This window comes from Rhodococcus pseudokoreensis, from assembly GCF_017068395.1.
GTDB classification, from domain to species: domain Bacteria; phylum Actinomycetota; class Actinomycetes; order Mycobacteriales; family Mycobacteriaceae; genus Rhodococcus_F; species Rhodococcus_F pseudokoreensis.
In genome coordinates this window covers 3,440,162-3,495,746 of sequence record NZ_CP070619.1, presented here as the reverse complement: position 1 = coordinate 3,495,746, position 55,585 = coordinate 3,440,162, and the positions used below count along the sequence as shown (strand labels likewise).

The window sequence follows — 55,585 nt, the reverse complement described above, 5'->3', positions numbered from 1 at the left end:
GAGGGCCTGGAAAGGACCGGACGGATCGAACTGATCCGCCCGACACTAGGCTGTTGCTTCGGGACGATCGGTCCCGGTACTGGAGGAGTTTCGGTTGTCGGTGAATCATCTCGGTAGTGAGCCCGTGGCACTCGAGACAGGCCGGGTGTTCGATCAGCCGCGTGCCGAGGCTGCGGTGCGGGAACTGCTGATCGCGATCGGTGAAGACCCGGATCGTCCCGGACTCCGCGATACGCCCGCCCGCGTGGCGCGGTCGTACCGCGAGGTCTTCGCGGGCCTGTACACCGACCCGGACACCGTGTTGAACACGACGTTCGACGAGGGTCACCAGGAGCTGGTGCTGGTCCGCGACATTCCGCTGTACTCCACGTGTGAGCACCACCTCGTGTCGTTCCACGGGGTCGCGCACGTCGGGTACATCCCCGGCCGGACGGGCAAGGTGACCGGTCTGTCGAAGCTGGCCCGCGTCGTCGACCTGTATGCGAAGCGCCCGCAGGTCCAGGAGCGTCTGACCAGTCAGATCGCCGACGCCGTCATGCGCAAGCTCGATCCGCGCGGTGCGATCGTGGTCATCGAGGCCGAGCACCTGTGCATGGCGATGCGGGGGATCCGCAAGCCTGGTGCGAGTACCACCACCTCCGCGGTGCGTGGTCTGCTCCAGTCCAGCGCGGCCTCACGTTCCGAGGCTCTGGACCTTATTCTGCGGAAGTGACCGTGATCGAGCTGCCCTCACCGGGCCGCACCGTGGTGATGGGGATTCTGAACGTCACCACCGATTCCTTCTCCGACGGCGGACGCTTCCTCGATCGTGACGCGGCGCTCGAACGCGGTCTCGCGTTGAAGCGTCTCGGCGTCGACATCGTCGACGTCGGCGGCGAGTCCACCCGGCCGGGCGCGGCGCGGGTCGATCCCGACGTCGAGGCCGGACGGGTCGCCCCCGTCATCGCGGACCTGGTCGCCGAGGGCATCTGCGTCAGCGTCGACACGATGCGGGCGTCCGTCGCGGAGGCCGCGATCGGCGCGGGCGCGTCGATCATCAACGACGTGGCCGGTGGCCGGGCCGATGCGGCGATGGCCTCGGTGGTCGCGGACGCCGGAGTTCCGTGGATCCTGATGCATTGGCGTTCGGCCGGCGACTACGTGCACCGCGGCACCGCCGACCACTACGACGACGTGGTCCGCGAGGTCCGGGACGAACTGATGACGCAGGTCGACCTGGCCGTGAAGGCCGGCGTGGATCCGGGCTCGCTGGTGCTGGATCCGGGTCTCGGTTTCGCGAAGAACTCCGATCACAACTGGGCGCTGCTGAAGGCGCTGCCCGAGTTCAACGAGCTGGGCTTCCCAGTCCTCGTCGGCGCCTCCCGCAAGCGGTTCCTGGGTTCGCTGCTCGCGGATGCGGACGGTGAACCCCGACCCCCCGCCGGCCGGGAGACCGCGACCGCCGTCGTGTCGGCCCTCGCCGCGACCCACGGAGCGTGGGGAGTGCGCGTGCACGACGCGCAGGCCTCCCTCGACGCCATCGCGGTCGCCGAGGCCTGGACGAGGGGTGCAGCCGGACGTGAGTGATCGAATCGAGTTGCGCGGATTGAAGGTTCGCGGCAATCACGGTGTCTTCGACCACGAGAAGCAGGACGGTCAGGACTTCTACGTCGACATCACCGTCTGGATGGACCTCGCGCCCGCCGCGGCGTCGGACGATCTCGACGACACCTTGGACTACGGCGGCCTCGCCGAGCGTGCGGCCGCGATCATCGCGGGCCCCTCCCGGGACCTCATCGAGACCGTCGCCGCCGAGATCGCGGACGGGGTGATGACCGACCCCCGCGTCCGGAGCACCGAGGTGGTGTTGCACAAGCCGTCCGCGCCGATCCCGCTGACCTTCGCGGACGTCGCGGTAGTGGCGCACAGGTCGAGACCATGAGTCGCGCGGTGCTGTCGATCGGCTCGAACGTCGGCGACAGCCTTGCCCACCTGCAGTCGGTCCTCGACGGTCTGGGTGACGCGGTCGTCGCGGTCTCCCCGGTGTATTCGACGGCACCGTGGGGCGGGGTCGAGCAGCAGGACTTCCTCAACGCGGTCCTGGTCGCCGACGATCCCGCACTCGACGGCTACGGCTGGCTGCGGCGTGGGCAGGAACTCGAGGCGGCCGCCGACCGGGTGCGGGTCGAACGGTGGGGTCCGCGCACGCTCGACGTCGACGTCGTCACGTGCGACGACATCCGCAGCGACGACCCGGAACTGACGTTGCCGCACCCGCGAGCGCACGAACGTGCATTCGTGCTGATTCCGTGGCTGGACGTCGAACCCGACGCCGTGCTGCCGGTCGACGGCACGTCGACCCGAGTGGACGCACTGCTGCCGCTGCTGGACGACGAAGAGCGGGCCGGTGTGCACCGGACGGACCTCGCCCTGGACCGGCGGTCGCGATGAAGCCGGAACCGACGGGCACGATGAAACCCACCCGCATCTGGGATCTGCTGTTCCTCGCCGCGCTCGCCCTCGCCGCCACCTGGATCCTGGTACGCGTGTTCTACGGGTCGTTCCCGCCCATCCCCGTGTATGCGGGGGCGTCGCTGTATCCGGTCGCGCTGATCGAGGTCGTGCTCGCGTTCATGGTGCGATCCCGGGTCAGCAACCATCAGGTGGGCGACGGGCCGCGTCAGCTGCACCCGATCACCGCCGCCCGGGTTGCCGCTCTGGCCAAGGCATCCGCACTCGTCGGCGCCGCGACGGCCGGGGTGTGGGGAGGCTTCCTGCTCTACCTGCTTCCGCAGCAGTCGGTGCTGCGCGCCGCCGGCTCGGACAGTCCCGGCGCGTGGGTCGGTCTCGTCGCGGCACTGGCGCTCGTCGGCGCCGCGCTGTGGCTGGAACACTGCTGCCGCACCCCCGACGACCCCTCGGACGAGCCCGCGCATTAGGGCACAGGGGATCGCCGCAGGTCGGATGGAATGCGCGGTGCACCCTTCGCGGCCAAGTACCCTTGGCACCATGACGAATCCTGGTCGCCTCAAGTCTGCACGCCGCAACAGGCGCAGCGCGAGCCAGATGATCGTTGCGGGTTTGCTCGCCCTCGCGGTGATCGCGTCCCTCTTCCTGATCTTCAGCGACAGCGTCCAACTCCTGCGGGTGGGCCTGGTGGCCGCGCTCTGGGCCGCCACGGTCGGTGCCATCGCCATGACGAAGTACCGGCGCGAGTCGGCGCTCGACAAGGCGAAGGTCAGCGATCTGCAGACCGTCTACGAGTTGCAGCTCGAGCGGGAGATCTCGGCACGGCGCGAATACGAACTCACCGTCGAGAAGCGGGTGCGCAGCGAAGTGCGCGCCGATGCAGAGGAACTCGCCGCGTTGCGCGCCGAACTCTCGTCGCTCCGCAAGAATCTCGAGGCACTGTTCGACGGCGCGATGCCGACCGAACGGATCGCGCTGCGCGCGGATTCGACGCGGGTGCAGGAACTCGCGGGCCGCTCGTACAGCAGCTATCAGCCGGCCGCGTCGGGCCTGTACGTCCCGGGTGCGGGGCACGCCGCGGGCGCCGGGCATCAGAGCGGTTCCGCGCAGTCCTCGCATTTCGCGAATCCGGACGACGATCCGGTCACGGCCGAGACGTCCATCGTCGAGCCCGTCGGCGCCGGACGGACCGAACCCGAAATCGAGGTCGAACCGGAGCCGGAGCCCACTCCGGAGCCAGTCGCCAAGACCGCACCTGTCGCCGCGCCCGCACCTGTCGCCGCGCCCGCCCCTGTCGCGAAGGTCGCGCCCCAGCCGGTCGTCGAGCCGGAACCCGAGCCCACGGAGCCCGAGCCCACGGAGCCCGAGGCGGCCGAGCCGGAGGCCGAGGGACGGCGGGGCCGCAGGCGGGCGGCCGAGGAGGACGACTCTTCGGGTGCGCACTCGAACGGGCTGTCCGTCGCCGAGATCATGGCCAACATGCAGTCCGCGTCGGGGGCGTCCCAGAGCGCCGGCGGCAGGCGTCGCCGGGCCGAATAGGCCCGGACACGCCCGAGGATCAACCCGCACGGTGTGAGGCATATATCACTCCGCCTGCTCATGGCGGGGTGCGTTCGAGCCGGGCTATCCTCACCGTGGAACGTCTGGTACCCGCCGAGCGGGACTGGAACGAACGAGAGGACGAAGGTGACCTCTTTCGGGATCACTAATGGCCCTGCGCCCGCGAGATTGACGGTAGGAATCGTCTCCGCAGGCCGGGTCGGAACAGCAATCGGTGCCGCGTTGGAGCGGGCAGGTCACGTCGTCGTCGCCTGCTCGGCCGTCTCCGACGCGTCACGGCATCGGGCACGCACCCGGCTTCCCGAGACCGAGATTCTTCCGGTCGCGGAGGTCGTGGCCCGCTCCGAACTGCTCATTCTCGCCGTCCCCGACGCCGAACTGCCGTCGCTGATCGCGGGGCTGGCCTCCACCGGTGCCGTGCCGGGTCGCGCGATCGTGGCCCACACGTCCGGCGCGAACGGCATCGGGATCCTCGCCCCCCTCACCGAGCAGGGTGTCGTTCCGCTCGCGATTCACCCCGCGATGACGTTCACCGGCCACGACGAGGACACGGTCCGTCTCGCGTCCGCCTGTTTCGGTATCACCGCCGCCGACGACATCGGCTACGCGATCGCACAGTCGCTGGTTCTGGAGATCGGCGGTGAGCCGGTGCGGGTCCGCGAGGACATGCGGCCGCTGTACCACGCCGCTCTCGCTCACGGCAGCAATCACCTGGTCACGCTCGTCGTCGACGCCGTGGCCGCGCTGCGAGTCGCGCTCGAGGGCCAGGAACTGCTCGGCCAGGAGTTGATCGGCGACGATCCGAACGGCTTGGCCGAACGGGTTCTCCAGCCGCTGCTGTCCGCAGCGCTCGACAATGCTCTGCGCCGCGGGCCCGCGGCGCTCACGGGGCCCGTCGCCCGGGGTGACTCCGAGGCGGTGGCCACACATCTACGCGTCCTCGAGGAAGTCGATCCGCGGATTGCGGCCGGCTACCGGGCCCTCTCACTGAGGTCGGCGCAGCGCGCCGGCGCGACATCTGAACTGCTGGACATCCTGGAAGACCGGAGGTGAGCCCCGTGAGCGATCTGCAGGGCGGATACAAGCGCGGCGAACTGACCGTGCACCACGACCCGAGTGTGCTGACGCGGGTCTCGAAGGCGCTGCGCGGCGTCGGCCGCCAGGTCGCGCTCGTGCCCACGATGGGAGCCCTCCACACGGGTCACCTGGAGTTGGTGCGGCAGGCCAAGCTCACCGGTGCGGTGGTGATCGTCTCGATCTTCGTCAACCCGTTGCAGTTCGGTGCCGGCGAAGACCTCGATGCCTACCCGCGCACCGTCGACGCCGATCTCGAACTGCTGCGTGAGGCCGGAGTCGAGCTGGCGTTCGTGCCGACGGCGGCCACCATGTACCCGGCCGGTCCGCGGACGACGATCCATCCCGGACCGCTCGGCGCGGAACTGGAGGGCGCGTCCAGGCCCACGCACTTCGCGGGCATGCTCACCGTCGTCGCCAAGCTGCTGCAGATCGCCGCGCCGCACGTCGCGTACTTCGGCGAGAAGGACTACCAGCAGCTGACGCTGATCCGGCAGATGGTGACCGACCTGAACTTCGACGTCCGCATCTTCGGGGTGCCCACGGTTCGTGAACACGACGGACTCGCGCTGTCCTCGCGGAACCGCTACCTCGACGAGGATCAGCGGAACGCGGCGACGACGTTGTCCGCGGCCCTGATCGCGGGTGCCCACGCCGCGGCCGGCGGCGCCGAGGCGATCCTCGCCACCGCGCGCGAGGTGCTGGCGTCCACCCCCGAGGTGGAGGTCGACTACCTCGAGGTGCGGGGCGTCGACCTCGGCCCGGCTCCCGAACGAGGCGACGGCCGGCTGCTCGTCGCCGCCAAACTGGGAAACACCCGCTTGATCGACAACGTCGGTGTCGCCGTCGGCACCGGTTTCCTCGAACGTGACACCGAGGCGTCGGACGCGTCGGTGACAGACGAACTTCTTTCCCGCTAGAAGAGTAAGGACCGGAACATGTTTCGCACCATGATGAAGTCGAAGATCCATCGCGCCACCGTCACGCACGCCGACCTGCACTACGTGGGCTCGGTGACGGTCGACCAGGATCTGATGGATGCCGCCGACCTCCTCGAGGGCGAGCAGGTGTGCATCGTCGACATCGACAACGGCGCGCGGCTCGAAACGTATGTCATCGCCGGCGAGCGGGGAAGTGGCGTCATCGGGATCAACGGTGCGGCAGCGCATCTGGTCAAGCCCGGCGACCTCGTCATTCTCATCGCCTACGGCGTCATGAACGAGCAGGAGGTGCGCGACTACGAGCCGCGCGTCGTGTTCGTCGACGCCGCCAACTCGCCGGTCGAACTCGGTGCCGACCCGGCGCACGCGCCGGAGGGCTCCGGCCTGATCACCCCGCGCATGCTGTCGACGCTCGACGCCGAGCGCGAATCCAGTTTGGTGTAACCCGTGCTCCTCACCGTCGACGTCCGGAACACGAACATCGTTCTCGGACTGTTCACCGGTACCGGTGAACATTCGAAGTTGGTGCAGGACTGGCGGATGCGCACCGACGCGAGGATGACGGCCGACGAACTGGCGCTCATCTTCCGTGGGCTCCTCGGCGCGCACACCGATCAGATCACCGGTGTGTCCGCGCTGTCGACGGTGCCGTCGGTGCTGCGGGAGATCCGGGTGATGCTGACGCGTTACTGGGGGCACGTCCCGCACGTGCTGGTGGAACCCGGGGTGCGAACCGGTGTTCCGCTGCTCGTCGACAACCCCAAGGAGGTCGGCGCCGACCGGATCGTGAACAGTCTTGCGGCGCATCACCTCTACGACGCGCCGTGCATCGTGGTCGACTTCGGGACGTCCACGTGCGTCGACGTCGTGTCCGCGAAGGGTGAGTTCCTCGGCGGCGCCATCGCGCCCGGTCTCGAGATCTCCTCGGACGCACTCGCGTCGCAGTCGGCGGCGCTGCGCAAGGTCGAATTGGTGCGGCCCCGCTCCGTCGTCGGCAAGAACACCGTCGAATGCATGCAGTCGGGCGCGGTGTTCGGCTTCGCCGGCCTCGTCGACGGACTGGTCCGCCGGGTGCGCAAGGAACTGCCCGCCTTCTCCGGTTCCGACGTGGTGGTCATCGCGACCGGTGACCGTGCGCCGCTGATCATGCCCGAGACGGAGACCGTCGACGAGCACGAACCGGATCTCACGCTCGAAGGGCTGCGCCTGGTGTACGAGCGGAATCAGGCCCGTAAGGGAGCGCGCCGCAGCCCGCTCGAGTGAAGGGTTCCCTCTTCGCGGAAGTTATGTCAGAATGGTCCCCGTGAATCTCTGCACGAGTGCTCAGGAGTGTTGTCGAGGCTGAACGCTGCCTTGACCAATTCACACTTCTGGGAGTCTCTCTCGTGCTCGCAACGTATTCTTCTGCATCTGTACCCACCCGTCTTCGCCCGGCTGACCTGCTGCGCATCACCGATCAGGGTGCTTCGGAGGTCCTCGACGGCCGCCACGACGTCCTGCTCCCGCAGAGCTGGCCGATCGACGAGCGCTGGTCGACCCGGCTCTACTCGGACGACGACGTCGATGTCTGGCTGATCAGCTGGGTTCCCGACCGGAACACCGAATTGCACGACCACGCAGGCTCTTTCGGTGCGCTCACCGTTCTCAGCGGCGCGCTGTCCGAGTTCCGTTGGGCCGGTGACCAACTGCGTCACCGCACCCTCGACGCCGGCGATCAGGCCTCGTTCCCGCTCGGCTGGGTCCACGACGTGGTGCGGGCGCCGGACGCCCCCGGGGCGGAGGTGGTGACGCCGACGCTGAGTGTGCACGCCTACTCGCCGCCACTGTCGGCCATGTCCTACTACGAGGTGACCGATCACGGCACGCTGCGCCGTACCCGTACCGAGCTCACCGATCTCCCCGAGGGCGGTTCGAAGTGAACATCGACCAGATGCTCGAAGAGGCCCGCACCAAGATCGACCGGATGTACGCGTTCGAGCTGCCCGAGGCAGTGGCGCGCGGCGCGATCGTCGTGGACATCCGACCGCAGGCGCAGCGCGCGATCGAGGGGACACTGCCCGGCGCGCTCGCCATCGAACGCAACGTCCTCGAGTGGCGCTGCGATCCCACCAGCTCGGCGCACCTGGCGCTGGCCGTGGACCACGACGTCGAGTGGATCATCGTCTGCTCCGAGGGCTACACGTCGAGCCTGGCCGCGGCGGCCCTGCAGGAGCTGGGTCTGCACAAGGCGACCGACCTCGTCGGCGGGTACAAGGCGATCAAGGCGGCGGGTCTGCTGGGGTCGCTCATCGCGACGCAGCACTGCGTGCGGGAGTTGGCCACCGTCTCGGCGCACTGAGGAACGCTGACCTCTGAATAGGGGCACGACCGGCTGTCGATTAGGCTGGTGACCCGTGAGTGAAGTAGCAGCCCAGCCAGTCGACGACACCCCCGAGCAGCTTCGGATCCGCCAGGAGAAGCGTGAGCGCATTCTCGCGGAGGGACGCGAGGCGTACCCGGTGTCGGTGGCGCGCACCCACTCGCTGGCGGAGATCCGCGCCAAGTATCCGGAACTCGAGCCCGACACCGCCACGGGTGACCAGGTCGGCGTCGTCGGCCGGGTGATCTTCGTGCGCAACACGGGCAAGTTGTGCTTCGCGACGCTGCAGGAAGGCGACGGAACCCAGCTGCAGGCGATGATCAGTCTCGCCGCCGTCGGTGAGGATGCGCTCGCGTCGTGGAAGGCCGATGTCGACCTCGGTGACTTCGTGTTCGTGCACGGTGAGGTGATCAGCTCCCGTCGCGGTGAGCTGAGCGTGATGGCCGATTCGTGGCAGATCGCGTCCAAGTCGCTCCGGCCCCTGCCCGTTGCGCACAAGGAAATGAACGAGGAGTCCCGGGTCCGGCAGCGTTACGCCGATCTGATCGTGCGCCCCGAGGCGCGGGACAATGCGCGTAAGCGTGTGGCCGTGGTTCGTGAACTCCGGAACGCGCTCGAGCGTCGCGGGTTCCTCGAGGTCGAGACGCCGATGCTGCAGACGGTCGCGGGCGGCGCGGCGGCCCGCCCCTTCATCACGCATTCCAATGCCCTCGACATCGACCTCTATCTCCGAATCGCCCCCGAACTGTTCCTGAAGCGGTGCGTCGTCGGCGGTATCGAGAAGGTTTTCGAGATCAACCGGAATTTCCGCAACGAGGGCGTCGACTCGACGCACTCGCCGGAATTCGCGATGCTCGAGACGTACGAGGCTTACGGCACATATGACGATTCGGCCGTCATGATCCGCGAACTCGTTCAGGACGTGGCGCAGGCCGCTTTCGGTTCGCAGGTCGTCACTCTTGCCGACGGCACCGAATACGACCTCAGCGGTGAATGGAAGACCCTCGAGATGTATCCGTCGCTGTCGCAGGCGATCGGTGTCGAGGTCACTCCGGATACCACTGTCGAGGAATTGCTGGCTCTCGCCGAGAAGGTGGGCCTCGAAGTCCCGAAGGACAAGGGTTACGGGCACGGGAAGCTGGTCGAGGAACTGTGGGAGCACCAGTGCGGCGACCAGTTGTTCGAGCCGACTTTCGTCCGCGATTTCCCGGTCGAGACGTCACCGCTGACGCGTGACCACCGCAGCAAGGCCGGGGTGACCGAGAAGTGGGACCTCTACATCCGTGGGTTCGAGTTGGCCACGGGCTATTCGGAATTGGTCGATCCGGTCATCCAGCGTGAGCGGTTCGTCGATCAGGCGCGGCTCGCGTCGGCAGGCGACGACGAGGCGATGGCCCTCGACGAAGAATTCCTCGCCGCAATGGAGCAGGGAATGCCGCCGACCACCGGAACCGGAATGGGAATCGACCGTCTGCTCATGGCTTTGACGGGATTGGGAATCCGCGAAACAATCCTCTTTCCCATTGTTCGGCCTTCTTCTCGCTGATTCGCCGGGGGTGAATTCGCGCGGATAAATTCGATCCATTCCTCGTATTCCGAATCGGAAGAACAGGGGTATGGTTACCTCGGGTCGTAGCTCACGTTGACGATGAGACGTCGCTTCATTCGAGAGGAATTTCATCCCATGGCTAAGAAGGTCACTGTCACCCTGATCGACGATGTCGATCAAGAGGCGTCTGCCGACGAGACGGTCGAGTTCGGACTCGACGGTGTTCAGTACGAGATCGACCTTTCCTCGGAGAATGCGGCGAAATTGCGTGAGCAGCTCGACGTGTGGGTTTCCCACGCGCGCAAGGTGAGCTCGCGCAAGCGCGGCAAAGCGGTGGCGGCTCCGGCTGTCGCCAAGTCCCGAGTTTCGGTCGATCGGGAACAGAGCGCCGCTATCCGGGAATGGGCGCGCAAGAACAACAAAAAGGTTTCTGCGCGCGGCCGTATCTCCGCCGAAATTATCGAGGCCTACAACAAGGCGAACTGAAAGTTAGCTGGGAACAGAATTCACTGATTCGCTCCGCAACGCGACCTGGACTGTTACCGTCCCGCTCTGATCCGACATTCGGGGAGTCTGGGGGTAGCTGTGCGCCGCTGCGTGTCCGTTTCGGGGATTCTGTTCCTGGCTTTCGTGATGTGGGCCGGGGTGGCGTCCGCAGCGCCTGCCTATCCGGTGCCGGATTCGTTCCTCGCCGGAGTGCCCCTCGAATTGGGAAATCCGGACGGTTCGGCCCCGGGCTCGAACGACTGGTCCTGCCGGCCGAGTGACGCGCATCCCGAACCGGTGGTCCTCGTCCACGGGACGGGAGGCGCGCGCCAGACCAACTGGGCGGTGTACGCACCGCTGCTCGCCAACGAGGGCTACTGCGTGTACTCCCTCACCTACGGCAACTTCCCCGGCCTGCCGTGGCCGCTCGACGCGATCGGCGGAATGACACCCATCGACACCGGCACCGCTCAGATCGCCGCGTTCGTCGATCGGGTGCTGGCGAGCACGGGCGCCGCGAAGGTCGACCTGGTGGGACATTCCCAGGGCACGGTCCAGGCGAACAACTACGTGAAGTTCTTCGGGGGTGCGGACAAGGTCGCGAAGATCGTCTCGCTCGCCCCGCCGTGGCAGGGCACGTACGGAAACGATCAGATCAGTGCCGGCCGGTTCCTGCGTTCGCTCGGCGTCGACGACGCGGTGGCGGCCGGTTTCCCCGTCTGCCAGGCGTGTCCCGAGATGCTTCAGGGGTCGAAGTTCATCGACCGCATGCGCGCGGGCGGGGTCTACGTCCCCGGGATCGAGTACACGAACATCGTCACCCGCTACGACGAACTGGTCGTCCCCTACACGAGCGGCCTCGAGCCCGGGCCGGACACCACCAACATCGTGGTGCAGGACGGCTGTGAGCAGGACTATTCCGACCACGTCGCCGTCGCCGGCTCGGCACGCGCCGCCGGTTTCGTACTGAACGCGCTGGACAGCGACCATCCGCGCGAGGTGCCGTGCCGTTTCGTCGCCCCTGTCGCGGGGTAGCCCTCCGCGAGATCCATCACGCCGCCAGTTACCGGGGGAGGCCTGGGCAACCCGCTGGGTAACGCCGCGGACACCGGCGGAAACGAATGGGTGGCGAACTCACAGCTCGTCGACATACCCTGTCCGGATACGCAGGTCTCGCCCCTTCGCGGAGTGGGCCGGCGGCCTCCGTCGACCGGATGCCCACCGGGCACCGCCGGACCTGTTCGCTCCAGGCGTACAGCGAAGGGGAAACGATTGCCGGAGCTGGGGCGTTAAATACGAATAAGCAGGCGTGCTCGCCCACCTAAAGGGGTGGAGGGGCAGCAGGTCGATCGGCAGCCAACTAGAGTAATAGCTGGGGTCGTGGAACCTACGTCGGTTCGGGGCTTCTGCCCTCGGAGCAGGCGCTGGCGATCTGTTTGTAGTGCCGGAGCGAAACGCGGCGAACAGGGACGAGACACCCGGTCTCGTGACTGCACGTCGGAAAGTGTGAGGGAGAGCGATGTTCGAGAGGTTCACCGATCGCGCACGGCGCGTTGTTGTCCTGGCTCAAGAAGAAGCCAGGATGCTCAACCACAACTACATCGGTACGGAGCACATCCTGCTCGGCCTCATTCACGAGGGCGAAGGTGTCGCTGCCAAGTCGCTGGAGTCGTTGGGCATCTCCCTCGAAGGAGTGCGCAGCCAGGTCGAGGAGATCATCGGCCAGGGCCAGCAGGCCCCGTCCGGCCACATCCCCTTCACCCCGCGTGCCAAGAAAGTCCTGGAGCTCAGCCTGCGCGAGGCACTGCAGCTCGGACACAACTACATCGGTACGGAGCACATCCTGCTCGGCCTCATCCGCGAGGGTGAAGGCGTCGCAGCGCAGGTTCTGGTGAAGCTCGGCGCCGATCTCAACCGGGTCCGGCAGCAGGTCATCCAGCTGCTTTCCGGTTACCAGGGCAAGGAGCCTGCCGAGTCCGGCGGCACTCGTGGCGAGGCGGGCACCCCGTCCACGTCGCTGGTGCTCGACCAGTTCGGTCGCAACCTCACCCAGGCGGCCCTCGAAGGCAAGCTCGACCCCGTCATCGGCCGCTCGAAGGAAATCGAGCGCGTCATGCAGGTGCTGTCGCGGCGTACCAAGAACAACCCCGTGCTGATCGGTGAGCCCGGTGTCGGTAAGACCGCCGTCGTCGAAGGTCTCGCTCAGGCCATCGTCAACGGCGAGGTCCCGGAGACGCTCAAGGACAAGCAGCTGTACACGCTCGACCTCGGGTCGCTCGTGGCAGGTAGCCGTTACCGCGGTGACTTCGAAGAGCGCCTGAAGAAGGTCCTCAAGGAGATCAACACCCGCGGCGACATCATCCTGTTCATCGACGAGCTGCACACCCTGGTGGGTGCCGGCGCGGCCGAGGGCGCCATCGACGCGGCCTCGATCCTCAAGCCGAAGCTCGCCCGCGGTGAGCTGCAGACCATCGGTGCGACCACCCTCGACGAGTACCGCAAGTACATCGAGAAGGACGCCGCACTCGAGCGCCGCTTCCAGCCGGTGCAGGTCGGCGAGCCGACGGTGGAGCACACCATCGAGATCCTCAAGGGTCTGCGCGACCGCTACGAGGCGCACCACCGCGTGTCCATCACGGACGGTGCACTGGTCGCCGCGGCCACCCTGGCCGATCGCTACATCAACGACCGCTTCCTGCCGGACAAGGCCATCGACCTCATCGACGAGGCCGGAGCACGGATGCGCATCCGCCGGATGACCGCACCGCCGGACCTCCGCGAGTTCGACGACAAGATCGCCGACGCCCGCCGCGAGAAGGAGTCCGCGATCGACGCGCAGGACTTCGAGAAGGCCGCGAACCTGCGCGACAAGGAGAAGACTCTCGTCGCTCAGCGCGCGGAGCGGGAGAAGCAGTGGCGTTCCGGTGACCTGGACGTCATCGCCGAGGTCGACGACGAGCAGATCGCCGAGGTCCTGGGTAACTGGACCGGTATCCCCGTGTTCAAGCTCACCGAGGAGGAGACCACCCGTCTGCTCCGCATGGAGGAGGAGCTGCACAAGCGGATCATCGGTCAGGAAGACGCGGTCAAGGCTGTCGCCAAGGCCATCCGTCGTACCCGCGCAGGCCTGAAGGACCCGAAGCGTCCGTCCGGTTCGTTCATCTTCGCCGGCCCGTCCGGTGTCGGTAAGACCGAACTGGCCAAGTCGCTCGCCAACTTCCTGTTCGGCGAGGACGACGCTCTCATCCAGATCGACATGGGTGAGTTCCACGACCGGTTCACCGCGTCGCGGCTGTTCGGTGCCCCTCCCGGCTACGTCGGCTACGAAGAGGGCGGCCAGCTCACCGAGAAGGTGCGGCGCAAGCCGTTCAGCGTGGTGCTGTTCGACGAGATCGAGAAGGCACACCAGGAGATCTACAACACCCTCCTGCAGGTGCTCGAAGACGGCCGTCTCACCGACGGCCAGGGCCGGACCGTGGACTTCAAGAACACGGTGCTCATCTTCACCTCGAACCTCGGCACGTCGGACATCTCCAAGGCCGTGGGTCTCGGCTTCACTTCCGGTAAGGGCGACGAGTCGAACTACGAGCGGATGAAGCTCAAGGTCCACGACGAGCTGAAGAAGCACTTCCGTCCCGAGTTCCTCAACCGCATCGACGACATCGTCGTGTTCCACCAGCTCACCACCGAGCAGATCGTTCAGATGGTGGACCTGATGGTTGCGCGCGTCGAGGTGGCCTTGAAGAACAAGGACATGACGATGGAGGTCACCGAGAAGGCGAAGTCGCTGCTGGCCAAGCGTGGTTTCGATCCGGTCCTGGGTGCGCGGCCGCTGCGTCGCACCATCCAGCGCGAGATCGAGGACCAGCTGTCGGAGAAGATCCTCTTCGGCGAGGTCGGCCCCGGTCAGATCGTGTACGTCGACGTCGAGAACTGGGACGGCGAAGGCGCGGGCGAGGACGCGAAGTTCACGTTCCGCGGCGAGGCGAAGCCGGTCACGGTTCCCGACGAGGTTCCGGTCGACCTGGCCAAGTCGGGCGCAGCCGACTCGGAGTAGTCGCGCAGTAGTCGAACGAGACGGGCCGCCGGTGGTTTTCCACCGGCGGCCCGTCTCGTGTGTGCGGGGTCAGATGCTCTTGCGTCCCGACCAGTTGGCGAGGCGTTCGGTGGGGCCTGCGGTGGGGAGCGGGTCGACGACGTCCGCGAACGGCACGTGCCCGCCGCGTGGCTCCGCCGGGATCGCGAGCTGTGCGACGGCGAGCATGGCCTCCGCGAGTTCGGGGCGGGTTTCGGAGGGCTGGCCGGTGGCGACCGCCAGGTCCCAGCCGTGCACGAGCGTCTCGTTGATGTAGCCCCAGATCGCGGCGCGTCCGGGGACTGTGCCCCACGGGGCGGTCACCGTCGCGTCGAGTCGGCTGTCGTCGGTCCACACGGGCCACATGCGGTCGGCGGCGGACCGGTAGGCGTCCGCGTAGCCGTCGTCGGGGATGTCGGCGACGACGAGCGGAATGGTGCCCGGGTCGCCGCCCTCACCGATCACGCGGGCACGTTCCACGGTGGCGACGAGGTGGCCGAGCATGGTGCGGACGTCGAAGTCGGCGCACGGGGTGGATGCCGTCAACTGGTCCTCGCGGACGTTGTCGATGAGGCCGGTGGTCCAGGTGAGGGCTTCGCGGTACAGGGGCCGGGGGTCTGTCGTGTTTGTCATGAGGCAACTATCGCCGTAATACATGACATCTTCTGTCGTGTATTTCTGAAAGACTTTCGGCATGCGCGCCGACCGTCTGCTCTCGCTCGTCCTCCTGCTCCGCAACCGTGGGCGGATGTCGGCTTCGGCGCTGGCCCGTGAACTCGAGGTGTCGCCGCGCACCGTGCTGCGCGACATCGACAGTTTGTCGACGGCGGGGATCCCGGTATACGCCGAACGCGGCCGCGACGGCGGTTTCGAGTTGCTCCCGGGATTCACCACCGACCTCACCGGTTTGACCGTCGACGAGGCGAAGGCGCTGCTGGCCGCCGGTTCCGCAGTGACCTCGGAGTCGCTGGGCATGGCGCCGGCGTTCGCGTCGGCGATGCGCAAGGTGGTCGCGGCGATGCCGGACGCGCACCGCGCCGCGGCGACGAAGGTGGCGGAGCGGGTGTTCGTCACCCAGGGCTCGTGGCTGACCGATCCGGAACCGGCCGACGACCACCTCGGGCTGATCCAGCAGGCGGTGTTCGTGGGCAGGCGCCTGAGCATCCTCTACCCGTCGCAGGGCAACGAACCGGCGTGGCGGGTCATCGACCCACAGGGTCTCATCCACGCGGGCGGACGGTGGTACCTGGTGGCGACGGACGCCGGTCGCGACCGGACGTACCGGCTCGAGCGGATCGAGGACGTCCGCGAACTCGACGAACCGGCGCAGCGACCGGTCGACATCGACCTCGCCGCGATCTGGGAGCGTCGCCGGTCGGCGTTCCGGTCGCGCGGCACCCCGGTGGTCGTCGACGTTCTCGTCCGCCGGGAGCGCCGCGACGTCCTGGCGGAGCGCGCGTTCGCCGTCCGCTCCGAGCAGCAGGCCGACGGCGACCGGGTGCGCATGGAAGTGGTGTTCGGCGACGACTCCCATGCGAGCGGCGTTCTGTGGTCGCTCGGCGAGGACGCGGAAGTGCTGGCGCCGGACGATCTGCGGGCCGCCCTGCGTTCCCGGGCGCTGCGGATGTGCGCCAGGTACGAGTAGGTTCGACACGTAAACCGAAGAACCACGAGAGGATGTGGCATGCCGACACGTACCGCACGGACCGCTTGGAACGGATCACTCGAACAGGGAAGCGGCCAGGTGGAACTCACCAGTTCCGGCGTCGCGACCTTCGACGTCTCGTTCCCGAAGCGCGCGGCGGAGGAGGCGGGTGGAACCACCAGCCCGGAGGAATTGATCGCGGCGGCGCATTCCTCCTGCTACGCGATGCAGCTGTCCGCCCTCATCGCGGAGGCAGGCGGAACCCCGCAGAGCCTCGAGGTGAAGGCCGATGTCTCACTCGGGCCGGACAACCCGGGTTTCAAGCTGACCGGCATCAAGTTGACGGTCCGCGGTGAGGTGGACGGTCTCGACGCCGACGGCTTCGCCAAGGCCGCTCAGGCCGCGAAGGAGTCGTGCCCGGTGAGCAAGGCCCTCACCGGTGTCGAGATCACGTTGGACGCGGCACTCGAATCCTGAGTGCCGGCTAGCGGCGATTGAACCGTTCGCGCACTTCCTCCATCTTCGCCTGGAGTTCGTCCGGGCTGATGACGCCCTTGTCCATCAGCGCGTGCGCGGTGGCGACGACGGACCGGGAGCGGACGGGGAAGTCGCGGTAGATGGTTTCGCCCAGCTGATCCTCGGTGTGGCGCCTGTCGAGATTGTCCCAGGCGCCACGCCAGGACAGGCATTCCGCGGTGGCCTGCATACTCGACTCCCACGGGTCGGGCTTGCGGTCGAGGTCCGGCAGCGTCACGTCTTCGCGAGTTGTGTCCGGCGTCAACGTGTTCAGGATGACGTCGTAGCCCTTGTCCGCCATCATCGTGCGGCTCCTCCGTTGTCCGAGGGTGGTGTGGTCGCCGTCCAGTCGACCTGCGGGACGGCGACGCCGATCATGGTGTCGCGGGTGATGATCGATGCCAGCTGCTCCTCGCTCCACCCCTCGGTGCCCTCGGGGCGCATCGGCATCACCATGAATCGCGATTTCTGATTCGAATCATGCACGCGCACTTCGACGTCCGACGGGAAGTGCAGCCCGAACTCCGCGATCACCTCGCGGGGCCAGCGCACCAGGCGCCGGCGATAGTTGGGTGTGCGGTACCAGTCCGGCGACATGCCGAGGACGGGCCGCGGGTAGCACGAACACAACGTACAGACGATGACGTTGTGCACTTTCGGGGTGTTCTCCAGCACGTAGAAGTACGTGTAGTCGCTCGGCGTGCCCGACCCGGTGGGGTCGCGCCAGTCGATGCCCACTTCCTTGCAGGTCTCGGTGCCGTCGGCCAGCAGGCGCTTCTTGAATTCCGGATCCACCCACGCCTTCGCGACCAACCTCGAACCACCCGACGGCCCTACCGATTCGGCCCACTCCGAGAAGCGCCGGTGATCCTCACGGGAGAACAGGCCGTGTTCGATGGACAGTTCCCGGATGGCGGTCTCCAGGATCTCGAATTCGCTGACCTCCTCCGAGGCCTGGATCGGGGCGTGATCGTCGTGCGAATGCGTCATGTGTCGGCCTCTCCTGCCGGCTCGAGCCAGCGCTCGGAGCACTCGGTTTCCAAGGTGTCGATCTCGTATCCGGTATAGCGGGGCCACAGGTCGGTCTGCTGGAAGCGGACGACGTAGAACGGCTCGGTCCGGCCGTCGTCCACGCGTCCCCACGCCTCGTCCTCGGGGATCACCCATTCCGGGCGGTGTTCGACGACGACGCCGGTGTGCCCGCGGATGAATGCCTGCGTGCGGGTGTGGAACATCGACGTCGCGTCCTTGACGGTGACGCGGTCGCCGATCTGGAATTTCGTCATGACCGGCCTCCGGTCGCTGTTCCGCCGGCGGTCCGGGCCCGCACCTCGTCGATCTTGGCGGAGAGTTCGTCCGGCGTGATCAGGCCCTTGTTGATGAGTGTCTTGGCCGCCACGGTGATCCACCGTGCGTAGTACGGCAGTCCGAAGTACAGCGTGGCACCCAGATCGTTCTCGGCGCGGCGGCGTTCCTCCGAATTCCACACCCCGCGCCAGCCGAGGCATTCGCACGTGACGTACGTGCTCATCTCCCAGTCCTCTTCGACCTTCTCCTCGTACGCGACGGGGAGGGCGGGCTGGCCGCCGACGTCGTGCAGCACGTGCCGCAGCGCGTCGAACGCGGAATTGGTCAGGTAGTACGGCGAATCCATCTCTTCGTGATGGAGGGGGCCGTACCCCGCCACTCGGTTCGCCTGAGCTTCGAATTCTGCTGGAGAGTTCATCGCGTGCTCCGTAGGGGTGGAACTAGTGACAGGGAACTCCCAGGAGATGGCGTCCGTCGTGCATCAATTCGTGCAGGTACATGCCACTTCGGGAGATCGCACCCTGGTCGAAGCCGACCAGGTAGAGGGTGAGCAGTGCGAGCAGGACGACTCCGACGGCGATCAGCACGATTCCGGCTGATTCGACGGACTTGCTCGGTGACGAGACGTAAACCATGGCTACTCCTGGAGGAGTTCGGGTTCCGCAACCATCGGCCGTCGATTGTCCGGGCATCGCGACGAGCGCCCCTCGTTCAGCGGCACGATCGATACGACGTTACTCTCGCCGTGTCGACACCCTCACCGTACCGTTCGGTCGAATTCGGCGTACGTAAATGCACCACGTCGAACCAAGACAATCTCCGCGCGGAACGACCGGAACAGAAACCGGCACCGATCTGTTCCATTGAACTGTGACGACACAGCAAGAGCACGACGGCGACATCGAGATCGAGATCTGGTCCGACGTGGCCTGTCCCTGGTGCTACATCGGTAAGCGCCGCTTCCTGTCGGCCCTGGAGGAGTTCGAGGGGCGCGACCGGGTGAACGTGACGTGGCGGTCGTACCAGCTGTCGCCGGACACCCCGGTCGGTGAGCGGCGCACCGAACTCGATGCCCTGGTGGAGAGCAAGGGGCTGTCGGCGGAGCAGGTCCGTCAGATGTTCGTGCACGTCGCGCAGACTGCGGCCGACGAGGGTCTGCAACTGGACTTCGACACGGTCGTCGCCGCCAACACCTTCGACGCGCACCGGTTGATCCACCTCGCGGGTGACAAGCGAGATGCCGTGGTGGAGGTCCTGTTCCGCGCGCACTTCGGTGAGGGAGCCGTGATCGACGACCCCGAGGTGCTCGTCGACATCGCGTCACGGGCCGGGCTCGACGCCGACGCGGTGCGCGCCGAACTCGATTCCGGTGCCGGTGCGGACGCCGTCCGGGCCGATATAGACACCGCTCGTGCGCTGCAGGTGTCGGGCGTGCCGTTCTTCGTCGCCAACCGCAGGATCGCCGTGTCCGGTGCGCAGCCGAAGGACGTGTTCCTGCAGCTTCTGACGCAGGCGAACGCCGTGCCGGTCGACTAGCGGCGCGCGAAGTACGGGTCGACTAGCGGCGCGCGAAGTACCGGTTGGCGTCGGCCCGGAACATGAGTGCCAGTGCGGCGATCACCGCCACGAGGTGCGTGAGCCGCGCGATCGCGATCACCGCGACGTCGAGCGTCAGACCGGAGACGGCGGCCATCGGGTCGTTGCCCGCCGTCATCCAGGCGATCGGCTCCACCACGAGCGAGGCGACGCCGAAGACGCCGAGGCCGATCGCGAGGACGCCCCGCGCCCACGCCCTGCCGCTGCGGAACCGGGTCATGACGAACAACACCGCGGCGTAGACGAGGACACGGACCGCGAGTTGTCCGGCGAGTCCGGTGACGTCGGCGTCCGGGTTCTCCAGCGCCGTGGACACGTGTGCGATCGCCTCCACCACCCCGGCGAACAGGGCGAGTCCGAGCAGCCAGAATGCGCGCTCGACCGTCTGCGGGACCGAGGGTGCGGTGCGAGTGGTCATGTCCCCATGCTGGTATCGGTGACGTCGCGGCACATCACCCCGGGGAGTGGCGGCCACCCCTACCCGGGTATCGGTGCGGCACCTTGCCATCACCCCGGACGGGGAGCACATTGAAAAGCACGTCGTCGGCAGGGAGGCACTGTGCGCGAGCAGACACGATCCGGAGATGCATGGCCGGCGTTGAAGGTGGACGACTGGACGTCGACGAGGGACACCCTGCACATGTGGACGCAGATCGTCGGGAAGATCCGCCTGGCCCACGCACCGCTGATCAACCACTGGTGGCAGGTGCCGCTGTACGTGAGTCCCCGCGGTCTCACCACGTCGACCGTCCCGTACGGCGCCGAGTGTTTCGACATCGAATTCGACTTCGTCGACCATCGGCTGGCGATCCGCACGAGCACGGGCGGCACCGGGACGGTTGCCCTCGAACCGAAGTCGGTGGCCGATTTCTATGCGGAGACGATGGACACGCTGGCCGAACTGGGCGTGACGACGACCATCCTGGCCAGGCCCAACGAGGTGGAGACGGCTGTCCCGTTCGCGGAGGACACGCAGCACTGCTCGTACGACGGTGAGTCGGTGCACCGGTTCTGGCGGCAGCTCGTGCAGGCGGATCGCGTGCTGCACGAGTTCCGTGCCCATTTCATCGGGAAGGTCAGTCCCGTGCATTTCTTCTGGGGTGCGCTCGACCTGGCCTGTACCCGGTTCTCCGGTCGAAGCGCGCCGACTCATCCTGGGGGAGCGCCGAACTGCGGCGACTGGGTGATGGTCGAGGGCTATTCACACGAGCTGAGCAGCTGCGGATTCTGGCCCGGCGGTGGCGTCGAGGGCGCGTTCTACGCGTACGCCTATCCGGAACCGGACGGCTTCGCCGACTACCCGGTCGGGCCGGACGGAGCGTTCTACAGCGCGGAGTTCCGGCAGTTCCTGCTGCCGTACGAGACCGTCCGCACCGCGGACGATCCCGATGCGGCTCTGCTGAAGTTCCTGCACAGCACGTACGACGCGGCCGCCGAGCGAGGTGGCTGGGACCGGGCCGCCCTGGAGGCGGACCCGGCCCGTTGGGACGCCCACCCCACGTGAGTGGCATGGAGTGCTCCAGCACACCGTGCCACTCACATGGGTCAGGCGGCGTTCGCCGAGGCGGGCGCCGTGGCCCGGGTCGCACGCTCCGTGAGGAACGCGAACACGAGTCCGAGAACCAGCCACAGCGTGGCCTGCGTCGCGAGGGACGACAGCCGGAACTGCCACAGCAGCACTGCGGGGAAGTCGTCACCGACTTCGTTGATCGTGGGTAGCACGAGGTATCCGATGGTCGCCACCACGAGGAACGCGACTACCGGCGCCGCGATCCGCACCGACAGGAACTCCTGTGCGGCGACGGCCTTCGCCGCGAAGACGGACGCCACCACGGCGAGCAGGCCTAGCGCGACTGCGGCAAGCCACAGCCAGGTGCGCTGGTTGATCGTCTCGGGGTCTCCGACAGCGGGCGGGTTGGCGGGGTACTTGAAAAACGGCACCGCCTCGATTGCAAGCCAGCCGAACGCGGCCAGGCTCAGACCGAGCAGCGGTCCCGACAGCGTCGTCACCCGACGTGCGTAATTCGCGACGACGGCGAAGATCGCTCCCAGTGCCAGTCCCGCGAGGGACGTGGCGAGGAACAGTCCGAAGCGCTGCCCGTTGCGGCTGACCAGCGCGTCTTCCTCGTCGTGCGAGTGCCCGGCAGGCTCGTCCGCCTGGGTGGCGTCGTGCGAGTGGCCTGCGGGTTCGGCCGCGCTGTGCGATTCCTCGATCGCGATGGCCGCGTCGATGTGTGACTCACCGAGAACGAACGCGACGCCGCCGGCCAGGATGCCTGCGATCAGGCCGGCCAGCAGACCGCGGATGAGGAGTTTCGTGAAGGAATCGGTCAGTGGCATGGCAGACCCAGGAGGTGGCGCCCGTCATGCATCAATTCGTGCATGTACATGCCACTGCGCGAGATCGCGCCCTGGTCGAATCCCACGAGGTAGAGAGCGAGCATCGCGAACAGAACGATCGCGAAAGAGATGACGGCGAGGCGGGTCGTGTCGACCGACGAGCCGGGTGCGTATGCGAGTGCCATAGTTCCTCCTGGGATTTCGCGTCCCCTAGGTCCAGGCGATGGCCGCAGTATCTGGCTGTCGAGGTGGTTCCCGCTAGGGACTACTCCGATTTACAGTGGCGCGACCGCTCCGGGATTGCACCGGATTCCTGCCGAACCATCGCATTGTCCTGCGAACTTTTGCACCCGGCGGGCCGTCGTGTCAATCCTCGGCCCGCCTCCGCCGCTCAGCTCTTGTTCGCCGCCGCGACGTCGAGTACGACCTCGAACTCCAGCAGCGACGCCCCGGACGCCACCGGCTTCTTCCGCTCACCCGCGTGTGCTTCCCGGGCCGGACCGTCGCGCCACGCCGCGAATGCCTCTTCGCTCTCCCACTGCGTGACGACGAAGTAGCGCTTCTCGCCCTGCACCGGACGCAGGAGCTGGAAGCCGAGGAAGCCGGGAGAGTTCTCCACGGCGTGTGCGCGCGCCGCGAAGCGCTTCTCGAGTTCGGGGCCCGCGCCCTCGGGGATTTCGATTGCGTTGATCTTCACCACTGCCATGCGGGCGAGGTTACTCCGCTAGCGTCGGAGTGGTGGCGGGTGAGAGTGCGTTGCACGACGAGGGTGGGACAGGACAGCCGATTCTGCTGCTGCACGGGCTGATGGGCAGTGCCCGGACGTGGGGACGGCACGTGCCGTGGCTGCGCGAGCACGGTCACGTCTACACATTCGACGCCGCAGGCCACGGCAGGCCCGCACCGTCGCGGTTGACGACGGAAGCGTTCGTCGCCGACCTGTCCGAGGCGCTCGCGCCCTTCGCCGGGCCGTGGGTCGTGATCGGCCATTCGATGGGCGCCCTGCACGCCTGGTGCCTGGCGGCGGAGCACCCGGAGAAGGTGTCGGCGCTCGTCCTCGAAGACATGGCCCCCGACTTCCGCGGCCGCACCGCCGACGACTGGGCGGCGATGATCTCGAACTGGCCGCAGCCGTTCGCGACCCGGGAGGATCTGTTCGAGTTCTTCGGTCCGGTTGCCGGACAGTACTTCCTGGATTCGTTCGAGCAGCGCGCCGACGGCTGGTACCTGCACGGCGACGTCGACACGTTCCGCGACATCTCGGCGGAGTGGGGCGAGCGGCACTTCTGGGACCAGTGGGCGTCGATCACGGTTCCGGCCCTGCTGATCGAGGGGGAGTTCACCATCACCCCCGACGGCCAGATGCGGACCATGGCGGAGCGGCATCCCGGCGCCGAGTACGTCCGCATCGCGCAGGCCGGGCACCTCGTCCACGACGACCAGCCAGAGCAGTACCGGAAAGTGGTCGAGGAATTCCTCGACGGGCTCGGCTGAGAGCCACCTCGTCCGCTGCGCAGGACATTGTGTGTTCGTTTTTTTCGTTTTAGGGTTGAGGTATGGCCGCTCCGATGAACCACACGGTGTTGCCGCCGGACGCCGACGATCGCGAACTCCTCACCGCCTTGAAGTATGTTCTCGCTGGTCAGGAAGATGTGACTATCTCGACCCCGGAGGGTTCGGCGCCGTTGCCGGACAGTGTCCGGGAGTTGCTCGTCGACGCGGTCACGGCTCTGGATCGGGGGCAGGCGGTGACGGTGGAGCCGCATCGGACGGTGTTGACGACGCAGGAGGCCGCGGAACTGCTGGGCATTACCCGGCCGACGTTGGTGCGGTTGCTCGAGGCCGGGAAGATTCCGTACTCGTCGCCGGGCCGGCATCGGCGGGTGGAGTTGGCGGACGTGCTCGCCTACAGACAACACGAGCGTGCGCGACGCGGTCAGGTGTTCGAGGAGATGGCGCACGAGGAAACCCCGGACCCCGGCGACGCCGCTGACGGCTTCGTCTCGACCCGCTGATCGAGGGGCAGGGCAACCGATGGCTACCTTTCGGGTGGTTCTCGACGGGTGCGTCCTGCTTCCGCAGGTCCTCAACAACCTGCTGCTGACCCTGGCCGATGCCGAGTTGTTCCGGCCGGTGTGGACGCCGGATCTGCTCGATGAGGTGGAGCGCGACCTGGCCGGGGAGAGGTTCGGCAAGTCACCGGAGCAGGCGGCGCGGCGGGTTCAGCAGATGCGCAGGGCGTTCCCGTTCGCGGAGGAGGAGTCACGAGGGTACCGCGAGTTGATTCCCGCGATGACCAACGATCCGAAGGACCGGCACGTCCTGGCCGCGGCGGTACGGTCCGGTGCGGCATTGATCGTGACCGCCGACCTGACGGACTTCCCGCCGGCGGCCCTCGACCCGTTCGACGTCGAGGCGATCCACCCCGACGAATTCCTCTGCGATCAGCTCGATCTGGATTCGGAAGCGGTGTTCGAGCGGATACACGTACTGATCGCCCGGAATACGCTTCCGCCGCGCACGGTGGGGGAGTTGCTCGAGTCACTCGACCGGCTGACCCCACGGTTCGTCGACGCCGTCCGGGCATTGCTTGACGACCGGGACGACGCCGCGGACAGCGGTGCGGTGCCTGCGGCGTCCGTCCTTCCGGAGTTGACCGACGAGCAGATCGACTCGCTGCCGCCCGAGGTCCGGCAGACGTACCGGCAGCTTCGTACGATGGATCCGGCCGAACGGGTGCGGGTGCTCGGGCACACAGATCTGGTGAATGCGGCGTGGGCATTCCTGATGCCGGTGTGTGTGGACGGGGACCTGCTGTCGGTATGGCCGAACGTGGATCCCGACTTCCGGGCGGTGCTCGCGCAGAAGTGGGTGCGCGACAACCACTATCAGATGACCGTCGACGGTTGGGATAGTGCGACGGTCGAGGCGGCCCTTGCGGGGCCGGTCCCGGATCATCCGCTGTGGGTGCATTTCGAGCGCGTGCATCTGCGGTCGTTCCGGGCGATGCTGCCGGATCCGGCGACGTGGGGAATCGGTTCAGCGACCAGGATGGTCGCCCCGGGGGTCGAGGCGCTCTACGTGCTCGACGCCTCGGCGCTGGAGGGCGGCCTGTGGCAGCCGAACGATCCCCGGTACGTGTGCCCGGTCCTCATGCATCTCGTCGACGGGCGTTGGCTGGTACGGAATCTGGGGTCGGAGTCGGACCCCACAGGGTGAATGGTTGCCAACCCCGGGGTGCCTATCGCGCGGCGCGGCGAGGCCTCACGCTGGTGGAACGCCCGGGAGTCCGGGAGTTCCACGTATGGCTGTACTCCACGACCTATTCGAGGGCGCACAATGTATTTCGACTTCCGTGACAAGCCCGACCGTCTCTGTGTCAAAGAGATGGTTCATGGCTACAACATATCCAGCTGCTTGTTCGTAGCCGTCGAGCTGGAGCTCGCCGATCTGCTGGCGGCGGGCCCACTGGCGCTTGTCGATCTCGCCCGGCGAAGTGGAACTGATCCCGATGCGCTGAAGCGGATCCTCCGCCTACTCATGAGTGCCGGGGTCTTCTCCGTGGACGAGCAGGACACGTGCGCGCTCACGCCGCGAGCCGAGTTCTTGCGCAGGGATCATCCGGATTCGATCGCAAGCGAGGTGGAGCTCTTCGCGGGCGCAGAAACGTACCTGGCCTGGAGCGGACTGCTCCATTGCGCTCGCACGGGACAGACAGGATTCGGCCAGTACTTCGGCAAATCCCTCTTCGAGTACCTGGCCGAGCACCCCGACTCCGCCCAGCGCTTCCATCTGGGCTGGCACGAGATCTCGATCCGCGCCGGTCTCGAGACCGCGGAAGCGGTCGATTTCACGGACAATCGGCACGTCGTCGATGTCGGCGGTGGCTACGGCATCGTGACCGCCCAGCTGTTGCGCAATAACGATCATCTGCGGGGCACGATCTACGACTTGGAGTTCTCGCTGGCCAGGGCCGGTGCTACCTTGCGGGAATACGGCGTCGACGAGCGCTGTGGCATCGTGCCCGGCGACGGTTTCACAGAGGTGCCCGGCGGGGGCGACGTCCACCTGCTCAAGAGCGTTCTGCACACGATGAACGACGAAGACTCGGTGCGCGTCCTCACCAATTGCGCGAACGCACTCGAGCCCGGCGGCAGGATCCTGGTCCTGGAGCGGGTGATCAGCGAGGACGGCGGATACGTCTGGGGAAATGTGGTGGACGTCGCCATGCTGGTCATGACGGGCGGCCGGGAGCGAACCATTCACGACTATGCGCGCCTGTACGAACGCGCAGGTCTCGGACTCACCGGCAGTACGCTCCTGCCCTGCGGTTTCAGCGTAATCGAGGGCCGCAAGTGAGACCGGCCGGACGAGCACGACTTCCGGGAGTCAGCGGACCTCGGGGAGCTGGGTCGGCATGGCTCACATATTGATCGTCGGCGGACATGACGAGACTTTCCGCATGATCGAAGATCTACCGGTCGAGCTGTCTGTGTTTCAGAATTCCGAATCGGTCACCGCGCAGCAGGCCAGGCGCGCCCACCGGCTGTGCGTATTCGACTACCGCAACCAGACAGAGGCGCTCGGCAGGGCGCGGGCGCTGCACGAGTTCAAACGCATCGATGCCGTCGTGTCATTCACCGAGCACGGCCTCATTCCGGCCGCCGTGATCAAAGAGGCCCTGGGCATCAAGGGCAATGCGCGGGAAGCCGTCCGGTTGACCCGCGACAAGATCGCGATGCGCGAGCACCTGGCCGGCCGTGATCTCGGAGCTGTGCTGACCCGGAGCTGCCATTCGTCCTCCGAGGTACGGAGCTTCCTTCAGTCGGTGGGCGCCCCGATCATCGTCAAACCGGCTGAAGGCGCCGGCAGCTCCGGTGTTTTTCGCGTCTCCAGCCTCGACCAGGTCGAATCCGCATTCGCCCGCTCTCGCGGCGAGTGCCCCGGGCCGACCCTCGTCGAGGAGTTCATCGACGGCCCCGAATACAGCGTCGAATCCTTCACCACGGATGGCAGGCACGACATCATCGCGGTGACGGCAAAAACCACCACCGGCCCGCCACGGTATATCGAAACCGGTCATCTGATGCCTGCCGCGCTCGCGGCATCGGCCCTTGCCGAGCTCCGCGGACTCGTCACCGATTTCCTCGGTTCGATCGGTCATTCCTTCGGGCCGGCCCATACCGAAGTGCGTTTCGGCCCGGCCGGGCCGCGGATCATCGAGGGCAATACCCGTCCTGGAGGCGATTTCATCTGGGAGCTGGTGCTCCGTGCGATGGGTCGCGATCTGGTCCGGGAATCGATCTGTCATCTTGCCGGGCTGCCGCCGCAATCGCGCACACCCGGGCGCGGGGCGGGCTGCATCGCATTCTTTGCCTACGAGAATGTGGTGATCGAACGCGTGCAGGGCATCGATGCCGCGCGTGAGGTCGAGGGGATCATCCGGTTGCAGTGTTCTCTCGAACCAGGGCAACGCCTCGGTCCGCTCCGGTCCTCTGCGGATCGTCAAGGTGTCATTGTCGCCGTCGGCACTGATCTCGTGGACGCCGAGCGCCGGTTGGCTCAGGCGCAGGACCGGATTCGGGTGGAGACGAGTCCGCTCCCGCGCTGACCGGGAAGACTCAGGTACTGCCCGGTCAGCAAGGTGTGGGGCGTTGAGTGGGCCGCTCGACCGGTACGACTTGCACGGTCGTCAGGATCTCGCGGATGAGTGAGGTCACTGCAGAGCTCGACCGGCCGGCGACGATGCCGCTGACGGGTAATTCGAAATCGAAATAGCTCACGGTCCCCGGAAGTGAAGCGCCCGCTTCCAGCTCCTTCCATCGAACAACGTCGGGGTGGGCCTGAAACCGTTCTCCACCCGATATCGCGCAGTATCGCGACGGAAGCAGGTGACCCGGGAACATGAAGTCCCCGTAAACCTTGCTGCTCGCCGTCCTTTCGAACCACCGTTTCAGTGGATTGGTTTCGAGAGGTGACCAATCGAGGTTGCACGCCAAACCGGCCGCGACCAAGTCGATTCCCGTGGCAAGCCGGAATGTCTCCTTGATGTGTCCGCCGCCGGGGCGGGCGCCGACCTCCAGGAAAACCATTCCCTCTGCGGCCTCGATCATTTCGAGATGAAACGGGCCATTCTCGATACCCACGGCCCGGAGGTACTCGACCGCTACCATGCAACGCCCACCGTCGTCGTCGACTTGAATCGATCCCTGCGGAACTCCCTGGGCGAACTCGAGGCACGTGCCCAAATATCTGCTGGCGACGATCGCCACCGGCGCACCGGCAAGCATCACGCCATCGAAATGGAAGATCGGCCCCTCCACGTATTCTTCGAGTTGGAAGCGCTCAGGATCCCAGTCCTCCACACCTGTCGGGTGATCGAGAATCGCAGTGCCGGCGTCAGCGTAGGTGGCGAAAACGAAAACATCCTTGCTGGCGGTTCCATCGAGTGGTTTGAGCACCGTCTTCCCGGCCCAAGGAGCGACATCGGCGGACGAAGCGGCGAGCGCCTCGTCGCAGCGAACAAATCTGGGCACGCGAAGTCCGCATCCTGCGACCGCGGCTTTCATCGCTACCTTGTCGTTCACGACGTGGACCTGCCCCGGCAATACCCCTTCCACTCCGAGACTCCGCCTTATCTGCGCGGCATCCATCATCTCGTATTGGGAAACGCTGATGACTCTGTCGAAGGAATCGTCGGGGGAGAACAGGGTGCGAACTTCCTCGGCAAGACCTGCTCGACCGGGCCGTTCAACCCTCGTGCAGGGAAGGTCGGGCGGCACGGTGGCAAGTTGCGCGCCTGTTCCCACGTAGACGACATCGTGAATTTCATGATCGATTACGCGATGGTATTCGATGAAGGAATACGGAACGCGATGGAGGATGAGCAGTTTCATTCAGAAGACCCCGCTGGATGGAATGCCGATCGGCGAATTGAACGTTCACCTTCCAGTACTATCCCGGGCCGACGGATGCGAATCCAGGAACCCTGGGGGGAAAGATCGTCCACCTTTCGTGGTCACTGTCGAGTGGCGGACCTGCCGCGGGTCAAATGCCGATATTCGGTTGCAATCGCATCGACCACTGCGGACTTCGCATACCGGATCTCGTCGATGCCGGAAATCCCCATGATTTCAATCGCAGTGCCACACAGAAATGCGGCGTCGAACGCTCCGATCTCGTCGTATGCGATGTCGCGTTCCGTTATCGAGAGCTTCAGTCGCGGACACAGCTCATCGATGATCACCCTTCGGGTAATCCCGTCGAGGGCTAATTCGGCAGTGGGCGTGAACAATGCGTCGCCCTCGACGAAGAACACGTTCGAGCCGCTCGACTCGCACACAGCGTCGGCTGTCGACAGAAAGAGCACATCATCGTAGCCGTCGGCCCGCCCGCGGTGGCTCAAGTAGCTCAACGCGTAGGTAGACGACGTTTTCGCCTGATACGGGTGGCACGAGGCTGGTGCACGCCGCCACGTTGCCGTCGAGAGCCGATACTGCTCCGCGCCCGAATTCGAAGGAAAGGGCAGGGCGAACAGGACCACCTTGCTGGAAGAGCCTTGCGCTTTGAAACTCACATCGGTGTCGTCGTAGAAGACCAAGCACTTGATGTACGCATCGGCCAGATCGTTGGCCCTCACCAATTCGTGGCACGCATCAGCCAAGTCCGCATTCGAATATTGCAGGGTATGCCCGAACAACTCGGCGGACCGCCGCAACCTGGCTATGTGGTCGTCGCATTTGAAGATGCTTCCGCCGTATGTGCGGATACCGTCGAACACCGACGTGGCATACGACAACCCATGGGTGGCAGGTGACAGGCTCACCTCGTCGAATCGGACGCATCTTCCGTCCACCCAGGCTATTTCGCTGATCATCTCAGTCTCCATGTCGCGATGTCGCGTATTCCCGCATCGCCTGTGTGCGCCTTGTGTTGACCGGAATCAGCCAGTTGTCCAGGTCGACGATGTGAATTGCGCCTACCCGGACCTTGGCGTCGATGGCCCCTCGGCCGAGGCAGATGTCCGCGAAACCCAGCCGATTCGCGAATTGATACATTTGATAGTAGTCGGCGATATACAGATTCAACCCACGCGGAATTCGATCATGGTCCAGTCCCCGAACGAGTTTCGTGAATACGCCAGAGTGATCGTCGGCGTAGCTCAGTGATCCGGCCAACGGAGTATTCGAATTTTTGTCGTAGTCCAGTTTCACGAAGTATTTCTCACCTTCGGACGAGCGTGCCAGCATACGCAGCACTTCGCTCGTATAGAGGTTCTTGGCGTGTCCGTATTTGGCCACGTTCAATGCCTGAAGGCCGGCGAAGTCGCGCAGGACTCGATCGTCCTCCGCCACTTCGGAGAGACGGTGTATCTCGGTTGTGCACGCCGCCTCTGCCTTCCTGGTGAGCCTGACGATTGATTTGTATTGGCTGGCTCCTACCGCGGTTCGCAGGGCGAGGTCCACATTTCGCGAAGACCGGAAGAATGCCGCCTTCATGAAGGGAACTGCAATGACGTCGGCGCGCCGACGGCGATCAGACCTGCGCAGGGAAGGGATCAGCAACCAGTCGGCGGTCGATGCCAGGCTCGACAACTCCGCGAGTGTCCGTTCGTCGGGTTCGTCGCACACGGGCATGTAGAAGTATCCGGGTGCGACGTACGCTCGCTCGTGATGCAGGGCGTCGTCGCTGCTCACGCTGCCCTGGAGCACCGCGTTCCAGTGCGCGATGTTCCTCAGCGGAAGTTGTGGCCGTGGAACGCTGTGGCTGTTACAGAACGCATTGCGTTGAGGTAGCCATTCCATGGTCTTCCTCCTTTCCGTTCCAGTTCCGATCGGCTGTCGTGTGCGACTGGCCAGAAATCTCGAGGAGGCGTCGCTCCCCGTTGAAATGAAAGACTCGATTGGCAAGTTCGGTCAGCTCGGGATTGTGCGTGATGATGAAGAACAGCGTGTCCGGCAGGGCAGAGATCAAGGCCCGCAGTATGGAGAGTTCTGCTCCGGTACTCAACTCGGAAGTCGCCTCGTCGAGAATTGCGATCGCCGGGCGATTGATCAACAGGTCGAGGAGCGCCAGCCGCTGCAGTTCCGTCTTGCTCAGATTCAACTGACCGGTGGCGGGGACGGGCTCGTCGAATCCGGACGGTAGTCGCCCGACGACGTCTGCAACGTCGAGATAGTCGACGACGCGCGCCAATTCGAGCGGTACCGGGCTGTTGAAATGTTCGATCAGTCTTCCTGGCTTGAAGATCGGACTCGACGTCAGCAGGAGGATGTCTTCGGCGTGGGAATTCGAGACGTATCCCGTCGTCCGGCCCAATGTCGAGAGGACGCCTGTTGTCGGCTGCAGACTGCCGACAATCAGCTTCGCAAATGTCGACTTCCCGACCCCGCTCGGGCCCATGACGACCACGACGTCCCGGCTGGCGAACGACTCTGAAAGCTCTTCCAGCAGAACCGCCCCGGTGTGCGGCGCGACGTACGCTACCTCCGACAACGACACGAGCGCTGCGTCTTCGACTGCTGAGCCGGGCCGGCACGGCGCCGGGCCGATCGGAGGCGTGAGAAGGCGATCCGCGCTGTCGAGAACCTGCCTGAGGTCGACCAGACAACGGCCCACTCGGGCGAAAACAGCGATGAGGCTGTACGAGAGACTGAGCGCGAGAACACTGCTGAGGTCGGATCCGGCGCCGACCTGGACAAACACGGTTGAGCCGATAACGACCGACAGGAAGAGCACACCCATCAGGTCGAGCTTGTAATTGAACCAGCGGCGCGCGCCCGCATTGTCCATCGACGCGAAGGCGCGATTCATCAGACTTTTGTTCAGCCAATTGACGAGCGCCGAGTTGTCGCGTGCCAAGTCGAATCTCGCCGAGCTCCAGGTAATGGCCTCGACCCGCTCCAACACGGTCGACGTCGTACCGATCTCCCTGTCGTTGAAGCCCTGCAGTCGCCTTCCCGATCGCTTCGAACTGTGCCAGTAGGCGAAGCACATCCCGACAAGGGGTACCAGGACGAGAATGTTCTTGCTCAATACGAACGCGGTGGTCGTGAGCAGCAGCGTAACCGCACCCAGCGTATTCAGAAGTACCTCTGGCAGAAGTTCGTCGATACGTCGTTGATCCCATGTCAGTTTGCTCTGATAGTCCTGATCGACCTCGTCGAAGGCCGACCTGGAGGGCTTCGGACTCATGACGGTCGAGAAGTAACTCCGACACTTTCGGGATGCCGCCCTGATGCTGCGCTTGACTATGAACAGGGAGGTGAAAATCGACAGGAGTGCGCCGGCCGACAGTGCGGCGATGAGGGTTGTCGCTGCTGTTCGCGCATTCGTGGTCGAGATTCCGCTGGCCGCGGTGTAGTCACCGACAATCGTCAGAACGTCGCGGCACGCAAACAGGAAGCATGCGACAACCGCGACCTTCGCGATGCCCAGGCTCATCAGACTGCGGCGTGACGAGGTCGAGGACTCCGGTCGGTCCACGGCCTCGGGAGGGCGAGCGACCGACCGATCCTCATGAGCAAGAGGCTTTCTGCGGTCCCGAACAGGATGCGTCGCACGTGGTGTGAGGTTTCGTATCACCTCCACGACCTCGCCTCCGGCCACTACCCATATCTCGTCCGCAGCTTCTTTCTCATCGGGTTTGTCCGTTGCGTAAATGACCGTGGTGTCGTGCCACGGCCCGTGCAGAAGCGTGGCCAACAGCCCATTTGCCAGGTCGTCGTCCAGCCCCGCTGTGGGCTGATCCAGGTACACGAACTTCGGTTCGGCCAATATTGCCCGTGCCAGTTCCAGCCGCTTCCCCTGCCCACGGGACACGTCCCAGCCCTCGGTCCGGTCGCGTGACTTGCTCGAGAGGTAGTCACCGTAGAAGGTTTCGGGAAGTCGGGACAGTGTCAAGGCGCGACGGGCCTCGTCGTCCGTGAATTCGCTTCGATAGAGACATAAATTCTCGTAGAGCCCGCCAGGGAATATCCACGGTTCATCCGGTACGAAGAGCGTTTTGTCGTTCACTTGGCTGCTCCGGCGTGCACCGATTCTCAGAACGGATGTCTTGCCACTGCCTGCGGCGCCGACGACGGCGATGTGCTTCGCCGTTGTCACCGGTAGGCGCGTTGCCGTCGCATCGGTGTCCAGCGGATGGGGACTGGACAGATACTTCGCGACGTTGGTGTGCCCGACGATGCCCTGGGACAGGCTCTGAACAATGAAGGGGATATTGTTGGCGACGGATTTCAAACCTCCGACCAGCGCCATCGTGGACAACAGGCCCGCTGGATCGACGTAGCCGACGTGGGCCAACTGGGTGAACACCGCAGCAAGCATGGCAATGATCGGAGTGAGCGTCGATATGAGATTGATCCGCGCGACGAGACGCGCCGCTTTCAGGAGCGCGCGCTCCTCGCCGCCTCGCTTGTCGGCATAGCGCCGAAACAATTCGTCGTTCCAGTTCTTGAGCCACGCGAGCAGGCGATTGTTCAGCGAAAACAGGCCGACGTCGATGCGATCTGCCGCCGTCGCCGACAGTGCAGCGTGCGCGGCATTCAATTGTTTGGCGTTCCAGTAGATCACCACGGAACTGACGAGAATCACCGACAGTGCTGCCAGAGCACTCGGTCCCAGCGCCACGAAGAAGTACACAGAGGTGAAGGTGACGGTTGCGAGTGCCAGAATGATGAAAATGAGTCCTGACCACGCATTTTCGATGCGTCCTGCCTCCCGGTCCAGCAGCGTGACCAGGTCGGCCGGTTGGCCGGAAGGGGTAACGCTGCGCTTCTTGTGCAGCAGTCGTTGTTCGATGTATGTCCGGGCTCCGATGCCTACCACGTCGGCTTGCATGAAGGTGTGATTCAACGCAAGCCACGCCAAGTACGTCAGCACGATGCAGGTGATACCGAGCGTGAGGTTCGTCGTCAGCGCTGAACCGCCGTCGACGAGGTGCTGGATCAGCGATTTCAGAGTGATCGCGGCACCGAAGGCGCATCCTGCATTGATCGCGATGGCCACGAGTCCGAGCATGATGTCACGACGAAGTCCGCCGAATACGGATCTGCTGAGTCGTTCGCCTCGAGGCGCGTTCACGCTGTCCCGCTGCGCGGCGTCACACCACCGCTGCCATCTGGCAAGGTGCGAGGCGTTGGACGAGGGGGTGAGCCGAGTTCGGGGTTCGGGAACCTCGAACCAGACGATTTTCCCGAGGACGCTCAGCATGTGGAGTATGTGGGGACCGCCGTGTCGGCCAGAGCGATCGACGCGATTCTGTCGCACAATTGCGTGATCATCTTCCATCCCTCGGCGAGTGCTTCGCGGAGTTCCCGGATCTCGGCCTGCGTTGCTCGATCGAGCAGATCGATCCCCATGGTCACGTGCTGACCGTCGTCTTCTCCGTGTTCTTGGAAGTGCGGAATTGCCGGAAACGCTCGGGCCGCTTCGCGGTGCCAGATTTCGCCACTACCTTCCAGCACCACATGCATGAGCAGAGTGCGCACCATGTCGTTCCGGTACAGCATTTGATGCCTGAACCACTCCATTGTCGATACGAACGTCTCATCGGTGACCGGCGCGTGCGCTGACCCCCGTTGGTTGCGCAGGTTGTCGTTGTGGCCCAGTTCCTCGACCAGATGGTCGAGCGCCACCTGCTTGTGCGCAGTATCGGTCGTCATCGCGACACGCAGGTGCAGCAGGTCCTGAAACACGTCCGACCAGGTTTGCTGGCAGTCGAGCAGCCGTTCCCGTACGTGTGGGTTGTCGAAGGAGGGGTCGTCGATCAGCCGCAACAGGTTGCTGGTTCCGAATTGCTGCAGGTACTTCTCGTTGTCCGCCAGGAGCACAGCCGCCGGATTCGGTACCTCGCGCGCAAACATCGCGTTGGGCTTCTCGGCGTCCTCGTAGAGTGCCTTGCCGTTGAACTGGATCGAGAGCGCCCAGAAACCGTCCCGGGTTCCTTCGAAGCCGTGCCAGGAGTCCCCGGGGACGAGGATCATGTCTCCCGCACCGACCTCCTGCTCTGCACTGCCCAGCGTTCGTCCGGAGCCCTCGCAGATCAGGATCAGGCTGGGCTCCGGGTGCTTGTGCACCGCCAGCACCTCACCGCACTCCAACCTGACCCAGCTGATCGCGACATTGCTGGAGGTAGGAATGAATTGCGCCAACTGAGGGTGCCGGCTGAATATCTTGACGACACCCAGGTTGTGGACGGTCCCGCCGACAACGGCTTCGTTGATCGTCTCGAGTGCGCTTCTGGCGATGATGTGCATAGATTTGTTCCTTCTCTGGGATCGACCGGCCTCGAGTTCTGTAGCGCTCCCAATCCTGGGCACGTGCCTGCCGGCCGCACAGGCACCCCAGGGTTGAAAATGTCACCCCCTCAAGCGGAAAGGGTGTCGAGAAGTCTCCCTAGGGTGACTATCCGCATTCGCCGCGCGCCGCCGAAGATAGCTGAACACCGCAGTACGGATGAGAGGCGAGTTTCGCATTGATTTCCGAAACGTTGCTCGAAGCCGAGCAGAAATTTGTTCGTTCCGGCGTGATCGGCGTCGGGGGCACGTGCCTTCAGGCCGCTGAAGCGACGACCGATGAATTGTCCGGCCGAAATATCGAGAATGCGCTCCGGCAATGGGAATCGGGGCACGCGGAGTTTCCCCACACGGCTCTCGCGGCCCATTATCAGACAGTCGGGCGTAACGGGGTCCGGCCCCACCTGGTTGCCATGCTGCGAAACTTCCATGGCAACAACCGTGCGCATCATGTTCTCGGTGCCTGGCTGCCGATGACGTTCGACGCGCAGAACGGCGACTACCTGTCCTATGTCGGGCTCGACTATTTCGACCAGGTCGTCCGGTCCGATGACGCGCAGCGCGTGGACGCATTCGTTGCTGCCGCGGCCATGGACCTCGCGTTGCTGGAGGCGCGAGCCCTCGGGAGGTCGGCACATGCACCCCAGGTGGCCAGGGCGCGCGCAGCGACACGTGTTGTGACCCAACTCGACAGGCTCGCACCCGATTTCTCGCTCGATCCTTCCGTGGCTGCGGCGGGTCTTGCGGCATTGGCTCAGACGGGAGCCGACTACAGTTCGTTTGCTTCGGTCGCGGCGCCGGCGCTGAACGGTGTCCCCGAGGAGATCGGAAGTGCAGTCCGGCTGACGTTGTTACCGACGACTCGCCTGCACGACGAGCAGATGTTCATCCGCTGCATCCAGATCTTCGAAGGTCTGTATCGGCAAGTCGCGACAGCAATTTCGAGGGCGATCGTTGACGTGCGCCACGGTCTGGCCGCAACGGCAAAGGATCGCCTCGACCGGGCATCGATTCGCCTCGAAGCGGTTCCTGCGCTCTTCCGGGTTCTCACGACGATGCCGGTCGACGCCTTCGCGATCATTCGCGGCTTCACCCATGGGCGGAGCGCAGTGCAGTCGCGCGCATTTCGTGAGATCGAGTTCGCCTGCGCTCCAATCAATCCCCGTGACTGCGAGCGCATGGGGAATATCGATGTCGGGGAGGGCACGTTGCAGGACGTCTATCTCGCGATGCGGAAGACGCATCCGGATGCGGGCGTTGTCGAGGAGTCGATGCGGCGCCTGGACCGCGCGTGGGTTGCGATGAAGCGCGGCCACTGGGGTATCACCCTGAAAGTCATCGGAACGGTACCTGGTACCGGCGGGACGGCAGGCGCGTCGTATTTAAAACATGCTGCAATGATGTCACTCTTCCCGCGGCTGTCCGAGGTGGCGTGAACATGAGCGACGTCAACCACCGAGTGAGAAAGCAGATCATGGGATACATCGTGTCCCAATCTATTTCAGCCGTCTGCGAACTGGGTGTGCCCGACCGGCTGGCGGACAGTGCGTGCTTGCTCGCCGATCTCGCGGCGAGCGTGGGCGCCGACGCCGACGCACTCGGTCGATTCCTGCGGGTACTCGTCGCGGAAGGCTTGATTGCGGAAGGCAGTGGAGGACGATTCGCGTTGACGGAGGCCGGTGAGCTTCTGCGGGCGGACACTCCGGGCTCGCTTCGTCACCTGGTCGGCTTGATGTCGAACGAGGCCTACCTCGTGTGGGGGCACGCAGCGCATTCGATCCGAACGGGGAAGGAATCGTTTTCTTCGGCGTTCGGCAAGCCGTACTTCGAATGGTTGTCCGAGAATCCGTCGGCAGCCGATGAGTTCGCACGGGGCCAAGCAGGGCTGGTCGAGCTGCGCTTGCTGCCTTTGCTCGAGCACGACTGGTCCGACGTGGGAACGGTCGTCGACGTCGGAGGCGGGACCGGCGCGTTGATCACCCGGTTGCTCGATCGGCACGCGCATCTACGCGGAATTCTGTTCGATCTGCCTCATGTGGTCGCGGAAGCGCCGTCGGGATTTCGTTCGGCCGGCATCGGTGAACGAACGACAGTCGTGGGCGGAAGTTTCTTCGACGACGTCCCGTGCGATGGTGACGTGTACGTGCTGTCTCAGATTCTCCACGACTGGGATGACGCGTCCGCCGGCAAGATCCTCGGCAGTTGCCGGCAAGCGATCCCGCCGAGCGGACGGTTGATGATTGTCGAGCAGGTCCTGCCGGAGGCAGCGACAACCCACCCCATGGCTCTGCTGGATCTCCACATGCTGGTTCTCCTGGGAGGTCGCGAGCGCACGATCACCGAATGGCGCCGACTGTTGGCCGACCACGGATTCACGCTGGATTCGATCACGCACGGTCCCCGGTCGTCCGTCATCGAAGCGGTTCCCGTGTGAGCTGGCTCCCCTCGCCCGCGAGGGCGAAGAGCCCGTCGTCGGTCTGCTCGACGAGTCCGTCGATCAGCAGGGAGTGGAGGGCGCGGTCGCGTTGCCCGGGGTCGTCGAGCCACACCTGGTCGAGCCGGACGCGTTCGACGGGGGCGGTGCTGTCGCGGAGCACGGCCATGAGCTTGCCGCGCACCTGACGATCGGTGCCCGCGAATTTCTGGACCTTCCGGCGCTCACCGGTGTGCGCGGGACGTCCGGCGTCGACCCAGGCGCAGTTCGGCAGCGGACACCGGGTGCAGTCGGGGGTGCGGGCGGTGCAGACGGTGGCGCCGAGTTCCATCAGGGCCGCGGAGAATGTGGCGGCGCGGGCGCGTGTCCGGGGGAGCAGCGTGGACACGTCGGCGAGGTCGCGGGTGGTCGACGGGTTGCCGGGCTCGGCGCTTCCGTGCACCGCCCTGGCGACCACCCGGCGGACGTTCGTATCGACGACGGGGACCCGCTGTCCGTAGGCGAAGCAGGCGACGGCCCGTGCGGTGTAGGCGCCGATACCGGGCAGTCCGAGGAGGGTGTCGACGTCGCTCGGCACCACATCACCGTGCTCGGCGGCGAGCACACCGGCGCATTCGTGGAGTCGCAGCGCGCGACGCGGGTAGCCGAGCTTGCCCCACGCGCGCAGGACGTCGGCCTGGCTCGACGCGGCCATGCGGGACGGGACCGGCCAGCGCTGCACCCATTCCTCCCAGATCGGGGCCACCCGGACGACGGGTGTCTGCTGCAGCATGATCTCGCTCATCAGGATGTGCCAGGCGGTGACGCCGTCGCGGCGCCACGGCAGATCCCGGGCCTGGACCTCGTACCAGTTGATCAGCGCGGAGGAGTCAACGGCCACTTCGTCCTCACAAGTCCCTTCGTTCACGGGTGAAACAGAATTTCCGGGGTCGTCATAATCCCGTCGCGACGGTGCCACACGCCCGGTGCACAATGATCCCATGCCTAATTCGAACCCGGTGTCCGCGTGGAAGGCCCTGCGTCAGGGTAACGACAGATTCGTCAGCGGCACCTCGCTCCATCCCAGCCAGGGCGTCGCCGATCGGGCGAAGCTCGTCGGCGGCCAGCACCCCACGGCCGTCCTGTTCGGTTGCGGAGACTCCCGCGTCGCCGCCGAGATCATCTTCGATCAGGGTCTGGGCGACATGTTCGTCGTCCGCACCGCAGGTCACGTGATCGACGACGCCGTGCTCGGGTCCATCGAGTACGCCGTCGGCGTGTTGAACGTGCCGCTGATCGTCGTGCTCGGTCACGACAGCTGCGGTGCCGTCAAGGCGACGCTCGACGCCCTCGACGACGGCAACGTGCCGCCCGGATTCATCCGCAGCATCGTGGAACGCGTCGCCCCGTCGATCCTCATGGGACGCCGAGAGGGCCTCACTACCGTCGACGAACTCGAAGGTCGCCACGTGGTGGAGACCGGCGCGCTGCTCATGCAGCGTTCGCGCATCATCGCGGAGAAGGTGGAGAGCGGCGCGTGCGCCATCGCAGGTGTCACGTACAAGCTGTCCGACGGCCGCACCCACCTGCAGGGCGCTGTCGGTGACATCGGTGAGCTCACGGACTGACCGCGACACGCCGCAGTCGCTGAGCCGCTGCCGCGCGACGCCGAACTACCGTTGACGTCGTGCTGGAACCGAATGGACCGTTGCCCCCCGAGATTTACTGGCGCCGCAGGGCGCTGGCGATCGGCGGCGCCGTGGTCGTGTTGCTGCTCGTGGTGTGGTTGATCAACTCGCTGCGTGGTGGCGGTGACTCCGAGACGGATCCGGCGGCAGCGAGTTCGTCGCTGACCACTCCTGTGTCGATTTCCCCGACAGCCTCGGGTTCGTCCACGTCCAGCGGTGGTTCGGGCGGGTCCGGTGGCGGCGGTGGCGCCGCTGCCGCCGGCGGCGAGGCGTCGTCGGGTACGTCCGGTTCGTCGGGGGCGTCGAGCAGCGGCGCCTCCAGCAGCGCGGCTCCCAGCGGTCAGCCGGTCGCCGCGGGTCAGTGCCCGGACCAGTCGCTGGCCATCAAGGTGGCGGCCGACAAGCCGACGTACCTGCCGGGCGAGGAGCCGAGCTTCACGACGGTCGTCACCAACATCGGCACCACGCCGTGCGAACGCGATCTGGGCAGCAGCCTGCAGCAGGTCCTCGTCTACACGATCGACGGCGCGGTGCGCCTGTGGTCGAACATCGACTGCTTCCCGCAGTCCGCGGCCGACGTGCGCACCCTCGCCGCCGGCGAGCAGGCCCAGTTCACCGTGAAGTGGTCGGCCAAGACGTCCGCTCCCGACTGCCTGACGCAGCCGGAACCCCAGCGCGATCCGGTGGGGCCCGGCGCGTACACCGTGGTCGGGCAGCTCGGCCAGCTCCGCAGCGCGCCGGAGCCGTTCAACCTCAGCTGATCCTCGGTGCAGGGTCGACGCGTGAGCGTCGATCGAATTCCTTGTCGAGGTCGGTGAGGTCGGGGTCGGCGAGCAGCGCCGCGAGCAGAATGCGGGCCTGACCTGCCCTGAGGTCGGTGGAGAACAGTGCCCCCGCCGAGACGAGGTCGTGGCCGCCGCCCCCGCCGCCGTACGTCGCGGAGGTCGGGCCGTGCGGCACCCGGGTGGTGACCACCGCCGGGATTCCGGCGGTCGTGCAGTCCCGGACCGCTTCGACGATCGCGGGGTTCGCGTTCCCGGATCCGAGCCCGTCGAGCACCAGCCCCCGGGCCCCGGCCGCGAGGCACGCGTCGATCTGGACGCGGTCCGCCCCCGGATAGACGGCCACGATGTCGACGCGGGTTCCGGAGATCGGATGCCACGACAACGGATCGAGGCGTTGCCGCCGGAGATCGCCGGTGGGTTGGACAGAGTCGGGGTGGACGGACCGGAACGCGTCGAGGGACGTCGTGTCCGCCTTACGTGTCCCCGACGCCCGGTGCACGGCGCCTCCGAACGCGATGAGGACACCCGCTCCGCGCAGGGCGGGGTCCGTTCCCGCGGCGATCGCATCGGCCAGGTTGGTCCGGGCGTCGGATTCCGGATGGTCGAAGGTGCGTTGCGCACCCGTGAAGACCACCGGCCGCGGGTCGGTGTGGTGGAGGTCGACCAGGAACGCGGTCTCCTCCATGGTGTCGGTTCCGTGCAGCACGACCACCGCGTCCAGATCGGGGTCGCGCAGTTCCGAGGTGACGGCGTCGCGGACCAGATCCATGTCGGCGAACGTCATGCTCGAACTGTCCTTCGACATCACGTCGACGACGCGGAGTTCCGTCCCGGTCCCGGAACCGGCCAGCAGGTCGGAGCCTGCGACCACCGGCCTGCTGACACCTTGCCCGTCCCGCCTGCTGGCGATGGTGCCTCCGGTGGTGACGACGGCGACTTTCGGCACTGTTGTCCTTTCTTGCTAGGCGTTGGGGCGGTCCGAGGCCAGGGTCCGGATGCGGTTCCTCGCGCCGTACCACCCGATCACCAGCAGCGGGGCGATGATCGCGATGGACCCGACGGTCCAGGTCCCGACGGGGTGATCGAATGCCATCAGTATGACGACGCATCCGAGGAAGACCAGCGTCAGGAGCCCGGTGTAGGGGGCGCCGAACATCCGGAAACCGGGCCGGGTGAGGGTGCCGTCCTTAGCGAGTTTCCACAGTTTCAGCTGGCACAGCACGATGACGGCCCAGGCGCTGATGATCCCGAGTGCGGCGAGGTTCAGGACGATCTCGAATGCCTGCGTGGGAACGACGGCGTTGAGTCCCACGCCCAGCAGGATGACGAATCCGGTGAGGGCGATGCCGCCGTACGGCACTCCGGCCTTGTTCATCCGGGCGGCGAACGACGGCGCCGACCCGGCCATGGCCATCGAATGCAGGATTCGCCCGGTGGAGTACAGGCCGGCATTGAGCGACGACAGCGCGGCTGTGAGCACCACGAGGTTCATGATCGCGTCGGCGCCCTGCACGTTGATGGAGCCGAAGAACGTGACGAACGGGCTTTCGCCGGCGTGGTACTCGGTGTACGGGAGCAGCAGCGACAGCAGCAGCACGGATCCGACGTAGAAGACGAGGATCCGGATGATGACCGTGTTGATCGCCTTGGGGATGACCTTCTGTGGGTTCTTCGTCTCGCCGGCCGTGGTGCCCACGAGTTCGATCGAGGCGTACGCGAAGACGACGCCCTGGATCACCACGACGGCGGGCAGCACGCCGTTGGGGAAGAGTCCGCCGTTGTCGGCGATCATGCTGAAGCCCGAGCTGTGGCCTTCGATCGGCGTTCCGAACAGCACGAAGTAGATTCCGAAGCCGAGGAACGCGGCCAGGGCGACGACCTTGATGAGCGCGAACCAGAATTCCAGCTCGCCGAACACCTTGACTGACACGAGGTTCAGCCCGAGGACGAGGACGACGGCGGCCAGGGCGAAGACCCATTGGTCGACGTTCCCGAGCGGTGCCCAGTACTTCTTGAAGAAATTCATGTACAGCGCGACGGCGGTGACGTCGACGACGGCCGTCATCGCCCAGTTCATCCAGTACAGCCAGCCCGCGGCGAAGGCCATCTTCTCGCCGAAGAATTCACGGGAGTACGACACGAACGACCCGGAGGTGGGCCGGTGCATGACGAGTTCGCCGAGGGCCCGCAGGATCAGGAACGCGAAGAACCCGCAGAGCGCGTAGACGAGGACGAGTGCGGGCCCGGCCTGCTGTAGGCGTCCGCCCGCGCCCATGAACAGTCCGGTGCCGATCGCTCCGCCGATCGCGATCATCTGGATTTGTCTCGGGCCGAGCGCTTTCCGGTAGCCGAGGTCTTCCTCGACGAAGATGTCTCCCGAAGTGTCGTCCTTCTCGATCGTCACGAGACCACCTCCGCGGTCGCCGCGACGGGTGTCTGCCGTGGCGAACCGGACGCTCTCAGGTTGGCGAGATGCTCGGGGCTCAGGAGCCGGTCGAGTTCGTCCCGGTCGAGCAGTCCCGCCTCGATCACGAGGTCGGCGACCCTGCGGCCGGTGATCAGCGCCTCCTGCGCGATCCGGGTCGACGCGGTGTACCCGATGTACGGGTTGAGGGCGGTGACGAGCCCGATGGAGTCCTCGACGCGGGCGCGCAGCAGATCGGTGTTGGCCGTGATGCCGAGCACGCAGCGGTCGGCGAGGATCCGGCAGGCGGCGCCGAGGTGGCGCATTCCCTCGGACAGGGAGTGCACGATGATCGGCTCGAACGCGTTGAGCTGGAGCTGGCCCGATTCGGCGGCCATCGTGATGGTGACGTCGTTGCCGATGACCTCGTAGGCCACCTGGTTGAGGACTTCCGGGATCACCGGATTGACCTTGCCGGGCATGATCGACGAACCGGCCTGTACCGGTGGGAGGTTGATCTCGTTCAGTCCCGCGCGCGGTCCCGACGACAGCAGACGGAGGTCGTTGCACACCTTGGACAGCTTGACGGCGATCCGCTTGAGCACGCCGGAGAGGTGGACGAACTGACCGACGTCCTGGGTGGCCTCGACGAGGTCCGTGGCCAGGACGAGGGGGAGTCCGGTGAGGTCCCGCAGCGTGTCGCACGCGGCCTCCGCATAGCCCGCGGGTGCGTTCAGGCCCGTACCGATCGCGGTGGCGCCGAGGTTGATCTCGTGGACGAGAAGCGCGGCCTCGCCGAGGCGGGCGCGGTCCTCGTCGATCATCACCGAGTAGGTGGCGAACTCCTGGCCGAGTGTCATCGGTACCGCGTCCTGGAGTTGGGTGCGCCCCATCTTCACGGTGTCGGCGAACTCCACGGCCTTGGTCGCGAACGCGTCCTGCAGGACCCGCAGCGCGTCGAGGAGGTCGTCGATCGCGAAGATCGTCGCGATGTTGACCGCCGTGGGATAGACGTCGTTGGTCGACTGACTGAGGTTCACGTGCTCATTGGGGTGGAGTTCCCCGTATTCACCGCGTCCGTGGCCGAGGATCTCGAGCGCCCGGTTGGCGATCACCTCGTTGGCGTTCATGTTGGTCGACGTTCCGGCGCCACCCTGGATGACGTCGACGACGAACTGCTCGTGCCAGCGGCCGTCGACGATCTCCCGGCATGCCTGCCCGATCGCGTCGGCGCGGTGGTGGTCGAGGATCCCGAGTTTCTCGTTGGCGCTCGCCGCGGCCCATTTGACGTACGCGAGTCCGCGGATCAGGTAGGGGTTCGTGGAGATCGTGCGGCCGGTGATCGGGAAGTTCTCGACGGCCCGCAGCGTGTGGATTCCCCAGTAGGAATCCGCAGGCACTTGGCGGTCGCCGAGCAGATCGTGTTCTGTTCGCGTTTCGAGCACTTGATCAATTCCTCACGGGGATTCGCGCGCTGTTGCTCTGCACGGATGCGGTGGACGGAGTCTGCTGCTCGAAGAGGGTAGATTCTCGGTCGAGCCACCCGGCTATCCACCTGCCAGGCTGTCAGACAGGTGCAATTGTTACCTCGCTCACTCGCAGTCGTCAACCCGGGACTCGCGCCGTGTTGACGTCGCCGCCGAGGCGTGAGCAGAATATCCCCATGAACCTGTCAGACAGCTGGGCAGCCAGGCGCCCTGTCACGGCGCGGGTCAGTGCCGCCGAGGCCGTCCTCGCGGATCTTCGGGACGCGATCACCTCGGGTGAGCTGTCGGTCGGTGAACGACTTCCGTCCGAAGCGTCCCTCGCGGCGCGGCACGGCGTCAGCCGGTCGGTGATCCGGGAGGCCCTGCGGTCCTGCCACGCGCTCGGACTCACGGAGACGAAGTCGGGCCTCGGGACGTTCGTCGTCAGCGATTCGATCGCCCGCGACCTCGACTTCGGGAACTACGCGGCCAACGAACTCGTCGAGGCCCGCCCGCACGTGGAGATTCCGGCCGCCGGATGGGCGGCGCAGCGGCACACCGCCGAGGACCTGGCTGCCCTGCGCGGCCTGGTGGATCAGATGCGGGACGAGGACGACCCGCTCGTGTGGGTGTCGCTGGATGCGCAGTTCCACGCGTTCATCGCCCGGACGAGCCGGAACCGCGTGTTCGAATCCGTCATCGTCGACATCCGCGAAGCCCTCACCCGGCAGTCGGAAACGCTGAATCTGGTTGCGGGCCGGCAGCAGAAGTCGAACGACGAGCACGACCGGATCGTGGACGGCATCGCATCCGGAAGCTACGACAAGGCCGCCCGCGCCATGGCCGAACACCTGGACGCGGTGCGGGTCGCACTGGAATCCGTGGTCGGAGAAGCCGGCCCGGACGATCGACAGTAAGGACCGGAATCATTCTCACAGCGAATCCCCTCGACGCTCGGCACGCACGATCGTGGCTCCTGGTATCCGCTTCGCGGACCGAGGATTTCGACCTCGCCGACCGCAGCGACGCCGACGCCGTCATCCTCGACCTCGAGGACGGTGTGGTCACTGCGGAACGATCAGGCGCCCGGCGGTCGGTCGCCGAGTGGTTGTCCGGTGACGGCGCCGCCTGGGTCCGGATCAACGCCGCGACCACCGACGACTGGTCGGCCGACGTGGACGCGCTCCGCGGACTTGCCGGACTGCAGGGCGTCATGCTGGCGAAAAGCGAATCCGGGCAACAGGTCCGGGATACGTCCGTCCGGCTCGGCGCGGCGGTTCCCGTGCTCGCCCTCGTCGAGTCGGCGCGCGGCATCGAATTCGCGTACGACATCGCGTCCGAGCCCGCCACGCTGCGATTGGCCTTCGGTAGCGGCGATTTCCGACGGGACACGGGTGCGGGCGCCGAGCCGGACGCGCTCGCCTACGCCCGCGGACGTCTCGTCGTCGCGAGCGCCGCCGCCGGGATCGCGGCGCCGATCGACGGACCCACGCTCGCCGACGATCGCGACACCCGGGTCGAGGCCCTGGCCGTCACGCGGTCGATGGGGATGTCCGGAAAGCTCTGCATGCACGCCGCGCACACCGGCGACGTCAATCGCGAGCTGAGCCCGTCCGCCGAAGACGCGGCATGGGCCGACGAGGTGATCGACCGTCTCGGCGCCGACGGCTCGGGTGTCCGGAGCGGCAGCGACCGACCGCAACTCGCGCGCGCACTGACCATCCGCACCCGACTGGACGCGCTGCGGTTGTCCTACTAGTCGTACGGGCTAGTCGTACGGGCCGGAGATCGACGTCTCGGCGAGCCGGGACAGGCCCTCGCGGATGTGGCGCGCCCACAGCCCGCCGATCCCCTCCACCGACTGCAGGTCGGCCGCCGTCGCGGCCAGCAGCGACTGCAGAGTTCCGAACGAGCCGACGAGCCGGTGAATCTGGTTGAACTGCAACCGGGGAACGCGGGTGAGGACGCGGTAGCCGCGGGGGCTCATCGGGGCCTCGAGCGCCTCGATGGTGCCCGGGTAGCCGAATGCCCGCGCCAGCGTCGTGAGGTCGAGAAGGTCTGCGTCCGTGATCCTGTCGAGCGCGGTGAGCGACTTTTCGACGTCCTCGGCGGGCGCCGGGCCGGAACCGGCCAGATAGTCGCGCACGATGAGTTCCCTCGCCACGTCGTTGTCGCCGACGAGTTCCTCGAGTTGCAGTGCGAGCTGCCGCCCGTCCGTCCCGAGTTCGAGCACGTCCTGCTCGATCTCGACGGACACGCGCCGCACCATCTCCAGGCGCTGCACCACGGTCAGGGCGTCGCGGAGCGTGACGAAATCCTCGATCTCCACCACCGACAGCTGGCGGGTCACCTCGTCGAGCCGCGCCTTGTACCGCTCGAGCGTGGCCACCGCCTGATTGGCGCGCGACAGGATCGTCGCGGACCCGTCGATGACGTGCCGGATGCCGCCGACGTACACGCTGACGATGCTCATCGACTGGCTGACCGACACCACCGGGTACCCGGTCTGCATGGCCGTCCGCTCGGCGGCGCGGTGACGGGTGCCGGACTCGACGGTCGGAATCTTGTGGTCGGGCACCAGCTGGACGTTGGCGCGCACGATGCGGGACCCGTCGGTGGACAGGACCACGGCGCCGTCCATCTTCGACAGCTCACGCAGGCGGGTCGGGGCGAACTCCACGTCGAGCTCGAAGCCGCCGTCGCAGATCTCTTCCATCTGCTCGTCGTAACCGAGGACGATCAATGCGCCCGTGCGGCCGCGCAGAATGCGTTCCAGACCGTCGCGAAGTGCAGTTCCGGGAGCCAGCCGGGCAATCGTTTCGCGCAGTGCAGACGACGACTCGGCATCGTTCATCGCGCAATACTCCCGCTGAGGTAGACGTCACTTGTCGGGGACCGCCGCGAAAACACGTCCGGACCCGCGTTTAGATTACCTATCCATGAGTGGTACCTGGACTTTGCCCGACGACCTGACCCTGCCCGGACTGGTCGACAGCTTTCCCGCCGCAGGTCAGCCGGTGCCGCACCACTGGTCGAGGTGCTTCGGGTGCGGAGACCAGTCGCCCGCCGGGATGTCGATGAGCTTCACCGCCGGGGACGGTCTCGATGTGTGGGGGCGCCTCGAGGTGGCACCCCGCTACCAGGGCGGTCCGGGGGTGATCCACGGCGGCATCCTCTCGACGGCGTTCGACGAGGCGCAGGGCATGGTGTGCCGGTCGATCGTCGACGGACCGGTGGTCACCGGGCATCTCGAGATCGACTTCGCCAGGCCCATCCCGCTGGGTTCCGTCCTCGAATTCCACGCGCGGGTCGACGGGTCGATCCGCCGCAAGGTGTACACGAGCGCCGAGGCGCGCATCGTCGAGGGGCCCACGGCGGACCCGGACGTGGTGGTGGCGACGTCGCGGGGTCTGTTCCTCACCGTCACGGCCGAACACTTCGAGAAGACGAAGGACTTCGTGGACGGTGTGCCGGAACGCCCGTTCGGAACGTCGTCGATCTGAGCAGTACTACCGCAGCGACGCGATCGCCGCTGCCAGGTTCCCGACCTCGGTGATCTTCATGCCCTTCGGCGCCGCCCCGGAGTCGAGGGGAACGATGGCGCGGGTGAATCCGAGGCGGTGCGCCTCGGCGAGCCTGCGCCCGACGCCGGGCACCCGGCGCACCTCGCCGGCCAGTCCCACTTCGCCGAGGATCACGAGCCCGTCGGGAACGGGACGGTCCCTCACCGCGGACGCGACGGCGAGCGCCAGTGCCAGGTCGGCGGACGGCTCGGTCATCCGCATCCCGCCGACGGTGGCCGCGTAGACGTCGTTCTTCGCGATCGGCACCCCGCACCGGCGGTCGAGCACGGCCAGGACCATGGCCACCCGGGCGCTGTCGAGTCCGCTCACGGCGCGGCGGGGTGCGGGCATGGACGTCGCGGCGACGAGGGCCTGCACCTCACCGAGGAGGGGCCGTTTGCCGTCCATCATGACGGTGACGGCGGTTCCGGGAACGGCCTCGGCGCGGTGGTGGAGGAACAGTCCGGACGGGTCGCTGATGCCGGCGATGCCGTCTTCGCGCAGTTCGAAGCAACCGACCTCGTCGGCGGCACCGAACCGGTTCTTGACGCCGCGCACCATCCGCAGCGTCGAATGCTTGTCGCCCTCGAAGTGCAGCACCACGTCGACGAGATGCTCGAGTGATCGCGGGCCGGCGACCGCACCGTCCTTGGTGACGTGGCCGATGAGGAGCACCGGCACCCCGCTGGCCTTCGCGAGGGAAGTGAGGGCGCTGGTGACGGCCTTCACCTGGGTGACGCCGCCGACCACGCCGTCGACGTCCGCGGCCAGCATGGTCTGCACGGAGTCGACGATCAGCAGGGTGGGACGCACCTGCTCGACGTGGCCGAGGATGGTCGCGAGGTCGGATTCGGCGGCGAGGTACACCCGCTCGTGGACGGCGCCGGTGCGGTCGGCCCGCAGTCGCACCTGCCCGGCGGATTCCTCACCGGTGACGTAGAGGGACCGGTCGTCCGGGCCGCGGCGGGCCCACTGGTGGACCACTTCGAGGAGCAGGGTCGACTTGCCGACGCCGGGTTCGCCGGCGAGGAGGACGACGGATCCGGGCACCACGCCGCCGCCGAGAACACGGTCGAGTTCGTCGATGCCGGTGGGCTTGGCGCGGGTGGACGTGCTGTCGATCTTCGTGATCGGAGTGGCCGGGGTGGACGGAAGGACGGCTCCGGCCCCCGCTTTCGCGAGCGAGGCGCCCGGCCTGCTCGCGACGGACGCGACGATCGGGGCCTCGTCCATCGAGCCCCAGCTACCGCACTCGGGGCACCGCCCGACCCATTTGGGAACCGTGCACTGGCACGACGAGCAGCGGAAGCTGGATTTGAGTTTGGCCACCGGGCCAGCCTAGGTATCGGGTCCGACAGCGGACCCGGGCCGGCTGTTAGTGTCCGCCGCCCTCGGCCTCGGTGCCTGCCGACTTGTCGGAGACGTGCCGCTCGGTCTCGTGGCCCGCGTCGACGGGCACGGACACGGTGATGTCTCCGGCCTTCTCGAACGCGAACGTGACGGGGAAGGTGAGGCCCGGGCGGACGCCCTCCTTCAGGCTGTTCAGCGTCACCAGGACGACGTCGGTCGGCGCGTCGGCGATCTCGTCCGTCTCGGCTGCGGCGTCCGCGCTTGCTTCGGCGTCCCCGACCGGCAGACCGGCGACGAGCGCGCTCTGCGGCGGGATCTCGAGTCCGCCGGACTTCTCGCCGAGCGTGACGGACCCCGCGAAGTCGGTGCTGATGCGGGTCAGCTTGTCCGGGGTGTCCTCGTTGTTGTTGATCGCGGTGAACGCCAGGACGGCGTTGCTCCCCGGCTCGAGGCTGTACTCGGCGGAGTTGGGGTAGACGACGTGCACGTTGCGCAGGGCGATCGACCCGGACTCCGCGCTGTTGCCGTTGACCGCGGCGACCTGACTCGACGTCTGGGTGATCTGGCCCGCACTGCACGCGGACAGCGCGAGGGCTGCGCCGGCAGCGAGAGCGACGGCGGTAGCGACTCGGCGAGTCGACTTGTCGAGAGCAGTCACGAGTTGTCCTCCGGTGTCAGGTTCGCACTTCAACTAGGCAGAGTAGTAGTTCCTCCGCGTGGCCTGCTCGCTGGGTACTCACAATGGTTGTCTGCGTGCGGTTTCGGCGCCGGAGAACGGCCTCATCGGGGTGTCCGGAATGCACGTATCGGGACACCTGTCAACCCCTAGGGTCAGGCCATGATGCCCCTGACCTGCACCGTTGATGCGACCAGGATCCGGACACGTGTTAAACTCGAATGATCGAAAGGGGCACGGGACAGATGATTTTTAAGGTCGGAGACACCGTCGTATACCCCCATCACGGTGCGGCGCTGATCGAAGCTATTGAAACCCGCACCATCAAGGGTGAGCAGAAGGAATATCTCGTTCTCAAGGTTGCTCAGGGCGATCTCACCGTACGGGTTCCCGCAGACAACGCAGAGTACGTGGGCGTACGCGACGTCGTCGGCCAGGAAGGTCTCGACAAGGTCTTCCAGGTACTGCGGGCTCCGCACACCGAAGAACCCACCAACTGGTCACGCCGCTACAAGGCGAATCTCGAAAAGCTCGCGTCCGGTGACGTCAACAAGGTCGCCGAGGTCGTTCGTGACCTGTGGCGTCGTGAGCAGGACCGCGGCCTGTCCGCGGGAGAGAAGCGCATGCTCGCGAAGGCGCGGCAGATTCTCGTCGGCGAACTCGCGCTGGCCGAAGGCACCGACAGCGACAAGGCCGAGACCATCCTCGACGAGGTCCTCGCGGCCGCGTCCTAGACAGTCGCGATTCACGCAGTGGCCGAGGCAACAGGTCCTGTAGTCGCGCTGGTTCCCGCCGCAGGTCAGGGAGTGCGTTTGGGCGAGAACACGCCCAAGGCATTCGTTGATCTCGGTGGGACGACCATGCTGACACGCGCGGTCGACGGGCTCCTGCAGTCGGGGGCTGTCGACCGCGTCGTCGTGATCGTGCCGGAGGAACTCGTCGAGTCGACGCGCAGCCTCCTCCCCGGTGGCGTCACCGTCGTGGCGGGTGGAAGCGAGCGGACCGATTCGGTTCGCGCCGGACTCGCCGTCGCGGACGACGCCGAATACGTCCTCGTGCACGACGCCGCTCGCGCTCTGACGCCGCCGTCGCTCATCGCGCGAGTGGTCGCGGAACTGCGGTGCGGCCGCAGCGCCGTCATCCCCGTCCTCCCGGTCGCGGACACCATCAAGACCGTCGACGTTCTCGGCGCGGTCACCGGCACCCCCGAGCGGTCCGAACTGCGGGCCGTGCAGACGCCGCAGGGTTTCACCGCGGAACTGCTCCGCCGCGCGTACGCCGCCGCCGACGGCATTGCCACCGACGACGCCGGCCTGGTGGAACGGCTCGGCGAACGCGTCCGCAGCATCGTCGGAGAACCCACAGCATTCAAGATCACCACGCCGCTGGACCTCGTGCTGGCCCGCGCGCTGGTGGAAGAGGGAGCGCACTAGTGCGAGTCGGAATCGGGACGGACGTCCACCCGATCGAGCAGGGACGGCCGTGCTGGATGGCGGGCCTGCTGTTCGAGGACGAGAACGGCTGCGCGGGTCACTCCGACGGCGACGTCGCCGTCCACGCACTCTGCGACGCCCTGCTCTCCGCCGCCGGCCTCGGCGATCTCGGCTCCGTCTTCGGAACCGGCAGGCCCGAATGGTCCGGGGTGAGCGGCGCCGCGATGCTCGCGGAGGTCCGCCGGCTTCTGGAAGAGGACGACTTCGGTGTCGCCAACGCAGCGGTCCAGGTGATCGGGAACCGGCCGAAGATCGGACCGCGCCGGAACGAGGCCCAGAAGGTGCTGAGCGACATTCTCGGAGCCCCGGTTTCGGTGTCCGCGACCACCACGGACGGGCTCGGTCTCACCGGCCGCGGCGAGGGGATCGCCGCGATGGCCACCGCATTGGTCATTCCCGATCGAAGCGCCAGGTAGGATCGCTGGTCGTGACCCTGCGCCTATTCGACACCGAGACGCGGGCCTTGCGTGACTTCGCTCCGCTGGCCCCTGGACACGCATCGGTGTACCTGTGTGGCGCCACGGTGCAGGGCGACCCCCATATCGGCCACGTACGCAGCGGCGTCGCCTTCGACGTGCTGCGACGCTGGCTGCTCGCCCACGACTACGACGTGGCGTTCGTCCGCAACGTCACGGACATCGAAGACAAGATCCTGAACAAGGCCGCCGAGGCGGGCAGGCCGTGGTGGGAGTGGGCCGCCACGTTCGAGCGGTCCTTCACGTGGGCCTACCAGCAACTGGGTGTGCTGCCGCCGTCCGTCGAGCCGCGCGCCACCGGGCACATCACGCAGATGGTCGAGATGATGCAGCGCCTCATCGACAACGGCCACGCGTACGCGGCGGGCGGCGACGTCTACTTCGACGTCCGCAGCTACCCGCAGTACGGCAGCCTGTCCGGGCACAAACTCGACGACGTGCACCAGGGCGAGAGCGCCGGCGAATGCAAGCGCGACCCCCGCGACTTCACGCTGTGGAAGGCGGAGAAGCCGGGCGAGCCGTCGTGGCCGACGCCGTGGGGCCGCGGCAGGCCGGGCTGGCACCTCGAGTGCTCCGCGATGGCCGAGTTCTATCTCGGGGGTGCGTTCGACATCCACTGCGGTGGCCTGGACCTGGTGTTCCCGCACCACGAGAACGAGATCGCGCAGGCCAAGTGCGCCGGCGACGACTTCGCGCAGTACTGGCTGCACAACGGCTGGGTCACCATGGGTGGCGAGAAGATGTCGAAGTCGCTCGGTAACGTTCTCTCGGTGCCGAACGTGCTGAAAAAGGTTCGGCCGCAAGAGCTTCGGTACTACCTGGGCAGCGCCCACTACCGGTCGATGCTCGAGTACTCCGACACCGCGCTCGACGAGGGCGCGGCCGCGTACCGCCGCATCGAATCGTTCGTCACGCGCACGCAGGAGCGCGCCGGTGAGGTCGAGGTCGGCCGGTGGACGGACGCATTCGCCCGCGCGCTCGACGACGACCTCGCCGTCCCCGCCGCACTCGCCGAGGTGCACGGCAAGGTCCGCGAGGGCAACATCGCGCTCGACGGGGGAGACCTCGAGGGGGCGCGGGCGATCGCGTCGCAGGTCCGGGCCATGCTCGGAATCCTCGGCGTCGACCCGCTCGACGAACACTGGACTCAGGAGACCGCGGACGCGTCCGCGGCAACCGATGCCCTGGACGTTCTGGTCCGGGCCGAACTCGAGCGCAGGCAGACTGCCCGCGCCGAGAAGAACTGGGCTGTGGCCGACGAGGTGCGTGACCGTCTCATCCGGGCGGGCATCGAGGTCACCGATACCCCCAACGGGCCCGAGTGGTCTCTCAAGGCAGGACAGTAGTAATGGCTGGAAATTCGAGTAGGCGCGGAGCCATCCGCAAAGCCGGCACCAAGAAGGGACAGGTCGCCGGTTCCGGTGGCCAGCGGCGCAAGGGGCTGGAAGGCCGCGGCGCCACGCCGCCCGCGGAGGCCCGCACCAAGCACCCCGCCGCCAAGCGTGCCGCCCGCGCCGCCCGGGACGCCGAGAAGCAGCCGGGCCGCGGACGTCAGACCGCAGGCCGCAAGGCGGTCGACGGTCCCGAGAACGTGCTGGGCCGCAACCCCGTCGTCGAGTGCCTGCGCGCCGGTGTCCCCGCGACCGCGCTGTACGTCGCGGTCGGGACCGAGAGCGACGACCGTCTGAAGGAATCCGTCCAGCGGGCGGCCGACGCGGGCATCTCCATCCTCGAGGTTCCCCGCACCGATCTCGACCGGCTCAGTGCCAACGGCATGCACCAGGGCATCGCGTTGCAGGTGCCGCCGTACCGCTACGCGCACCCCGACGACCTGATCGCGGAAGCCCGCAAGCACCAGGAGGCGCCGCTGCTCGTGGCCCTCGACAACATCACCGACCCCCGCAACCTCGGTGCCGTCGTCCGGTCGGTGGCCGCGTTCGGTGGTCACGGTGTGGTCATCCCCGAGCGCCGCAGTGCCTCGGTCACCGCGGTGGCGTGGCGCACCAGCGCCGGTGCCGCAGCGCGTCTGCCGATCGCCCGCGCCACCAACCTCACTCGCACGCTGAAGGATTGGGCGTCCAAGGGCGTCCAGGTGGTCGGGCTCGACGCGGGTGGCGACACCACGCTCGACGAGTTCGACGGCAGCGGCCCCGTGGTCGTCGTGGTCGGCTCCGAGGGCAAGGGACTGTCGCGTCTGGTGCGCGAGAACTGCGACGCCATCCTCAGCATCCCGATGGCAGGCCCCGTCGAATCGCTCAACGCGTCCGTCGCCGCGGGTGTCGTGCTCGCCGACATCGCCCGGCGCCGCCGGAGCTAGGTTCCCGCCCGCCGCCGGAGCTGAATCCAGTCACCTCGGGAGCGGCGACGCCACTGCGCGGTGGAACCGCACCCGGTGCCCGGGCCGCAACTGCGCGGCCCGCGGCAGGTCGGCCTCGGCGACCACGGCGATCACCGGGTAGCCGCCCGTCACCGGATGGTCGGCGAGGAACAGGATCGGCTGACCGTTCGGCGGCACCTGCAGGGCGCCCGCCACCATGGCCTCGCTCGGCATCTCGTCCCGCACGGACCGGTGCAGCGCGCCCGGGCCCTCGAGTCGCGCCCCCACCCGGTTGGTATCGGAACTGACCGTCCACGTCTCGCGGAGAAGGGCGTCGACGGATGCCGGTGTGAACCAGTCGTCCCGCGGTCCGAGCCGGACACGCATCGTCATCGGATCCTCGGATGCGACGGGTGGCGGGATGATCTCGTCGGCGGGCCAGTCGCCGGCATCCGCGCCGACGAGCAACCGGTCACCCTCGGCGACGGGATCGGGGCCGAGGCCCGACAGCGTGTCGGTGGACCGGCTGCCCATCACCGCGGGCACGTCGAAACCTCCGCGCACCGCGACGTAACTGCGCAGCCCCTCCGGCGCGAATGCGATCTCCAGCAGGTCGCCGGTGTTCAGGTGCAGCATCGTGTAGTCGGGTCGGGGTTTGGCATTGACGGTGACGGGGTTGCGGGCGCCCGTGACGGCGACGGAGACGGTCCCGGCCGCCCGCACCGCGAGCCCACCGAGTGTGACCTCCAGGGTGGCTGCGTCGGAGTGGTTGCCCACCAACCTGTTTGCGCTGTCGTGCGCCTCGCGGTCGGCGGCACCCGACTCGCCGACGCCGATGGACGCGTACCCGGGGCGGCCGCGATCCTGCACGGTGGTGAACGGTCCGGTGCGCACGACCTCGAGCCAAGCCATCGTCCGATTGTCCCGCATCCACGCGTCGTCTGGATACGCTCTCGACCATGTTGACCGCGACTCTGTACGGCCTCGGCACGGCCGTACCCCTGCTGATCGGTGCCGTCATCGGCCTCCGCTACGACCTGCCGCGGCCGGTCCTCGCGGCACTCATGGCGTTCGGTGCGGGAACGATGGTGGCCGCCGTGTCCACCGAACTGTTCCAGCCCGCGTTCGAGACCGAAGGGATCTGGACGGCAGGCGCGGCCCTGTTCGCGGGGGCACTCGTCTACGTGGTCGCCGACCGGCTCATCGAGAAGAAACTCGGTGCCGGCGCCCTCGGCTGGGCGTTGATGCTCGGCGCACTGCTCGACGGCATCCCCGAGAACACCGCCCTCGGCGTGACGATCAGCAGCGCAGGCGGGGTCGTGCTGCTCGTCGCCGTCGCGGTCGGAAACGTGCCCGAGGCGGTCGCGGGCGCGGCGTCCATGCGGTCACAGCCGCACTTCAGCCGCGGTCGCGCCCTGTCGGTGTGGGTGGCCACCGCCGTTCTGCTGGTGCTGGTGGTGATCGGTGCCGACGCCGTGTCCGACACCATCTCCGACGGCACCATCGCGACCATCCAGGCGTTCGCCGGTGGTGCGACCATCGCCGTGCTCGCGGACTCGCTGATGCCCGAGGCCTACCGGGAAGGAGGGTGGTGGGTCGGGCTGTCCACCGCGCTCGGGTTCCTCGTCGCGTTCGGGCTCGGCGCCTAGCCTTGCTCAGGCGGGCAGTGTTGCGACCGGGTAGCCGTGCGCGGCAGCGACTTCGGTGGACAACAGCTTGCCGTCGTGGGTGGACAGTCCCTCGGCGAGGCCGGGGACGG

63 protein-coding genes and 1 riboswitch (2 of these 64 cut by a window edge) are annotated in these 55,585 nt (G+C 66.6%); of the genes, 39 read left to right on the top strand and 24 right to left on the bottom strand.

The genetic code is table 11. The annotated features are described in order from the left end of the window. The 17 genes from ftsH to JWS13_RS21025 form a co-directional block, all read left to right on the top strand. Positions 1-34, top strand: the 3' portion of a protein-coding gene (gene ftsH, locus JWS13_RS21105; RefSeq protein WP_206007342.1) for an ATP-dependent zinc metalloprotease FtsH. The gene continues 2,255 nt to the left of window position 1, outside the view; only the last 34 of its 2,289 coding nucleotides appear in the window; its start codon lies off the left edge, out of view; its stop codon occupies positions 32-34. A gap of 60 nt (positions 35-94) precedes the next feature. Further along, positions 95-712, top strand: a complete 618-nt coding sequence (folE, locus tag JWS13_RS21100; RefSeq protein ID WP_043826734.1) for a GTP cyclohydrolase I FolE — start codon at positions 95-97, stop codon at positions 710-712. Continuing rightward, positions 709-1,566: a dihydropteroate synthase gene (folP, locus tag JWS13_RS21095; protein WP_083395653.1), complete on the top strand. Its 858-nt coding sequence runs from the start codon at positions 709-711 to the stop codon at positions 1,564-1,566. Before folE ends, folP begins: the two co-directional genes overlap by 4 nt. Continuing rightward, positions 1,559-1,921, top strand: coding sequence for a dihydroneopterin aldolase (gene folB, locus JWS13_RS21090; protein ID WP_206007341.1), 363 nt, complete (start codon positions 1,559-1,561; stop codon positions 1,919-1,921). Before folP ends, folB begins: the two co-directional genes overlap by 8 nt. After that, a complete protein-coding gene (gene folK, locus JWS13_RS21085) occupies positions 1,918-2,430 on the top strand; it encodes a 2-amino-4-hydroxy-6-hydroxymethyldihydropteridine diphosphokinase (protein ID WP_206007340.1) in 513 nt (170 codons plus the stop codon). Before folB ends, folK begins: the two co-directional genes overlap by 4 nt. Positions 2,431-2,450: 20 nt before the next feature. Next, complete coding sequence (locus tag JWS13_RS21080; RefSeq protein ID WP_192581838.1) at positions 2,451-2,918, top strand: DUF3180 domain-containing protein; 468 nt, start codon at positions 2,451-2,453, stop codon at positions 2,916-2,918. Between the two features lie 70 nt (positions 2,919-2,988). Next, positions 2,989-3,987: a DUF6779 domain-containing protein gene (locus JWS13_RS21075; protein ID WP_206007339.1), complete on the top strand. Its 999-nt coding sequence runs from the start codon at positions 2,989-2,991 to the stop codon at positions 3,985-3,987. 147 nt (positions 3,988-4,134) lie between these two features. Further along, on the top strand, positions 4,135-5,061 hold the full coding sequence (locus JWS13_RS21070) for a Rossmann-like and DUF2520 domain-containing protein (protein ID WP_206007338.1): 927 nt from the start codon (positions 4,135-4,137) through the stop codon (positions 5,059-5,061). Positions 5,062-5,066: 5 nt separating this feature from the next. Beyond that, complete coding sequence (panC, locus tag JWS13_RS21065; RefSeq protein ID WP_124391742.1) at positions 5,067-6,002, top strand: pantoate--beta-alanine ligase; 936 nt, start codon at positions 5,067-5,069, stop codon at positions 6,000-6,002. An 18-nt stretch (positions 6,003-6,020) separates the two neighbouring features. Then, positions 6,021-6,467 carry an aspartate 1-decarboxylase gene (gene panD, locus JWS13_RS21060; RefSeq protein ID WP_087559766.1) on the top strand — a complete coding sequence of 149 codons (447 nt, stop codon included), beginning with the start codon at positions 6,021-6,023 and terminating at the stop codon, positions 6,465-6,467. Positions 6,468-6,470: 3 nt separating this feature from the next. Then, on the top strand, positions 6,471-7,286 hold the full coding sequence (locus tag JWS13_RS21055) for a type III pantothenate kinase (RefSeq protein ID WP_124391741.1): 816 nt from the start codon (positions 6,471-6,473) through the stop codon (positions 7,284-7,286). A 122-nt stretch (positions 7,287-7,408) separates the two neighbouring features. Then, positions 7,409-7,942, top strand: coding sequence for a cysteine dioxygenase (locus tag JWS13_RS21050; RefSeq protein ID WP_124391740.1), 534 nt, complete (start codon positions 7,409-7,411; stop codon positions 7,940-7,942). Further along, positions 7,939-8,361 carry a rhodanese-like domain-containing protein gene (locus JWS13_RS21045; protein WP_012691510.1) on the top strand — a complete coding sequence of 141 codons (423 nt, stop codon included), beginning with the start codon at positions 7,939-7,941 and terminating at the stop codon, positions 8,359-8,361. Before JWS13_RS21050 ends, JWS13_RS21045 begins: the two co-directional genes overlap by 4 nt. Positions 8,362-8,416: 55 nt before the next feature. Next, positions 8,417-9,928, top strand: coding sequence for a lysine--tRNA ligase (gene lysS / locus JWS13_RS21040; protein ID WP_087559762.1), 1,512 nt, complete (start codon positions 8,417-8,419; stop codon positions 9,926-9,928). 138 nt (positions 9,929-10,066) lie between these two features. Continuing rightward, positions 10,067-10,417, top strand: coding sequence for a histone-like nucleoid-structuring protein Lsr2 (locus JWS13_RS21035; RefSeq protein WP_087559761.1), 351 nt, complete (start codon positions 10,067-10,069; stop codon positions 10,415-10,417). A 99-nt stretch (positions 10,418-10,516) separates the two neighbouring features. Further along, positions 10,517-11,452, top strand: a complete 936-nt coding sequence (locus tag JWS13_RS21030) for an esterase/lipase family protein (protein ID WP_206007337.1) — start codon at positions 10,517-10,519, stop codon at positions 11,450-11,452. Between the two features lie 484 nt (positions 11,453-11,936). Continuing rightward, positions 11,937-14,474, top strand: a complete 2,538-nt coding sequence (locus JWS13_RS21025; RefSeq protein WP_160099589.1) for an ATP-dependent Clp protease ATP-binding subunit — start codon at positions 11,937-11,939, stop codon at positions 14,472-14,474. Positions 14,475-14,543: 69 nt separating this feature from the next. On the opposite strand, the gene JWS13_RS21020 is transcribed toward JWS13_RS21025, so the two are convergent. Continuing rightward, the gene (locus tag JWS13_RS21020) at positions 14,544-15,125 is read right to left on the bottom strand and encodes a TIGR03086 family metal-binding protein (RefSeq protein ID WP_206007336.1); all 582 of its coding nucleotides are present in this window, start codon (positions 15,123-15,125) and stop codon (positions 14,544-14,546) included. 61 nt (positions 15,126-15,186) lie between these two features. On the opposite strand from JWS13_RS21020, the gene JWS13_RS21015 reads away from it, so the two are divergent. Together JWS13_RS21015 and JWS13_RS21010 are read left to right on the top strand one after the other, a co-directional pair. Next, on the top strand, positions 15,187-16,137 hold the full coding sequence (locus tag JWS13_RS21015; protein ID WP_206007335.1) for a helix-turn-helix transcriptional regulator: 951 nt from the start codon (positions 15,187-15,189) through the stop codon (positions 16,135-16,137). Between the two features lie 39 nt (positions 16,138-16,176). Beyond that, entirely contained in the window at positions 16,177-16,614 is a 438-nt protein-coding gene (locus JWS13_RS21010; RefSeq protein ID WP_005244949.1) for an OsmC family protein, read from the top strand. A 7-nt stretch (positions 16,615-16,621) separates the two neighbouring features. Here the strand turns inward: JWS13_RS21010 and JWS13_RS21005 are convergent, their stop codons facing one another. Genes JWS13_RS21005 through JWS13_RS20985 form a run of 5 tightly spaced genes read right to left on the bottom strand, consistent with a single transcriptional unit; the run spans position 16,622 to position 18,596 of the window. After that, on the bottom strand, positions 16,622-16,957 hold the full coding sequence (locus JWS13_RS21005) for an SH3-like domain-containing protein (protein ID WP_124391734.1): 336 nt from the start codon (positions 16,955-16,957) through the stop codon (positions 16,622-16,624). Further along, the gene (gene scnC / locus JWS13_RS21000) at positions 16,954-17,643 is read right to left on the bottom strand and encodes a thiocyanate hydrolase subunit gamma (RefSeq protein ID WP_087559755.1); all 690 of its coding nucleotides are present in this window, start codon (positions 17,641-17,643) and stop codon (positions 16,954-16,956) included. The genes JWS13_RS21005 and scnC overlap by 4 nt, the downstream gene beginning before the upstream one ends. Beyond that, the gene (locus JWS13_RS46190) at positions 17,640-17,939 is read right to left on the bottom strand and encodes an SH3-like domain-containing protein (RefSeq protein WP_087559754.1); all 300 of its coding nucleotides are present in this window, start codon (positions 17,937-17,939) and stop codon (positions 17,640-17,642) included. The genes scnC and JWS13_RS46190 overlap by 4 nt, the downstream gene beginning before the upstream one ends. Further along, positions 17,936-18,379, bottom strand: a complete 444-nt coding sequence (locus tag JWS13_RS46185) for an SH3-like domain-containing protein (protein ID WP_206007334.1) — start codon at positions 18,377-18,379, stop codon at positions 17,936-17,938. The genes JWS13_RS46190 and JWS13_RS46185 overlap by 4 nt, the downstream gene beginning before the upstream one ends. Positions 18,380-18,401: 22 nt before the next feature. Next, complete coding sequence (locus JWS13_RS20985; RefSeq protein WP_087559752.1) at positions 18,402-18,596, bottom strand: CbtB domain-containing protein; 195 nt, start codon at positions 18,594-18,596, stop codon at positions 18,402-18,404. A gap of 235 nt (positions 18,597-18,831) precedes the next feature. Between JWS13_RS20985 and JWS13_RS20980 the strand changes: the two genes are divergently transcribed. Then, positions 18,832-19,497 (top strand): DsbA family oxidoreductase, encoded by a 666-nt coding sequence (locus JWS13_RS20980; protein ID WP_206007333.1) that lies wholly within the window; start codon positions 18,832-18,834, stop codon positions 19,495-19,497. Between the two features lie 22 nt (positions 19,498-19,519). Here the strand turns inward: JWS13_RS20980 and JWS13_RS20975 are convergent, their stop codons facing one another. Continuing rightward, on the bottom strand, positions 19,520-19,975 hold the full coding sequence (locus JWS13_RS20975) for a hypothetical protein (protein WP_206007332.1): 456 nt from the start codon (positions 19,973-19,975) through the stop codon (positions 19,520-19,522). A 141-nt stretch (positions 19,976-20,116) separates the two neighbouring features. On the opposite strand from JWS13_RS20975, the gene JWS13_RS20970 reads away from it, so the two are divergent. Continuing rightward, a complete protein-coding gene (locus JWS13_RS20970) occupies positions 20,117-21,061 on the top strand; it encodes a DUF5996 family protein (RefSeq protein ID WP_206007331.1) in 945 nt (314 codons plus the stop codon). Between the two features lie 41 nt (positions 21,062-21,102). Here the strand turns inward: JWS13_RS20970 and JWS13_RS20965 are convergent, their stop codons facing one another. From JWS13_RS20965 to JWS13_RS20955, 3 genes are all read right to left on the bottom strand, one after another. Next, a complete protein-coding gene (locus JWS13_RS20965; protein WP_206007330.1) occupies positions 21,103-21,897 on the bottom strand; it encodes a CbtA family protein in 795 nt (264 codons plus the stop codon). Beyond that, positions 21,888-22,082: a CbtB domain-containing protein gene (locus tag JWS13_RS20960; RefSeq protein WP_005244930.1), complete on the bottom strand. Its 195-nt coding sequence runs from the start codon at positions 22,080-22,082 to the stop codon at positions 21,888-21,890. Before JWS13_RS20960 ends, JWS13_RS20965 begins: the two co-directional genes overlap by 10 nt. A 23-nt stretch (positions 22,083-22,105) precedes the next feature. Continuing rightward, a riboswitch (cobalamin riboswitch) is annotated at positions 22,106-22,238 on the bottom strand. A 50-nt stretch (positions 22,239-22,288) separates the two neighbouring features. Then, positions 22,289-22,603, bottom strand: coding sequence for an antibiotic biosynthesis monooxygenase family protein (locus tag JWS13_RS20955; protein ID WP_206007329.1), 315 nt, complete (start codon positions 22,601-22,603; stop codon positions 22,289-22,291). Between the two features lie 32 nt (positions 22,604-22,635). On the opposite strand from JWS13_RS20955, the gene JWS13_RS20950 reads away from it, so the two are divergent. The 5 genes from JWS13_RS20950 (at position 22,636) to JWS13_RS20930 (ending at position 27,508) form a co-directional block, all read left to right on the top strand. Next, complete coding sequence (locus JWS13_RS20950; protein WP_206007328.1) at positions 22,636-23,391, top strand: alpha/beta fold hydrolase; 756 nt, start codon at positions 22,636-22,638, stop codon at positions 23,389-23,391. A gap of 62 nt (positions 23,392-23,453) precedes the next feature. Beyond that, positions 23,454-23,912, top strand: coding sequence for a helix-turn-helix domain-containing protein (locus JWS13_RS20945; protein WP_241032260.1), 459 nt, complete (start codon positions 23,454-23,456; stop codon positions 23,910-23,912). A 19-nt stretch (positions 23,913-23,931) separates the two neighbouring features. Further along, positions 23,932-25,116, top strand: a complete 1,185-nt coding sequence (locus tag JWS13_RS20940; RefSeq protein WP_206007327.1) for a VapC50 family PIN domain-containing toxin — start codon at positions 23,932-23,934, stop codon at positions 25,114-25,116. Positions 25,117-25,236: 120 nt separating this feature from the next. Next, the gene (locus JWS13_RS20935) at positions 25,237-26,256 is read left to right on the top strand and encodes a methyltransferase (protein ID WP_206007326.1); all 1,020 of its coding nucleotides are present in this window, start codon (positions 25,237-25,239) and stop codon (positions 26,254-26,256) included. A gap of 58 nt (positions 26,257-26,314) precedes the next feature. Further along, the gene (locus tag JWS13_RS20930) at positions 26,315-27,508 is read left to right on the top strand and encodes an ATP-grasp domain-containing protein (RefSeq protein WP_206007325.1); all 1,194 of its coding nucleotides are present in this window, start codon (positions 26,315-26,317) and stop codon (positions 27,506-27,508) included. 25 nt (positions 27,509-27,533) lie between these two features. Here the strand turns inward: JWS13_RS20930 and JWS13_RS20925 are convergent, their stop codons facing one another. From JWS13_RS20925 to JWS13_RS20905, 5 genes are all read right to left on the bottom strand, one after another. Next, a complete protein-coding gene (locus tag JWS13_RS20925; protein WP_206007324.1) occupies positions 27,534-28,793 on the bottom strand; it encodes an ATP-grasp domain-containing protein in 1,260 nt (419 codons plus the stop codon). Positions 28,794-28,915: 122 nt separating this feature from the next. Beyond that, the gene (locus tag JWS13_RS20920; RefSeq protein ID WP_206007323.1) at positions 28,916-29,773 is read right to left on the bottom strand and encodes an aminotransferase class IV; all 858 of its coding nucleotides are present in this window, start codon (positions 29,771-29,773) and stop codon (positions 28,916-28,918) included. Between the two features lies 1 nt (position 29,774). Continuing rightward, the gene (locus tag JWS13_RS20915) at positions 29,775-30,701 is read right to left on the bottom strand and encodes a hypothetical protein (protein ID WP_206007322.1); all 927 of its coding nucleotides are present in this window, start codon (positions 30,699-30,701) and stop codon (positions 29,775-29,777) included. Continuing rightward, complete coding sequence (locus JWS13_RS20910; protein ID WP_206007321.1) at positions 30,667-34,110, bottom strand: ATP-binding cassette domain-containing protein; 3,444 nt, start codon at positions 34,108-34,110, stop codon at positions 30,667-30,669. Before JWS13_RS20910 ends, JWS13_RS20915 begins: the two co-directional genes overlap by 35 nt. Beyond that, entirely contained in the window at positions 34,104-35,156 is a 1,053-nt protein-coding gene (locus JWS13_RS20905; RefSeq protein WP_206007320.1) for a cupin domain-containing protein, read from the bottom strand. The genes JWS13_RS20910 and JWS13_RS20905 overlap by 7 nt, the downstream gene beginning before the upstream one ends. A gap of 218 nt (positions 35,157-35,374) precedes the next feature. Between JWS13_RS20905 and JWS13_RS20900 the strand changes: the two genes are divergently transcribed. Next, positions 35,375-36,631 (top strand): tryptophan 2,3-dioxygenase, encoded by a 1,257-nt coding sequence (locus JWS13_RS20900; protein ID WP_206007319.1) that lies wholly within the window; start codon positions 35,375-35,377, stop codon positions 36,629-36,631. A 2-nt stretch (positions 36,632-36,633) separates the two neighbouring features. Continuing rightward, complete coding sequence (locus tag JWS13_RS20895) at positions 36,634-37,629, top strand: methyltransferase (RefSeq protein WP_206007318.1); 996 nt, start codon at positions 36,634-36,636, stop codon at positions 37,627-37,629. On the opposite strand, the gene JWS13_RS20890 is transcribed toward JWS13_RS20895, so the two are convergent. Beyond that, the gene (locus JWS13_RS20890) at positions 37,607-38,509 is read right to left on the bottom strand and encodes an HhH-GPD family protein (RefSeq protein WP_206007317.1); all 903 of its coding nucleotides are present in this window, start codon (positions 38,507-38,509) and stop codon (positions 37,607-37,609) included. The two genes, JWS13_RS20895 and JWS13_RS20890, sit on opposite strands and share 23 nt — an antisense overlap. A gap of 100 nt (positions 38,510-38,609) precedes the next feature. On the opposite strand from JWS13_RS20890, the gene JWS13_RS20885 reads away from it, so the two are divergent. Beyond that, a complete protein-coding gene (locus JWS13_RS20885; RefSeq protein ID WP_087559736.1) occupies positions 38,610-39,236 on the top strand; it encodes a carbonic anhydrase in 627 nt (208 codons plus the stop codon). A gap of 59 nt (positions 39,237-39,295) precedes the next feature. Then, entirely contained in the window at positions 39,296-40,057 is a 762-nt protein-coding gene (locus JWS13_RS20880) for a hypothetical protein (protein ID WP_206007316.1), read from the top strand. Here the strand turns inward: JWS13_RS20880 and JWS13_RS20875 are convergent. The 3 genes from JWS13_RS20875 to JWS13_RS20865 are packed head-to-tail and all read right to left on the bottom strand — an operon-like array spanning position 40,050 to position 43,930. Continuing rightward, complete coding sequence (locus JWS13_RS20875; RefSeq protein ID WP_206007315.1) at positions 40,050-41,027, bottom strand: asparaginase; 978 nt, start codon at positions 41,025-41,027, stop codon at positions 40,050-40,052. The two genes, JWS13_RS20880 and JWS13_RS20875, sit on opposite strands and share 8 nt — an antisense overlap. A 15-nt stretch (positions 41,028-41,042) precedes the next feature. Further along, a complete protein-coding gene (locus tag JWS13_RS20870; protein ID WP_206007314.1) occupies positions 41,043-42,485 on the bottom strand; it encodes an amino acid permease in 1,443 nt (480 codons plus the stop codon). Beyond that, positions 42,482-43,930, bottom strand: coding sequence for an aspartate ammonia-lyase (locus JWS13_RS20865; RefSeq protein WP_206007313.1), 1,449 nt, complete (start codon positions 43,928-43,930; stop codon positions 42,482-42,484). The genes JWS13_RS20870 and JWS13_RS20865 overlap by 4 nt, the downstream gene beginning before the upstream one ends. A 218-nt stretch (positions 43,931-44,148) precedes the next feature. Here JWS13_RS20865 and JWS13_RS20860 point away from each other — a divergent pair, with 218 nt between their 5' ends. Both JWS13_RS20860 and JWS13_RS20855 read left to right on the top strand, forming a co-directional pair. Further along, the gene (locus JWS13_RS20860; RefSeq protein ID WP_012691544.1) at positions 44,149-44,868 is read left to right on the top strand and encodes a FadR/GntR family transcriptional regulator; all 720 of its coding nucleotides are present in this window, start codon (positions 44,149-44,151) and stop codon (positions 44,866-44,868) included. A gap of 8 nt (positions 44,869-44,876) precedes the next feature. Further along, positions 44,877-45,710, top strand: a complete 834-nt coding sequence (locus tag JWS13_RS20855) for an HpcH/HpaI aldolase/citrate lyase family protein (protein WP_206011675.1) — start codon at positions 44,877-44,879, stop codon at positions 45,708-45,710. A 9-nt stretch (positions 45,711-45,719) separates the two neighbouring features. Here JWS13_RS20855 and disA read toward each other — a convergent pair whose 3' ends face one another. Next, on the bottom strand, positions 45,720-46,805 hold the full coding sequence (disA, locus tag JWS13_RS20850; RefSeq protein ID WP_012691546.1) for a DNA integrity scanning diadenylate cyclase DisA: 1,086 nt from the start codon (positions 46,803-46,805) through the stop codon (positions 45,720-45,722). Between the two features lie 85 nt (positions 46,806-46,890). Here disA and JWS13_RS20845 point away from each other — a divergent pair, with 85 nt between their 5' ends. After that, positions 46,891-47,454, top strand: a complete 564-nt coding sequence (locus JWS13_RS20845) for a PaaI family thioesterase (protein WP_206007312.1) — start codon at positions 46,891-46,893, stop codon at positions 47,452-47,454. A gap of 6 nt (positions 47,455-47,460) precedes the next feature. Here JWS13_RS20845 and radA read toward each other — a convergent pair whose 3' ends face one another. Continuing rightward, the gene (radA, locus tag JWS13_RS20840) at positions 47,461-48,843 is read right to left on the bottom strand and encodes a DNA repair protein RadA (protein WP_087559728.1); all 1,383 of its coding nucleotides are present in this window, start codon (positions 48,841-48,843) and stop codon (positions 47,461-47,463) included. A gap of 46 nt (positions 48,844-48,889) precedes the next feature. Continuing rightward, positions 48,890-49,522 carry a copper chaperone PCu(A)C domain-containing protein gene (locus JWS13_RS20835; protein WP_206007311.1) on the bottom strand — a complete coding sequence of 211 codons (633 nt, stop codon included), beginning with the start codon at positions 49,520-49,522 and terminating at the stop codon, positions 48,890-48,892. Positions 49,523-49,785: 263 nt separating this feature from the next. Between JWS13_RS20835 and carD the strand changes: the two genes are divergently transcribed. The 5 genes from carD to rlmB are packed head-to-tail and all read left to right on the top strand — an operon-like array spanning position 49,786 to position 53,826. Continuing rightward, on the top strand, positions 49,786-50,274 hold the full coding sequence (gene carD, locus JWS13_RS20830; protein WP_005262216.1) for an RNA polymerase-binding transcription factor CarD: 489 nt from the start codon (positions 49,786-49,788) through the stop codon (positions 50,272-50,274). An 18-nt stretch (positions 50,275-50,292) separates the two neighbouring features. Beyond that, positions 50,293-50,973 (top strand): 2-C-methyl-D-erythritol 4-phosphate cytidylyltransferase, encoded by a 681-nt coding sequence (gene ispD / locus JWS13_RS20825; RefSeq protein ID WP_206007310.1) that lies wholly within the window; start codon positions 50,293-50,295, stop codon positions 50,971-50,973. Then, complete coding sequence (gene ispF / locus JWS13_RS20820) at positions 50,973-51,449, top strand: 2-C-methyl-D-erythritol 2,4-cyclodiphosphate synthase (protein ID WP_005244898.1); 477 nt, start codon at positions 50,973-50,975, stop codon at positions 51,447-51,449. The genes ispD and ispF overlap by 1 nt, the downstream gene beginning before the upstream one ends. 11 nt (positions 51,450-51,460) lie before the next feature. Beyond that, entirely contained in the window at positions 51,461-52,855 is a 1,395-nt protein-coding gene (gene cysS / locus JWS13_RS20815; RefSeq protein WP_087559724.1) for a cysteine--tRNA ligase, read from the top strand. 2 nt (positions 52,856-52,857) lie between these two features. Beyond that, on the top strand, positions 52,858-53,826 hold the full coding sequence (gene rlmB / locus JWS13_RS20810) for a 23S rRNA (guanosine(2251)-2'-O)-methyltransferase RlmB (RefSeq protein WP_087559723.1): 969 nt from the start codon (positions 52,858-52,860) through the stop codon (positions 53,824-53,826). A gap of 30 nt (positions 53,827-53,856) precedes the next feature. Here rlmB and JWS13_RS20805 read toward each other — a convergent pair whose 3' ends face one another. Further along, positions 53,857-54,738 carry a 5-oxoprolinase subunit C family protein gene (locus JWS13_RS20805; protein WP_206007309.1) on the bottom strand — a complete coding sequence of 294 codons (882 nt, stop codon included), beginning with the start codon at positions 54,736-54,738 and terminating at the stop codon, positions 53,857-53,859. A 47-nt stretch (positions 54,739-54,785) separates the two neighbouring features. On the opposite strand from JWS13_RS20805, the gene JWS13_RS20800 reads away from it, so the two are divergent. Beyond that, a complete protein-coding gene (locus JWS13_RS20800; protein ID WP_206007308.1) occupies positions 54,786-55,475 on the top strand; it encodes a ZIP family metal transporter in 690 nt (229 codons plus the stop codon). Positions 55,476-55,481: 6 nt separating this feature from the next. On the opposite strand, the gene ald is transcribed toward JWS13_RS20800, so the two are convergent. Then, positions 55,482-55,585: the final stretch of an alanine dehydrogenase gene (gene ald, locus JWS13_RS20795; protein WP_206007307.1), read on the bottom strand. Its footprint extends 1,003 nt past the window's final position; only the last 104 of its 1,107 coding nucleotides appear in the window; the start codon falls outside the window, past its right edge — the gene reads right to left on this strand; it ends in the stop codon at positions 55,482-55,484.

Excerpts from the sequence above, each read along its gene's own strand:
- folK (WP_206007340.1), top strand. The coding sequence starts at position 1,918 with ATGAGTCGCGCGGTGCTGTCGATCGGCTCGAACGTCGGCGACAGCCTT.
- JWS13_RS21080 (WP_192581838.1), top strand. The coding sequence starts at position 2,451 with ATGAAACCCACCCGCATCTGGGATCTGCTGTTCCTCGCCGCGCTCGCC.
- JWS13_RS21075 (WP_206007339.1), top strand. The coding sequence starts at position 2,989 with ATGACGAATCCTGGTCGCCTCAAGTCTGCACGCCGCAACAGGCGCAGC.
- panD (WP_087559766.1), top strand. The coding sequence starts at position 6,021 with ATGTTTCGCACCATGATGAAGTCGAAGATCCATCGCGCCACCGTCACG.
- JWS13_RS21035 (WP_087559761.1), top strand. The coding sequence starts at position 10,067 with ATGGCTAAGAAGGTCACTGTCACCCTGATCGACGATGTCGATCAAGAG.
- JWS13_RS21025 (WP_160099589.1), top strand. The coding sequence starts at position 11,937 with ATGTTCGAGAGGTTCACCGATCGCGCACGGCGCGTTGTTGTCCTGGCT.
- JWS13_RS21020 (WP_206007336.1), bottom strand. The coding sequence starts at position 15,125 with ATGACAAACACGACAGACCCCCGGCCCCTGTACCGCGAAGCCCTCACC.
- JWS13_RS21015 (WP_206007335.1), top strand. The coding sequence starts at position 15,187 with ATGCGCGCCGACCGTCTGCTCTCGCTCGTCCTCCTGCTCCGCAACCGT.
- JWS13_RS21010 (WP_005244949.1), top strand. The coding sequence starts at position 16,177 with ATGCCGACACGTACCGCACGGACCGCTTGGAACGGATCACTCGAACAG.
- JWS13_RS21005 (WP_124391734.1), bottom strand. The coding sequence starts at position 16,957 with ATGATGGCGGACAAGGGCTACGACGTCATCCTGAACACGTTGACGCCG.
- scnC (WP_087559755.1), bottom strand. The coding sequence starts at position 17,643 with ATGACGCATTCGCACGACGATCACGCCCCGATCCAGGCCTCGGAGGAG.
- JWS13_RS46190 (WP_087559754.1), bottom strand. The coding sequence starts at position 17,939 with ATGACGAAATTCCAGATCGGCGACCGCGTCACCGTCAAGGACGCGACG.
- JWS13_RS46185 (WP_206007334.1), bottom strand. The coding sequence starts at position 18,379 with ATGAACTCTCCAGCAGAATTCGAAGCTCAGGCGAACCGAGTGGCGGGG.
- JWS13_RS20985 (WP_087559752.1), bottom strand. The coding sequence starts at position 18,596 with ATGGTTTACGTCTCGTCACCGAGCAAGTCCGTCGAATCAGCCGGAATC.
- JWS13_RS20975 (WP_206007332.1), bottom strand. The coding sequence starts at position 19,975 with ATGACCACTCGCACCGCACCCTCGGTCCCGCAGACGGTCGAGCGCGCA.
- JWS13_RS20965 (WP_206007330.1), bottom strand. The coding sequence starts at position 21,897 with ATGCCACTGACCGATTCCTTCACGAAACTCCTCATCCGCGGTCTGCTG.
- JWS13_RS20960 (WP_005244930.1), bottom strand. The coding sequence starts at position 22,082 with ATGGCACTCGCATACGCACCCGGCTCGTCGGTCGACACGACCCGCCTC.
- JWS13_RS20955 (WP_206007329.1), bottom strand. The coding sequence starts at position 22,603 with ATGGCAGTGGTGAAGATCAACGCAATCGAAATCCCCGAGGGCGCGGGC.
- JWS13_RS20945 (WP_241032260.1), top strand. The coding sequence starts at position 23,454 with ATGGCCGCTCCGATGAACCACACGGTGTTGCCGCCGGACGCCGACGAT.
- JWS13_RS20940 (WP_206007327.1), top strand. The coding sequence starts at position 23,932 with ATGGCTACCTTTCGGGTGGTTCTCGACGGGTGCGTCCTGCTTCCGCAG.
- JWS13_RS20935 (WP_206007326.1), top strand. The coding sequence starts at position 25,237 with ATGTATTTCGACTTCCGTGACAAGCCCGACCGTCTCTGTGTCAAAGAG.
- JWS13_RS20930 (WP_206007325.1), top strand. The coding sequence starts at position 26,315 with ATGGCTCACATATTGATCGTCGGCGGACATGACGAGACTTTCCGCATG.
- JWS13_RS20925 (WP_206007324.1), bottom strand. The coding sequence starts at position 28,793 with ATGAAACTGCTCATCCTCCATCGCGTTCCGTATTCCTTCATCGAATAC.
- JWS13_RS20920 (WP_206007323.1), bottom strand. The coding sequence starts at position 29,773 with ATGATCAGCGAAATAGCCTGGGTGGACGGAAGATGCGTCCGATTCGAC.
- JWS13_RS20915 (WP_206007322.1), bottom strand. The coding sequence starts at position 30,701 with ATGGAATGGCTACCTCAACGCAATGCGTTCTGTAACAGCCACAGCGTT.
- JWS13_RS20910 (WP_206007321.1), bottom strand. The coding sequence starts at position 34,110 with ATGCTGAGCGTCCTCGGGAAAATCGTCTGGTTCGAGGTTCCCGAACCC.
- JWS13_RS20905 (WP_206007320.1), bottom strand. The coding sequence starts at position 35,156 with ATGCACATCATCGCCAGAAGCGCACTCGAGACGATCAACGAAGCCGTT.
- JWS13_RS20895 (WP_206007318.1), top strand. The coding sequence starts at position 36,634 with ATGAGCGACGTCAACCACCGAGTGAGAAAGCAGATCATGGGATACATC.
- JWS13_RS20885 (WP_087559736.1), top strand. The coding sequence starts at position 38,610 with ATGCCTAATTCGAACCCGGTGTCCGCGTGGAAGGCCCTGCGTCAGGGT.
- JWS13_RS20860 (WP_012691544.1), top strand. The coding sequence starts at position 44,149 with ATGAACCTGTCAGACAGCTGGGCAGCCAGGCGCCCTGTCACGGCGCGG.
- disA (WP_012691546.1), bottom strand. The coding sequence starts at position 46,805 with ATGAACGATGCCGAGTCGTCGTCTGCACTGCGCGAAACGATTGCCCGG.
- JWS13_RS20845 (WP_206007312.1), top strand. The coding sequence starts at position 46,891 with ATGAGTGGTACCTGGACTTTGCCCGACGACCTGACCCTGCCCGGACTG.
- carD (WP_005262216.1), top strand. The coding sequence starts at position 49,786 with ATGATTTTTAAGGTCGGAGACACCGTCGTATACCCCCATCACGGTGCG.
- rlmB (WP_087559723.1), top strand. The coding sequence starts at position 52,858 with ATGGCTGGAAATTCGAGTAGGCGCGGAGCCATCCGCAAAGCCGGCACC.
- JWS13_RS20805 (WP_206007309.1), bottom strand. The coding sequence starts at position 54,738 with ATGGCTTGGCTCGAGGTCGTGCGCACCGGACCGTTCACCACCGTGCAG.
- JWS13_RS20800 (WP_206007308.1), top strand. The coding sequence starts at position 54,786 with ATGTTGACCGCGACTCTGTACGGCCTCGGCACGGCCGTACCCCTGCTG.